A 57,671-nucleotide genomic window follows, 5' to 3' on the forward strand; every position below is an offset into this window, starting at 1 on the left:
CGGGCGCAGGCCACGGTCCCGGATCTGCCGGGTCAGCGACGAATACGACTGCTTGAACCGCATCTCGACGAGTTCGTCGAACAGGGTCTGCGCCCACAGATGCGGGTCCTCGAGCAAGCGGCTGGTGACGTACTCGGCGAACGGCTCGAACGGGTCCTCGTCCCGGTGGCGGACACCCGGCTCGGTGACCCCGTTGAGATAGTTGCGGACGGTCTTACGGTCCCGTCCCAGATGACGGGCGATCGCTGAGATCGTCCACCCCTGCTTGCGCAGAGCATGTGCTTCCACGGTCTCTCCTTGTGTGAGCATGAACGAGCGGGGCCTCCCTCGAAGGGCTGGTGCGTGGTCAGAGACCACCAGCATCACGGGGAGGCCCCGCCCATTACTTGGCGGGTGCACACAAGTGGGGAGATTCAGTTAGCAGAACTGGGGAGAATCAACGAGCGCAGTCACCCACAGAGGAACGATCAACGATGATCCGCGATAGCCGGCGCGTGACACGGAAAAGGTCACCGACGTGCGAGTTTACCGTCCGCCGTAGGCGCGAGCCTGCCGTCTGATCGGATGACGACATGCAGCTGGTGAGTACCGCCGCGCTCTGCGGGACTATGATTTGCCAACGGACCAGCGGTAATCGTTTTGTAGTCGAGCGGAACTCTGAACGGATGTTTCCGCCAAGCGTGAAACAGGCGCAGCTTAAGGACCGACATCCAGGATGAGGATCAGGCTCACGGTGATGAAGCTGCCGGCGCCGACGAGGGGAATGCGAGGAGTGCAGAAGTGACACACGGGGAAGGCCGCAGCAGCGGCGACCAGGGGCAGTGGCGGCGTGAGCCCATCGCGGTCGTCGGCATCGGATGCCGGCTTCCGGGCGGCGTCCGCTCCGCAACCGACTTCTGGAACCTGCTCGACGAGGGCCGAGACGCGATCGTCGACATCCCCGAGGACCGTTGGAGCCGGGAGCGGTACTACGAGCCCGAGCGAACGCCGGGGAAGAGCCGGGTGCAGCGCGGCGGCTTCCTCACCGATCCGATCGACGAGTTCGACGCCGCATTCTTCGGCATCTCCCCCATCGAGGCTAACTCGATGGACCCGCAGCAGCGACTGCTGCTGGAGGTGGCGTGGGAGTCAATCGAGGACGCCGGGCTGCGCGCAGAGGACCTCGAGGGGTCCACGACCAGTGTCTTCACCGGCGGGTTCACTCTCGACTACGGCCAGATGCAGTTCTCACCCAACCCCGCCGAAGCCCCCACTGTCGCCGCACACACCGCGACCGGTGTGGTGATGACGATGCTGTCGAACCGCATCTCGCACGCCTTCGACCTCCTCGGCCCCAGCATGTCAGTCGACACGGCGTGCTCCTCGTCCCTGGTCGCGATCCATCTCGCGTGCCAGTCGATTTGGAACGGCGAGAGCGAGCTGGCGCTCGCGGGCGGCGTGAACCTCATGCTGAGCCCGAACTTCACCGTCGCCGCTTCGACCGGCGGCTTCCTCTCGCCCACCAGCACGTCGCGCGCCTTCGACGCGGCGGCCAATGGCTACGTCCGCGGAGAGGGCGCAGCTCTGGTCGTGCTCAAGCCGCTCGCGCGGGCGCTCGCCGACGGCGACCACGTCTACGCGACCGTGCTCGGCACCGGCGTGAGCCAGGACGGCCGCACCAACGGCATCACGGTGCCCAACGGTGAGAGCCAGCGGCTCGCCATCGAATCAGCCCTGGCCTCGGCGCATGTCTCCCCCGCGAGCATCGACTATGTCGAGGCGCACGGCACCGGCACGCCCGTGGGCGATCCGATCGAGGCGAACGCGCTCGGCGTGGCCTACCGTGGCGAGCGGGCGGCGGACCGCCCCCTGCTCATCGGCTCCGCCAAGACCAACCTCGGCCACCTCGAGGCCGCCGCCGGCGTCGTCGGGTTCATCAAGTCTGTCCTCGCGCTGGCGCATCGGCACGTGCCGCGTCACCTGAACCTGGAGAACCTCAACTCGGAGATCGACCTCGATGATCTCCGGCTGCGGATCACGACGTCGCCCGCCGACCTGCCCGTCGACGGCCCGATCCGCGCCGGAGTGAACTCGTTCGGATTCGGCGGCACCAACGCGCATGTGATCCTGGAGTCGGCGCCCGCGCCCACCGATCCCGAGGCCAGCCCGACCACACCGGACGGCAGCCGGCGCGACGGCATCGCCGCCATCCTCCCCCTCGCCGCCCGCGGCGACGCAGCGCTCGCCGCGCTGGCCGGCCGGTACAGCGACCTCGTGGCCGCGGAGGACGGGACGACCGCCCTGGTGCGCGCCCTCGCCCACCGGCGCAGCGCGCACCGTCAGGCGCGGCTGGCCGTGGTCACGGGCTCCGTCGCCGAGACCGTGGAAGCTCTCGCGGCGGCGGCCGCGGACATGCCGCACGAGCGGGTGCACACCGGTACTGCGCTCGACGATGCCCGGCCCCTCGCCTTCGTCTACACCGGCATGGGGCCACAGTGGTGGGGTATGGCTCGAGGCCTCCTGCAGCACAACAGCGTCTTCCGCGCCGCGGTGCAGGAGTGCAACGCAGCGATCACGCCGCGCATCGGCTTCTCGCTCGTAGCCGAGCTACTCGCAGACCAACAGTCTTCCCGGATGCACGAGTCCGTGGTGGCGCAGATCACCAACTTCGCCGTCCAGTACGGGCTGACTCGGTTGTGGGAGTCGTTCGGCGTGCGTCCCGACCTCATCGTCGGACACAGTGCAGGTGAGGTCGCGGCAGCACTCGCCGCGGGCGCACTGTCGTTCGACGACGCGATCACGGTGATCGTCCACCGCTCGCGGCTCCAGCACCTCGCGAGCGGCGAAGGCCGCCTGCTCGCCGTCGCGCTGAGCGAGGCCGAGGCCGGCAAGATCCCCGAGGTCGCCGACGGCACCGTCGAACTCGCCGCGATCAATAGCCCCGATTCCGTCGCCCTGGTCGGTTCAGTGTCGGCGCTCGAGGCGATCGCTGCCCGGCTCGAGGCCTACGACGTCTTCGCCCGTCTGGTTCCCGGCGACGTCCCGTACCACAGCCGCGGCATGGACCCGCTCGAAGCGGAGGTCCGCTCCTCGCTCGAGTCCCTCGCTCCGGGGTGCCCGCGCACCCCTCTCTACTCGACGGTGACCGGTGCCCGCGTCGCCGAGGACGGCTCGCAGCCGCACGACGCCGAGTACTGGTGGCGCAACATCCGTCGCCCGGTGCTGTTCGGCGCCGCCGCCGACGCCATGCTGGCCGATGGCGCTGTGACCTTCGTCGAGATCGGCCCGACCGCCGTTCTGGGACGGTCTATCGGCGAGACCGCCGCCGCGCGCGCCGCCACCGCGGCGTCCGTGACGTCCCTCCGCCGGGACGGCGACGACGCCCAGTCCTTCGCCGCGGCGCTCGCACAACTCTGGGTCCGCGGCATCGACGTCGACTGGACGCCGCTCGCACCGCGCTCGGCGGCCCGAGCGCTGCCCGGATACCCGTGGCAGCGCGCGCGATACTGGTCAGAGGGCGAATCGGGACGCCGGGACCGCCTCGCGAAGACCGTCGAGCCGTATCTCGGCAACCGCACGGAAGGTGCTCTGCCCGCATGGCGACGCCTCCTCGACGGAACCGCACCGCGCTCCCTCGCCGACCACGTCGTGCACGGCGCCACGCTCTTCCCGGGTGCGGGCTTCATCGAGATCGCCGCCGAGGTCGCGCGCGACGAGTACGACGCGACGTCCTGCACCCTGGTCGATGTGACCTTCGAGGCGGCACTACTGCACCGTGGGGGCACGTACCTCGTGGACACCAGTCTGGACGCCGCTACCGGCCGAATCACGATCCACGGCCGGCTCCCCGAGGCGAGCCGGTGGGTACGGCACGCGAGCGCCACGCTGCAGCCGGCCCCTTCCGTCGGTACCCGGATCGACGTCGGCGTCGACCCCGCACTCGACGCAGTGGACCAGGTCGAGCTGTATCGGGCATTCGATCGCGCCGGCTTCTCGTACGGTCCTTCCTTCCAGCTGCTGCACGACGTCCGGATCGGCGACGGGGCCGCCACCGCCCGGATCCGCGAAGTCGCGGAGGAGCCCGTGGCCGACCGCGCACCGATCCTCGAACCGAGCGTGCTCGACGCCGCCTTCCAGCTGCTCCTTCCACTGGCCTTGCGGCGCGACGAGACCGCGAGGCTGCTCCCTGTGGGCGCCGACCGCGTGGTGATCCACGAGCGGCCGCAGGGCCCGCTGATCGTGCGCGCCACCGCACGTCCCGATGCCGGCGACCCCACCCGGATCGCCGGCGACGTCACCATCGCCACCGAGGACGGGCGCGTCGTCGTCGAGGTCGAGGGTTTCACCGTCCTGGTCCAGAGCGACGCGACCGCACCGCAGCGTGTCGGCACCGACTGGGTCTACGAGCAGACCTGGGAACCCCAGCCGGCGGACGACGGGGAGCGCCGGGCCGCGACCGGTACGTGGCTCCTTCTCGCCGACGACACCGGCACGGCAGCACGGCTGGCGGAGCGACTCACCGCCGCCGGCGGAACGCCGGTCCTCGTGCCGGCGGGTTCCGTCTCCGACGGAGCCGTTCCGCCCGGCGATCGGACCGCCCTGTCCGACCTCCTGGATCGCACGGTGCCCGGCGAAGGGCTGCGCGGCATCGTCCACCTGTGGTCGCTCGACCGCGACCACACGAGCCCCGCAGACTCCCTCAGGTGGACCGCGCACGACGCAGTCCTGTCGATCGTGCACCTCGCGGCGGAGCTCGACCAGCGTGAGATCGCGGCGCCTACCTATGTCGTGACGGCAGGCGCTCAGCCCATCGGCGGCGCGATGTCCGACCGCGGGCTGGTGCAGTCCTCGATCCTCGGCGTCGGGCGTGTGCTCCACCACGAGCTCAAGGGCCTCGAGTCGCGCCTGGTCGACCTCGACCCGGAGGACGTCGACGGCAGCATCGCGCTGTTGGCGGACGAGCTCGCCATCTCCGGCTCCGAGGAGGATCAGGTCGCGTTCCGGGGCGGCGAACGCCTCGTCGCGCGGCTGTACCCCTCGACGCGGTCCGGCGGCAGGATCCCGGCTCGTATGCGCGCCGACGGTGCGTACCTCGTCACGGGCGGCCTCGGCGCGCTCGGACGCCTCGTACTCGTCTCGCTCGCCGAGCGCGGCGCCGGCCACGTCGTAGTCACGAGCCGCTCCGGACTCCCGCCCCGCGAGGAGTGGGACTCCCTGACCGACCCCACGCAGCGGGACGCCGTGCGTACCGTCCGCGCGGCCGAGGCCGCGGGGGCCAGCGTGCACGTCGTCGCCGTGGACGTGACCGACGCGACAGCCCTGGGCGCAGTCCTCGACCTGCTGCTCGAGTCCGGGGTTCCGCCCCTGCGGGGTGTCATCCACTCCGCCGGCGCCGTCGAGGATCAGATCCTCGTGCGCATGACGGAAGAGCAGGTCGATCGGGTGGTCCGGCCCAAGGTTCTCGGGGCGTGGGCGCTGCATGAGGCCACAGCCGGGGCACCGCTCGACTTCTTCGCGCTGTTCTCCTCGATCTCTGCGGTGATCCCGTCGCCCGGGCAGGGAAACTACGCCGCCGGCAATGCCTTCCTGGACTCGCTCGCGCACTACCGGCGTGCTCGGAACCTCCCCGGCCTATCCATCAACTGGGGCCCCTGGGATGCCGGGATGATCGCCAGCCTCGGACTGAGGGAGTTGTACGGCCAGCGCGGAATCGACCTCATCGAGCCCGAGACGGGTATGACGCTCCTGGGCGAGTTGCTCGGCTCGAGCGAGGTGCAGCAGGGCGTCGTCTCCGCCCACTGGCCCACTGTCGTGACCAACTACGCGCTCACACCCGTCCTGGTTGCACACCTCGGCCGCGGCGACGACGACGGCGGCGGCGACGACGGGTCGGTGTTAGACCGCCTGCACGCAGCCACGCCCGCGGAGCGCCCCTCGATCGCAGCCGATGGGGTGCGGCACACCGTCTCCCAGGTGTTGCGCATGGCCGAGGAGCACATCCCGGACGAGGAGCCGCTGGGCCGCCTCGGCGTGGACTCGATGCTCGCCACCGAACTTCGCATCCGCCTGGAGCAGCACTTCGGGACCGCACCGACGATCGCCTTCCTGCTCGACGGTGCCACCACCGTGGCGGGGATCGGCGCCGAGCTGTTGCACGCCCTCGACATGACCTCGCACGACGCCGAGGTCGACGACCTCGCGGCGCTGCTCGCCGACCTGAACGACGACGCCGTCGCGGCCCTCCTTACGGGCGCCGAGACCACTGACCCCACTGCGGAGGCCCCCGTTGACTGACATCGAAACCCGGCTCGCGGCACTGAGCCCCGCCCAGCGCCGCGCCCTCCTCACGAAGCTGGGCAAAGCCCCGTCGGCCGGTGCCGGCCGTTCGATCACGGCCCGGGTGCGCGAAGGCGACGCGACCCCGCTCTCCGCCGTGCAGCAGGACATGTGGTTCCTGGAGCAACTCCACCCGGGAACCACCATGCACGTGATGTCCGGCGTGGCGAGACTGCCGATCGACGTCCCCGTCGACGTCTTCACCGACTGTCTGGCTGAAGTGATCGAACGGCATCCTGTACTGCGCACCCGGTTCGAGGACTCTGGCGGCGAGCCGATCGCCCGGATCATGCCGGCAGAACGGCCCGTCGTGGCCTTCCTCGACGGCGTGGTCGAGGAGCGGATGCACCTCGCCTTCGAAGAAGACGCGCGTCGTCCCTTCGACATCGCGACTGGCCCGCTGCTACGGGCCACCCTCGCTCGCACCGACACGGGCGACACCTGGGTCCAGATAACACTGCACCACATGGTGGGTGACGGGTACTCCACCGGCATACTGTTCGCCGAGCTCGGGCGGCTCGCGACGGGCAGGCTCGTCGGACAGCTGCAGACGCTGCCCGCTGTGCCCTTCCACTACGCGGACGCCGCGCTGTGGGAGGAGGAGCGGATCGCCGCAGGTGCGGATACCGACGACATCGCCTACTGGACCGCTCGTCTCGCGGGCGCTCCCACTGCACTCAACCTGCCGACCGACCGACCGCGGCCCGCCCGCCAGGGTTACCGCGGCCTGCGGACCGGCTTCGAGCTCACCGCTGAGCAGGCCGCGACGGTCCGCACATTCAGCGCCGAGCATGGCGTCACACCCTTCGTCACCGTGCTCACCGCGTACGCGATCGTCCTCGGCCGCTGTGCCGCGCAGGACGGCGTCGTGGTCGGTGTGCCCGTCGCGCAGCGCTCGCAGCCGGGCACGGAGCAGGTCATCGGGCCGTTCCTGAACACGCTCGCGCTGCCCGTCGCCCTCGGCGAGGACGAGACGACCGGTGGGCTCCTCTCGCAGGTCAACGCCACCGTCCGCGAGGGATTCCGGCACCGGGACGCGCGCTTCGACCGCGTGCTGTCCGCACTTGACCTGACGCGCGACCCGTCGCGCCCGCCCCTGTTCCAGGCGATCCTCAACATGCAGGAGGACCGGAGCGACCCACAGATGCAGCTCCGTGATCTCTACAACGGCTGCTCGAAGTTCGATGTGCTGCTGAACATCACGACGACCCCCACCACTATGAGCGGGACACTCGACGTGGCCTCGGATCTGTTCGACCAGGAGTCCGCCGATGCATTGATCGACGGATTCCTCGCCGTGCTCGACGCGCTGGTCGCCGCCGATGCCCGCGCCGACCAGGCGATCTCGACGCTGCCCCTGTCCACCACCCCGCAGGTCATCACAGCACCGCCGGCGCAGGACGTCGGCACCGTCGCCCTCGACGAATTCGTGCTGGCCGCCGGCGCTTCGGCGGATAGGACCGCCATCATCGCCGGAGGCGAGCGGATCACCTACGCCGACCTGACGGCGCGCGTGGATCGCCTCGCCGCCCGGATCCGCGAGCGTGTCGACGCGCCACCGGAGACACCGATCGGGTTACTTCTCCCCCGATCCGCCGAGGTCATCGTCGCCATGCTCGCGACGCTGCGCGCCGGCTACTCGTTCGTTCCACTCGACCCGGCGTACCCGGCGGAGCGGCTCGAGTTCATCTGCGCGGATGCGGGCGTCCCCATGCTCATCACCACCGCCGAGCACCTCGCCGACGTCCCCGGGCTCGATCTACCGTGGTTCGACATCGCCGCTGACCCGGCCGAAGCCCAACCCGCCGCCCCCGCACCGCGCCCCACAGCTGACCCCGCCGAGAGGGTTGCGTACATGCTGTACACGTCCGGCTCGACAGGCCGCCCCAAGGGCGTTCGGGTCTCGCACCGCAACGTCGTCACATTCCTCGCCGCGATGCGTGACGAACCGGGCGCGGCGCCGTCGGACACGCTGCTGGCCGTCACGAGCCCGTCGTTCGACATCGCCGTTCTCGAACTGCTGCTCCCGCTCGTCGCCGGGGCTCGCGTAGTGATCGCCGACACCAGCGAGGCCCGCGACGGCGATCGCCTCGCACGGCTGCTCGACGAACACGGCGTCACGATCATGCAGGCCACGCCCACCACGTGGCACCTCCTACTGGACGCGGGGTGGGCGGGCACGCCCGGTCTCCGCGCGCTCTGCGGCGGCGAGGCCATGCCGGCTGCGCTGGCGGGCAGACTGCTGTCGCGCGTCGGCGAACTGTGGAACATGTACGGCCCTACCGAGACCACCATCTGGTCGACCGTGCATCGGGTCACACCCGAGGACGTCGCTCGGGGCGCCATCCCGATCGGCCAACCGATCGCCGGCACGGGAATCGTCATCACCGATCCCGCGCACGCCGCCGTACCGGCGGGCGTGTTCGGCGAGCTGTGCATCGCGGGCGACGGAGTCACGCTCGGCTATCACGAGCGCCCGGAGCTGACGGCCGACCGCTTCGTCACCCTGCCCGGCACGCCCGGCCTGCGGGCCTACCGGACCGGCGACCTGGTGCGGCGGCTGCGCGACGGACGGATCGAGTTCGGCGGGCGCATCGACACGCAGGTGAAGGTGCGCGGTTTCCGCGTGGAACTGGGCGAGATCGAGAGCGCCCTCGAGACCGCCCTCCCCGGCGTCCGAGCGATCGCCGCAGTTGACACCGACGGGGCCGCGATCACCGCCTACATCGAGGGCACCGCCGACAACCTGGGCGACGTCCACGCATTGTTGGACGGCCTGCGCGAGACGCTCGCGCCGTACATGGTGCCGAGTTCGTTCGTCCTCGTCGATGCCTTCCCGCTCACCCCGAACCGGAAGATCGACCGCAAGGCGCTGGTCTCCGCCGGTGGCGCGCCGCTCGCGCTCACCGCTGCCGGGGGCGCCGAGTTCGTGGCCGCGCGCACCGATCTCGAGCGCGATCTCACCGCGATCTGGACCGATCTGCTGTCGCTCGACACGGCTCCCGGCGTGCGCGACGACTTCTTCCTGCTCGGCGGGCATTCACTGCTGGCGACGAAGCTGGTGTTCCGGGTGCGCGAGAAGCTCGGCATGGTGGTCCCGCTCCCCGTGCTGTTCGCCGGCGAGCTCACCATCGAACGGCTCGCCCTGATCCTGGAGAACGGCGGATCGGTCGCGAACACGCTCGTGCTCGCCGACGAGGTCCGGCTCCCCGACGAGATCCGGCCCACACCGGGGGCCCCGGTGTACAGCGCGGCGGACCCGCGGAACCTGTTCGTCACGGGCGCCACGGGATTCGTCGGCTCGTTCCTGGTCGCGGAACTGCTTGCGACCTCCTCCGCCACCCTGCACTGCCTCGTGCGGGCGGCCACCGCCGAGGAGGGCATCGAGCGGATCCGGGCGGCCATGGAGGGCTACGGCATCTGGGACGAGTCCTTCGCCGGCCGGATCGTCGCCGTCCCAGGCGATCTGACGCGCGAGCGCCTGGGCCTCAGCGACGCGACGTGGGTCTGGCTGGCGGGTACGGTCGATGGCATCATGCACTGCGGAGCAGACGTCAACTTCCTGCGGCCCTACCAGACTCTGAAGTCCGCCAACGTCGACGGGACCGTCCAGGTCCTGGCACTGGCGTGTGACGGCCCGGTCAAGCCCGTGCACTTCGTGTCGACGACCTACGTCTTCTCGCGCTTCTCCTACCCGCAGGACACGGTCTTCTCCGAGGAGGACCGCACCCCGATCCAGAACCCCGAGTTCACCTTCGGCTACACCCAATCGAAGTGGGTCGGCGAGCAGGTGGTCTTCGAGGCGCGCTCACGCGGAATTCCGACCTTCGTCTACCGCACGGGACGCGTCGCCGGGCACAGCGTGACCGGGGCCTGCCAGGACTCCGACTTCCTGTGGCAGACCATCCGTCTCGGCGTCACGATGGGGGCAGCGCCGACGATGGACATGTCCACTGACATCACGCCCGTCGATTACGTGGTGCAGGCGATCGCCCGGCTGTCGCGGCAGCAGTCGCTGTCGGGCCGGACCTTCCACGTGGTCTCGGACGAGACGGTCGCCGTGCCAGATCTCGTGCAGTGGATGGCCGATTACGGCTACGCCGGAGAGGAACTGCCTTTCGCGCAATGGTGCGAGCGGGCCACCGATCTCGCCGAGCGGACCGGCGATGAGACGGCCGCAGCGCTGGCCCCGTTCCTGTCCGCCACACCGCTTGACAAGATGCCCGATGCGACCTTCGACATGTCGAACGTCCACGAGGGACTGGTTGGTACGGACATCGTGTGTCCGCCGATCGACAGCACCCTCCTGCGCCGCTACTTCGACTGGTTCATCGACCGCGGCTACTTTCCTGGGCCGGGTTCCGTCGCCGGAGCTGATCAAGGCGTCGCCTCGTGATCGAGCCCAACCGCCGCGGATCGGTCGAGCGAACCACTACCACGCTCCGGCAGCGCTGGCGTCGCGCCATCGCGATGCAGTCCGGCCTCGCCGCACCGCCCCCGGTGCGCACGCGAGCATCGCGGCCCGCGCTGCCCGCGGCGCGCCCGACGCTGCCGTCGTCACGGCTGACGCCCGTCGCTCGGACCGCGGCTCCCGAGACCGAGCCCACATCGCCAGCCACTCCGGCACCGGCACCCACACCGGCACCGGCACCGGTCCGGCCCCCGGCTGCGGCGGCGCCGCAGCGCGTGTACCCGGCCTCGGAGCAGGGCGCTCCCCCGTTCGGAGCAAACCGCGTATCGCCGCCGCCCGCGCATCGGGCGGGTCCGCCCCTCACGGCACCGTTGGCGCCGGGTCCGGCACTCGTACCGCGGCCGGCACTCGTACCGCGGCCGATGGGCCCGAACCCCGTGGGCACGGCGCCCGTCATCAGCGTCCGCAACCTAGTCAAGAGCTACGGCGACCTCCGGGCCGTCGACGGCGTCTCGTTCGACGTCGCCGGCGCGAGCACCTTCGCCTTCCTCGGAACGAACGGGGCGGGCAAGTCCACGACGATCAGCTGCATCACGACGCTGAAATCCCCGACGTCCGGGGAGATCCGCGTGGCAGGAATGCTGGTGGGCCAGCAGGACATCGAGATCCGACGCGCGATCGGCGTGGTCTTCCAGGAGTCCCTCCTCGACCCGATCCTGACCGTCCGCGAGAACCTCGCCCTGCGCGCCAGGTTCTACGGTGTGGACGGGAAGGCCGCGAAGGACCGGATCACCTCGCTGTCCGCCCTGCTCGACCTGGAGGAGTTCCTGAACCGGCCGTACAAGTCACTCTCGGGCGGACAGAAGCGGCGGGCCGACATCGCCCGCGCACTGATTCACGAACCACGGATCCTGTTCCTCGACGAACCGACAACGGGCCTCGATCCGGACTCCCGCGACCGCGTCTGGTCAACGATCATGGACCTACAGAAGCGCCTGCACCTCACCGTCTTCCTCACCACGCACTACATGGAAGAAGCCGAGCGAGCCGACCGGATCGCGATCATCGATCACGGCCGGATCGTCACCGTGGGTACGCCGACGGAACTGCGCGCCGTGCACGCCAAGGACGAGCTTCGGGTCACTCTGCGGGATCCCCGGCGGTTCGACGAACTGTTCGGCCGGCGCGCCGCACGCAACGGCAACGAACGCCGGATGGCCGTGGAATCGAGCCAGGAGGCCAAGCAGGTGCTACGCCACTTCGACGCCGAGGTCACCGACTTCGAGTTCCGGCACGGAACCATGGACGACGTCTTCTTGAACATCACGCGGAACGGCGGTCGACGATGATCCATCACCTGACCCGCCGCAACGTCGTCGTCTTCTTCCGCGACCCTGCGGCCGTCTTCTTCTCGCTGCTCTCCCCGATCATCCTGTTCGTGCTGTTCTCCGCCTTCCTCGGCGGTGTGCAGACAAGTGCTCTGCAGAAGTCCCTGCCGACCGCCTCGAAGGACGACGTCGACGCCTTCGTGTACTCCTGGGTGATCGCCAACCTGGTCATGATCACCACTGCGACCACGAGCCTGTCGGCGCTCGTGGTGTTCGTCAACGACAGGGTAGGCAACGTCTTCCGCGATTTCCTCGTCTCGCCGATCAGCAGATTCCAGATGATCCTGGGCTACCTCATGGGCGCCTTCCTCGTCTCGACGCTGCTGAGCTCACTGGTGCTGGTCCTCGCCGAGGTCTATCTCGGAGTCGTCTACTCGGCCGCGTTGTCAGCGGGCGCCTTCGCCCAGGCCCTGGCCCAGTTGGTCGGGTTCTGCCTGCTGTTCTCGGCGATCTGGAGCCTCGTCGTCACCTTCATCGGGTCCAATGCCGTGTTCACCTCGGTCGCGACGATCGTCGGTACGGCGGGCGGCTTCCTCGCCGGCGCGTACATCACTGTCGGCGCCCTCCCTGGTGGCGTGGTCACGTTCATGAACCTGCTGCCGCTCAACCAGGCGGCATCGGTGATGCGCGGACCGTTCACCCGCGGACCGCTGGGCGCCGTGGCGAACGGATCCGAGCAGGCGAGGACGACGGTGCAGAACGAGTACGGACTGCTCCCCCACATCGCGAACGTGCAGGTCTCCGAATGGGTGATCTGGCTAGTCTTCGCGGGCCTGTTCGTAGTCTTCGTGGCGCTCGGCGCATGGCGGATCGGCCGCAAGATCGGCTGAACAACCGGCGCGTCGGCTCGCCCCGCACCGCCGCACGGTTCGGGTGACCTCGCTGTAACACGGTCGCCCGCTGCCGGAAACATCCGACCGGCACCGTGGTGACATGGACGTCGAGACTGTGTGCGGGTACTGCGGGGTGGGCTGCGGCCTGACGCTGCAGGTGCGCGACGGTGCGGTGGCGAAGTCCGTCGGCACCCGGCACCATCCGGCGAACCGGGGGCGGCTCTGCACGAAGGGCAGCACGACCGTCGACCTGCTCACGGCGGGCGGGCGGCAGGCCGGAGCCGAACTTCGCGAGCATCGCGACGACGAGCGGCGGCCGGTCGCTCTCGACGAGGCGATCGCGGCCACCGGGCGGCGGCTGCGCGAGATCCGGGACGAGCACGGGCCGGACGCCATCGCGCTGTACGTGAGCGGGCAGATGACACTGGAGGCGCAGTACCTGGCGACCAAGCTCGCCAAGGGCTACCTGCGCACCCGGTGGATCGAGTCGAACTCGCGGCTGTGCATGGCCAGCGCGGGAACCGGCTACAAGCAATCGCTCGGCGCGGACGGCCCACCCGGCAGCTACGACGACCTCGACCACGCGGACGTGTTCCTGGTGATGGGCGCCAACATGGCCGACTGTCACCCGATCCTGTTCCTGCGGCTCATGGACCGGGTCAAGGCCGGCGCGAAGCTGATCGTGGTCGATCCGAGGCGGACCGCCACGGCGGCGAAGGCCGACCTGCACCTGCCGATCCGCCCGGGGACGGACCTGGCGCTGCTCAACGGTCTCCTCGCACTGCTGGTCGAACAGGGCCGGATCGACCGGGGCTTCATCGATGCGCACACCGAGGGCTGGGAGGCGATGCCCTCGTTCCTCGAGGACTACCCCCTCGACCGCGTCGCCGAGGTCACCGGTCTCGACCCGGCCGACATCGCCCGGGTCGCCGAGCTGATCGGCGGGGCCGAGAACTGGACCAGCCTGTGGACCATGGGCCTGAACCAGTCGATCCACGGTACCTGGAACACCATCGCTCTCTGCAACCTGCACCTCGCCACCGGCGCGATCTGCCGCACCGGCTCCGGCCCGTTCTCGCTCACGGGGCAGCCGAACGCCATGGGCGGCCGCGAGATGGGATACATGGGCCCCGGCCTGCCCGGCCAGCGGAGCGTCCTCGCCGAGGGCGACCGGGTCTTCGCCGAGCAGACCTGGGGGCTGCCCGCCGGATCGATCCGCACCGAGGTCGGGCAGGGCACCGTCGACATGTACCGGCAGCTGGCCGACGGTTCCGTCAAGGCCGCATGGGTGATCTGCACCAATCCCGTGGCGTCGATGGCCAACCGTTCCACCGTGATCGACGCGTTCAAGACCGCGGAGCTGGTGATCGTGCAGGAGGCGTTCACCGGGAACGACAGCGCGGAGTACGCCGATATCGTTCTGCCCGCGGCACACTGGGCGGAGACCTCGGGCGTGATGATCAACTCGGAGCGCAACCTCACCCGCACGGCGGAGGTGACGGCGCCGCCCGGCGACGCGCTCCCGGACTGGAAGCTCATCTGCCTCGTCGCCGCCGAACTCGGCTACGGGGACGCCTTCGACTTCCCCAACGCGGCAGCCGTGTTCGAGGAGCTCAAGCAGTTCCACAATCCCCGCACGGGGTGGGACCTGCGCGGGGTCGACCACGCGCGGCTCGAGCGCGGCCCGGTGCAGTGGCCCGCCGCGCCCGGCTGCGACGACCGCAACCCGATCCGCTACCTGGACCCCGATCGGGGGCTACGGTTCGCCACCCCGTCGGGCCGGGCACAGTTCCTCCCCCGGCCCTACATGCCCCCGGCCGAGCTGCCGGACGACGAGTACCCGCTGATCCTCACCACCGGTCGCCTGGCGCACCAATGGCACACGATGACCAAGACCGGCAAGGTCGCGAAGCTCAACAAGCTCAACCCCGGCCCGTTTCTGCAGGTGCACCCCTCCGACGCCGAGCGCCTCGGGGTCAGCACCGGTTCGCGGGTGCGGGTGTCGAGTCGCCGCGGCGGCGCGACCCTGCCGGTACAGGTCGAGGACGGCGTCCGCCCGGGCGTCTGCTTCGCTCCCATGCACTACAACGACGCGTTCGGCGAGGAATCGGCCGTGAACGCGATCACCAACGACGCCGTCGACCCGGAGTCCCTGCAACCGGAATTCAAGGTGAGCGCTGTGGCACTGACCCCCGTCCCCTCCGAATCCCCCGGCACCGTGGCCGCCGGGGCCGCCGCCGACTCGTCGGCTTCCCCGATCTCCGCGGCCCTCGGGGCGTACGCGAGCGGGCCCGGCGAGCTCTCCCCGTCCGAGTCCGGCTTCCTCGGCGGCCTGTTGGCGGGCCTGAGCGCCGCACCGCCGAGCGGCGTACCGTCGGTCCCGCCGACCGCACCGCTGGGGCCGATCGCGCGGGCGTGGCTGGAGGGGGTCCTCGCCGGCGTCTACGCGGGGCCCGCGACGTTCCCGGCGCCGCCGTCCGGCGAGGAGGCGACGACCATCGGCGCCTCACGAACGGTCACGCTGGTGTGGGCCTCGCAGACCGGTACCGCCGAGGGGTACGCGGAGGAGTGCGCCGCCGCGCTGACCGCGGCCGGGATGGCGCCCCAGGTCCTCGGGGCGGAGCAGATATCGCCCTCACGACTGACGGGCACGGTCCTGTTCCTGGTGGCCACCACCGGCGACGGCGAGGCGCCCGACAACGGCGTCGCGCTGTGGGATGCGCTGGCGGCGGCCGAACCCGGCGACCTCGGCGACCTCGACTACTCCGTGCTCGGCTTCGGCGATCCCTCGTACGCGGACTTCTGCGGTTTCGCGCGCAAGCTGGACTCGCGACTGCAGCACCTGGGCGCCGATCGGATCGCGCCCAGGGCGTCGTGCGATCCCGACTACGCCGCCGCCGCCGCCGCGTGGCTCGCGACGGTGACCGCCGCGCTCGACCGATCCGCGGACGCCGGCACGACCGAGGCCGCACCCGCGATTCCCGCGGGTTCCGCCTCCGCGCCGTCCTACTCGAGGAACAATCCGCTCCGCACCGTGCTGCGCGAGTCCGCCGCGCTGTCCGGCCGCGGATCGGCGAAGGACGTACGCCGCTTCACCTTCGCGCTGCCGGAGGGAACACTGTCGTACCGTGCGGGTGACGCCCTCGGCGTGTGGCCCGTCAACTCGGGCGCCGTGGTGGAGGAGTTCTGCGCCCGCACGGGTGTCGATCCCGAGACCGACGGCCTCGCCCGGAGGAATCTCACGCAGATCACGCCGGACGTCCTGCGCTTCGTGGCGGACAACTCGCCGCGCGCCGAGGACCTGCGGGCGATCATCGACGAGCCGCGGCACTTCGCGGACTGGGCCTGGGGGCGCCAGCTAGCCGACCTGCTGACGGCGCACCCCGTCGAGGTCGATCCCACGCGCTGGCTGGAGTTGCTACGCCCGTTGACACCTCGCCTGTACTCCATCTCGTCGAGCCCCAGGGAGGATCCCGGGGCGGTGTCTGTGACGGTGTCCGTCGTCGGTTTCGAGCATGCCGGCGTCCGCCGGGCCGGGGTGTGCTCCTCGCATCTGGCGACGCTCGTCCCGGGTGCCGAGGTCGACCTGTTCATCCAGCCGACCCGGGCGTTCCTCCCACCGGAGGATCCCCACGCCGCGGCCGTGATGATCGGGCCCGGCACCGGCATCGCGCCGTTCCGAGGATTCCTCCACGACCGGGCGAAGGCCGGCCACGACGGCGGGAACTGGCTGTTCTTCGGCGAGCAGCACGAGGCCACCGACTTCTACTACCGCGAGGAACTGGCGGACCTGCAGGAGTCCGGCGGCTTGACCCGGCTGGACACCGCGTTCTCCCGCGACTGCGCGGAGAAGGTCTACGTCCAGGACCGCATGCGCGAGCACGCCGCCGAGCTGTGGGACTGGATCCGGCGGGGCGCGTACATCTATGTGTGCGGCGACGCCGCACGGATGGCCCGCGACGTCGACGAGGCACTGCGGGGTATCGTCGCCGAACACGGTCACATGGCGCCGCGCAGTGCGGACGCCTACGTGGCAGCACTCTCGGCCGAACGGAGATACGTGCGTGACGTCTACTGACCACGACGACTCCGCCGCTCGGATCGACGCGGCGATCATCGTGGCCGGCGGCGAGGGACGCCGCCTCGGGCTGGACAAGCCGGAGCAGACGGTCGGCGGACGCCGACTCCTGGACGCCGCTCTCGACGCTGTCGCGGGCGCCGTCGTCGTGGTCGTCGGACCCCCGCGGACCGTCCCACCCGGCGTCGTGGTCACCCGCGAGACCCCTTCCGGCGGCGGCCCGCTCGCGGCCGTGGTCGCCGGGCTCGACGCCCTTCCCGCGGGGGTGCGGACGATCGCGGTGCTCGCCGCGGACCTGCCGGAGGTGGACCGCGGCACCGTCAGTGCGCTGGCCGCGCTCCGGGCACGAACGGATGCCCCGGTCGTCCTCGCCGAGGACCCCACCGGACGCGTCCAGTACCTCCTCGCCGTGTGGGACGCGCAGGCCCTGCGCTCCGCCGTCGCCGGAGTCGGCGACCCCACCGGCCTGCCGCTCCGCGCGATCGTCCGAGCCGACCCGCCACGGTTGCGCTCCGCCGTCACCGATGTCGACACCCCCGAGCACCTGCGCCTCGCGCGCATCTCGCCGACGGCCGTCCGACGGACGCTGCGCCGCACGCTCCCCGTCCTGCCTGCGGTGCCCGGCCCGCTCGTCGACGGCGCGGTCCTCGCGGAGCCCCTCGTGGCCGCCGCCCCGTTCCCGCCCTTCGATCAGTCCGCCATGGACGGTTGGGCCGTCGCGGGCCGGGGGCCCTGGACCGCCGTCGACGGTGCCGTCGTCGCCGGACACGACGCACCCCCGATCCGGCACGGCGACGCGGTCCGCATCGCCACCGGCGCTCGCCTCCCGGCAGGCGCCGAGCGCGTGATCCGCGACGAGCAGGTCATCCGGGACGGTGACGTTCTGGCCTGCGACGCGCCGGCACGCGACGACGTCCGGCGGGCCGGATCCGCCTGGCGGACGGGCGAACTGCTCGCCCCCGCGGGCACCGCGGTCGGCCCGGCGGTGACGGCCCTCGCAACCGCGGGCGGCGTGGCGAGGGCGCTCCTGCGCGGTCCGGTGCGCGTCGCATTGCACACCTCGGGCGACGAGGTCGGCGCTCGTGGCGAGCACGGGCTGCCCGAGACCGCCGCGGGCCCGGTCGCAGCTCTCCTGACCGGCTTCGGCGCGCGAGTGACCCGCGCGCCGCACCTCGCGGACACCCCGGAGGCCTTCGTCGCCGCGCTCCGACAGGGCGGAGCGGACGTCGTGGCGATCATCGGCGCCACGGGCCGCGGCGCGGCCGACCGGCTGCGCGGAGCCCTCGAGGCGGCGGGGGCCGTGCTGCACGTCGATGGCGTCGACGTGCGCCCGGGCGGATCGATCATCGTCGCGACGGTGGCGGGCGGTCCCGTCGTGCTCGGCCTCGGCGGCAACCCCATGGCGGCGCTCCTCGGCGCCGCACTCCTCGGGCGACCGGTGTGCGAGACGCTGACCGGGGCGGCGCCCCGGCCGGAGGACCTCGTCGCGCTCGCCGACCCGAATCCGGATCCGCGATGGCGGATGCTGCCCGCGGAGCCGGACGGCGCCGGCCGCTGGCACGTCCCGGGTTCCGTGGCGACCGGACACCTCGGCGACGCGGTGGACCACCGCGCGATCGTGCTGTTGCCGCCGCTCGCCCGGGTCGGTGACCTGGTCGAACGCCTCGTCTGACACCGCGGGTCCGTCACCTCACCTCCGCGCCGCGCGCGCCGTGAGGATCCCGTGACGGGGCCGCAACGCGCGGGCACCTCGCGGCAACACCGCCTCCCTACCGTTCGTGGCAACGGGTTCCCAATGCAGAGGAGACGGATATGACCGCACCCCGCACCGTCGTCGTCATCGGCCACGGCATGGTCGGCCACAGGTTCGTCGAAGCCCTCCGGGCGCGGGACGACGCGGGCGCCTGGCGCGTGGTCGTGGTCGGCGAGGAGGCGGACGCCGCATACGACCGCGTCGGACTGTCGTCCTACGTGGGGGTGTGGGAGCGCGACCGGCTCGCGCTCGCGGGCAACGACTACGTCGGCGACGACCTGGTCGAGCTCCGCACGGGCGAACGTGTGACCGGCATCGACCGGGCGGCGCGGACGGTCGTCACGGACCGTGGATCGGTGGCCTACGACGCCCTGGTCCTGGCCACGGGGTCCTACGCCTTCGTGCCGCCGGTGCCCGGCCACGACCTCCCCGGTTGCCACGTCTACCGCACCCTGGACGACCTCGACGCGATCCGGGCGGACGCGGACGCCGCGCTCGAGCGCGACCCCGGCGCCGTCGGCGTGGTCGTCGGGGGCGGCCTGCTCGGGCTCGAGGCGGCGAACGCGCTCCTGTCCTTGGGTCTCAAGCCGCATGTCGTGGAAGTCAATCCACGCCTGATGCCGCAGCAGGTCGACACCGGCGGCGGCGAGCACCTGGCACGGATGATCGGAGCCCTCGGCATCGACATCACGCTGAGCTCCGGCACCGTCGACATCAGCCCCGCGGACCACGGCCTGGCGATCACGCTCAAGGACGAGTCGGTCGTCGATGCGGCGGTCGTGGTGTTCGCGGCCGGCGTCCGCCCGCGCGACGAGCTGGCACGCGCCGCGGGTCTCGACCTGGCGGAGCGCGGCGGCGTGCTCACCGACCTCGGCTGCGTCACCTCCGATCCCACGATCCACGCCATCGGTGAGGTGGCCGCGGTCGAGGGGCGCTGCTACGGCCTCGTCGGGCCCGGCTATGCGACCGCCGAGGTGGTCGCCGACCGGCTGCTCGGCGGCGACGCACGGTTCCCGGGTGCCGACATGTCCACCAAGCTCAAGCTGCTCGGGGTCGACGTCGCCTCCTTCGGCGACGCGCACGGCACCACCCCGGGAGCGTTGGACGTGGTGGTCAGCGATCCGATCGGCGGCACCTACGCGAAGCTCGTGCTGTCCGACGACGCCTCGACGCTCCTCGGCGGCGTGCTCGTCGGCGACGCATCACAGTACGGCCTGCTTCGGCCGCTGGTCGGGTCGGCACTGCCCGGCGACCCGGTCTCGCTGATCGCACCCGCGGGTGACGGTGCGCCGGCCATCGGCGTCGGCTCCCTGCCGGACGACGCCCAGATCTGTTCCTGCAACGACGTTTCCAAGGGCGCGCTGTGCGGCGCGATCGCCGCCGGCGCATGCACCGTCGCCGAGCTCAAGGGCTGCACCAATGCCGGCACCTCCTGCGGCTCCTGCGTCCCCCTGCTCTCCCAGCTGCTGGAGTCCGAGGGCGTCACCGTCTCGAAGTCCCTGTGCGAGCACTTCTCCCAGTCGCGCGCCGAGCTGTTCGAGCTGGTCCAGGCGAGTGGGATCCGCACCTTCTCCGGACTCATCGAGCGGTTCGGCACCGGTACCGGCTGCGACCTGTGCAAGCCGACGGTGGCGTCGATCCTCGCCTCCACGAGCTCCGACCACATCCTCGACGGCGAGCAGGCGTCGCTGCAGGACAGCAACGACCACTTCCTCGCCAACATCCAACGCAACGGCACCTACTCGGTGGTGCCCCGCATGCCCGGGGGCGATGTGACCGCCGAGCAGCTCATCGTGATCGGCGAGATCGCCCGCGACTTCGGTCTGTACACCAAGATCACCGGTGGCCAGCGGATCGACATGTTCGGCGCGACGGTCGACCAGCTGCCGTTGATCTGGCGGCGACTCGTCGACGCCGGGATGGAATCGGGCCAGGCGTACGGCAAGTCGCTGCGCACGGTCAAGAGCTGCGTGGGCAGCGACTGGTGCCGGTACGGGCAGCAGGACTCGGTGCAGATGGCCATCGACCTCGAGCTCCGGTACCGCGGGCTGCGGTCCCCGCACAAGATCAAGATGGGCGTCTCGGGCTGCGCCCGCGAGTGCGCCGAGGCACGCGGCAAGGACGTCGGCGTCATCGCCACCGAATCCGGCTGGAACCTCTACGTGGGCGGCAACGGCGGCATGACGCCCAAGCACGCGCAACTGTTGGCCGGCGACCTCGACTCCGAGACACTGATCCGGTACGTCGACCGGTTCCTCATGTACTACATCCGCACCGCCGACCGACTGCAGCGCACCGCTCCGTGGGTCGAGAGCCTCGACGGCGGTATGGACCGCCTGCGAGAGGTCGTGATCGACGACGCGTTGGGCCTGGCCGCGGACTTCGAGGCCACGGTCGCCCGCCACGTCGACGGCTACGGCTGCGAGTGGAAGGGCGTGCTGGACGACCCCGACAAGCTCGCCCGGTTCGTCTCCTTCGTCAACGCCCCCGGCGCCCCCGACCCCACCGTCGACTTCGGCGAGAAGAACGGGCGCAAGGTGCCCGTCCTGCTCGGCGCCAGCCCGTCGATGCCCCTGCGAAAGGACCGCGCATGACCACCACGCCCTTCGACCTGCACCGCTGGACCCGCGACTGGACCGCCGCGTGTGCCGCCGCCCGGCTCGAGCGACTGCGCGGCGTCGCGGTCCTCCTGCCCGACGGCGCCCAGGTCGCCCTGTTCCGCCTGGCCGACGACAGCATCCGCGCGGTCGGGAACGTCGATCCGATCGGGCGGGCCGCGGTGCTCTCGCGCGGCATCGTCGGGGACCGCGGCGGCTTCCCCGTGGTGCAGTCGCCCCTGAAGAAGCAGGCGTTCAGCCTGCTCGACGGCCGCTGCCTGGACGCGCCCGGCGTGTCGATCCCGGTGTACGACACCAGGATCTCGCTGGACGGCACGGTGTTCGTGGCGAACTCCCCCGAGGTGGCGTTCGGCTTCCGCCGCGGCGCCGTCGCGCTGTGATCGCAACACCACTAGTGTCTGCTCCGGACGAGGTGAAGGAGTCAGGCGATGTCGAGTCACGGCGACGCATCGGTTCGGCCGCCCGAACAGGGGCAGCTCACGGCGGGACAGGTCAGGTTCCTGGTCGGCTCGGTCGCGCCTGAGGTGGACGTCCGCGCCGCCGCGGGCCGTCCCTACGGGCGCCTCAGCCCGACGGCACTTCAGGTCGGCACCGACGGGTCGGTGCACCTGGCCGCCTCGCCGAGCGCAGTGGACGCCGACGCCCACGCGGCACCCGAGGTACTCGGCGGCGCGGAGCCCACCGTCCGGTCCGAGGTCTTCTCCCTCGCCAGCACCAGCTACTCCCTCCTCACCGGGCACCCGCCGAACCCGTACGGTTTCGCGACGGTGCGCCGGGCCCGCCCCGATCTCGATCCGCGCGTCGACGGTGTGCTGGCCCAGGCCACGGCACGCGGCCCGGAGTTCCGCTTCCCGACGGTGACCGCCTTCGCGGACGCGCTGGGGGCGGCGCTGGGTGTGCCGGCCGAACCGCTCCGTCCCGTGCCGCCTCCCGGTTCGACGGGTCAGTGGGCGGCGATCCCGGCACCGCTGGCGGCCGGCGGACCTCCGCCGCACCCGGCGTTCGCCGCCCAGTCCGGTCCGATGCCGGCGACCACGCCCCCTTCGCGAACCGGCAGCCGTTTCAGCGGGTTCGAGGTGTCGGAGACGACGCTGTCCATCGCACTGCTGTTCCTCGTCATCCTCGTCGGCGCGGGCTGCCTGTCGCTGTTCCTCATCGTCTAGATCGCACCGATCGACGGCGCGGCACCTCGACCTCGATCAGGGAAGCGTCTCGACTGCGGGCCGAACGGCGGGAATCGCCAGTCCCGCGTGGCTGCGGCGCAGGCACGCGAGCCGGACGACGGACGGGTGCAGGCCCAGCGGCTCCGCGACCACGTCGGCGCCGGAATCCCGCAGCCGCTGCTGGAACAGTCCCTCCGCCAGGAGGTACGACGCGACGGCGACGGACGGCGCACCGTCGGACCGCAGGCGCGAGACGACCTCCTGCACCGCGGGGTAGCCCTCGCTCTGCTGGCTCGGGGCGGCGAAGGCGATGGAGACCCGGGCGCCGACCAGCGCCGAGAGGGCGGCCGCGATGCGCCGGAGTTGCCCCTGCGCGTGCACATCGCGGGTGCCGGCTGCGGCCATCACCACGGCATCTCCTCGCCGCCAACCGGATTCGAGGAGCCTGCCGAGCATCGCGCGCGCCAACTCGGGGGACGGTCCGAGCGCCTCGGTGACGGTGACGGATCGGTGGCCGGACTCGGCGACCTCCCTCGGGAGATCGTGGCGCACGTGGTAGCCGCTCGACAGGAACGCCGGAACCACGACCGTCGGCTCGTCGCCGTGCTGTGCGAGCACCTCGCTCGGCGTCGGCCCCAGGACGTCCACGAAGGCCACCCGGACGGTTTCCCGGAGTCGGTCCGTCATCGCCGCTGCGAGGTCGCCGATCATCGCGACACCGTGCTCGCTGCGGGTGCCGTGCGCCACGAGCAGTGTGCCCATCTCAGCGCTCCTCGACTGCGAGACGGTAGCCGCGCTTGACCACCGTCGCGACGATCTCCTTGTGGCCCAGCCCCGCCCGCAGCCGCGCGACGGCGGCCTCGACGGCGTGCGGGTCGTCGCCACCCAGGGCGGCGAGCAGGTCGTCGCGCGAGACGACCGCGCCGGGCTCCCGGGAGAGCAGCCGCAGCAGCACGATCGACGTGGGCGTGAGCTCGCGGTCGACACCGTCCACGACGGCGCCGCGCGCGCGGATACCGAGCGCATGGCCGGCGACCGCGAGATCCGGCCGGCGTTCGGGGAGGTCCTGCTCCACGAGACGCGCGAGCGCGCCCAGCCGCATCCGCTCCGGCGTGACGGACGCGATGCCGGCACGGTCGAGCGGCGTGGCGGTGACCGGTCCCACGCAGTACGGCACCACGGCGCCGGTCAGCGCTCCGCGCAGGGCCGCGCCGAGACCCAGCTCGGCGGCGCGTTCGAGGACGGAGGCAGCGGCCGGCGCCGAGGTGAAGGTGACGGCGTCGACGGCGCCGGTCGCGATGGCCTCCACCACCCGGTCGAGCCCGGTGAGGTCGTCGGGCTGTTCCCAGCGGTAGACGGGGACCGGAACGATCTCGGCGCCCAGCGCACGCAGGCCCTCGAGCAGGCCCGGGTTCGGGTCCCACTCGTCGGTCGCTCCGTGCAGTTGGACGGCCACGCGCCGGCCGGTGAGGTCCGTGCCGCTGAGGTGACTGAGCACCTCGGCGGAGGATTCCGACGGCGGCGACCACTCCTCGCGCAGCCCGGCCGCCCGGAGGGCGCCCGTGGCCTTGGGACCGCGGGAGATGACCCGCCCTGTTCCGAGGGCCGCGAGCAGCCGCTCCGCGACGCCCCAGCCCTCGGCCGCCTCGAGCCAGCCGCGGAAGCCGATGCCGGTGGTGGCCACGAGCAGGTCCGGGGTGTTCTCGAGCAGCTCCTCGGTCGCGGCGCGGAGCCGCTCGTCGTCGGACAGCGGGACCATGGCGATCGCCGGTGCCGCGATCACGGCTGCGCCGCGCCGCTCGAGCAGGGTTGTCAGCTCGTCGGCGCGGCGCGCGGCCGTCACGGCCACGGTGAATCCGAGGAGGGGGCGTTGCGGCGCCTCTGTCATCGGAGATCCGTCCTTCCACGCTGTGGTCATCTGGTGTCGGCACTGCTGAGAGCGTCGTCGCGATGCGTCTGTGCGATGGTCCCATGCCCGCGCGGCGCGGGCGTACGCACGTACACCGTCCAGGTGACCGCGGCTGCCACCACGTAGAACGCGCCGAACACCCAGAATGCGACGGTGGCCGTGCCGTACGACTGGTACGACGAGCGCAGGACCAGGTTGATGCCCACCCCGCCGAGGCCGCCGATGGCGCCCGCGATGCCGATCACGGCCCCCGACATCGCTCGCGAGTAGTGCGTGCGCGTGGCCTCGTCGCCGTCGATCGAACGCGCCTTCGCTTCGAAGATCGACGGGATCATCTTGTAGACGGACCCGTTGCCCAGGCCGCTGAGCAGGAACAGCGCGATGAAGCCGACGATGTACGCCGCGAGCACCCCACCCGACGGTGCGCCGGAACCCGCCGTGGTCGCCGCGGCGATGAGCACTCCACCCGCGGCGATCATCCCGGCGAAGACGTACAGAGTGACTCGGCCGCCGCCGAGCCGGTCCGCCATCTTGCCGCCGTAGACCCGGGCGATCGACCCGAGCAAGGGCCCCAGGAAGGCGATCTGCGCGGCGTGCAGCGAGGCCTGCGCGGCGGTCTCGCCGCCGGCCTTGAACGTGGCCTGCAGGACCTGCCCGAAGGCGAAGGAGAAGCCGATGAACGAGCCGAAGGTCCCGATGTAGAGCAGCGCGACGATCCACGTGTCGCGATCCCGGGTGGCGGCCCGCATCGCGGCGGTGTCGACGGTCGGGACCTGCAGGTTGTCCATGAACAGCGCCGCCCCGATACCTGCGACGGCCAGCAGCACGAGGTACACCGCACACACCCAGTAGGGCTGGCGGTCGCCGACGGTCGCGATGACCAGCAACCCCACGAGTTGCACGGCCGGCACGCCGATGTTGCCGCCGCCCGCGTTGAGACCGAGCGCCCACCCCTTGAGCCGCTGCGGGAAGAAGGCGTTGATGTTGGTCATCGACGAGGCGAAGTTGCCGCCGCCGAAGCCGGTCAGCGCCGCGCACAGCAGGTAGATCCACAGCGGCTGCCCCGGATTCGCGAGGATCACCATGGTCGCGACCACCGGTACCGCCAGTACGAACGCGCTGAAGATCGTCCAGTTCCGGCCGCCGAAGCGGGCCGTCGCGAGGGTGTACGGAATCCGTAGGCACGATCCGACGAGCGTGGCGGTCGCGCCGATGAGGAACTTGTCGGCGGTGCTCAGGCCGTACACGTCCTGCGGCATGAAGAGGACCATCACGGACCACAGGGACCACACCGAGAACCCCACGTGTTCGGCGATCACCGACCACAGCAGATTCCGCTTGGCGATCCGCTCACCGCCCGACTCCCACTGCTGCCGGTCCTCCGGATCCCACTCGGTGATGGTGCGAGCTCGCGTCATGTCCGACCTCCGGTGCCTCGACGACTTCTGGTCGGATCGACGCTAGGAGGCCCGTGTTGCGGTGCCGATTCGCTCGGTGTCCGCCGGATGAACTCGACCTCACACCGCGGGAGGCGGCGACGTGAGGGACGGGGTGGGATGATCTCGGGGTGATTCCGGCGATCGTGATCGGGGCGGGAGCCTTCGTCGTATGGTGCCTCCTCTCGGGACGCATGGACGCTGGGGCGTCTCGGCACCGCTGGTGATGGTCCTCGCCGGCGCGGCACTGGGCATCGGCGCCCACGGCGCGATCGCCCAAGCGCTCAACACCGGGGCCGCGCAGCGGGCCGCCGAGATCATCCTGGCCGTGCTGCTGTTCGCGGACGCCACGCATGTTCGGGGTTCCCTGCTCGGCCGCCACCCGCGGCTCGTGGTGCGCTCCCTGCTGATCGGCCTCCCACTGAGCATCCTGCTCGCCGCCGCCGTCGGCTGGCTTCTCCTCCCCCACCTCGGGTGGCCGGTCGTGGTGCTCGTCGCGTGCGTCATCGCGCCGATCGACTTCGCATCGGCACCGTCGTTGCTGCGGGACCGACACGTGAGCCCGCGCGTACGCGACGTGCTCACGGTGGAGTCCGGCTACACCGACGGCCTGGTGACGCCGGTGTTCCTGTTCGCGCTGTACTGGGCGGGCCCCGCACACGGCGATGACGACCCCGCACCCGCCCTGCTCGCCGCCGCACCGCAGGCGCTGCTCGCGCTGGCCGTGGGCGCCGCGCTGGGAGCGGCGATCTCACTGGGCGTGACGTACACCGTACGGCGCGGCCTGTCGACGGACAGCGGCCGACGACTCGCGCTCGCGGCAACGCCGCTCGTCACCTACGCCGCCGCGGTCGGCTTGGGCGGGAACGGCTTCGTCGCGGCGTTCGTGTGCGGCATCGTCTACCGCCTGCGGCGCGGGGCCGAGACGGCGGACGACGTGCGTCTCACCGACGACGTGGGCTTCCTGCTCACCGCCGCGATGTGGTTCGTCTTCGGCTCCGTGGCCGTCGTGGGCCTGTTCGACGGGGTGGACCGGCGCGCGATCCTGTTCGTGGTCGCGGCGCTGACCGCGGTGCGCGTGCTGCCCACCGGGGTCGCGATGCTGCGCAGCGGTCTCCCCCGCCGGGAGGTCCTGGCGCTCGGCTGGCTCCGGCCCCGCGGCACCTCCACGATCGTGTTCGCGCTCATCGCGTTCAACACGCTGCCGGACGGACCGGTCGCCGATCTGACGCTGTCGGTCGCCGTGCTCGTGGTGTTGGGCAGCGTCGTGCTGCACACCCTGGGCGCCCCGGTCGCGGTCGCGAACCACGATCGGCGGGTCCGCCTCCGGTCGTGATCGACCGGTCGTGATCGACCCGTCCGTGAACGACCGCGGCCGGCACCGTCGAGCCGGCAGGCACCCGGTCCGTCAGAAGTCCGGCGCGCCGCCCACCGCCGCCGGCTCGCGCTCCCTCTCGACGCGCTCCCCCTCGTCCTGCCCCAGCTCCTCGCCCCCGAAGTCCCCGACCACGACGACCTCACGGTCCGAGCCGTCCCCGCCGATCTCGGCGTCGCGCTCCCCGGCCGACGCGTCCACGGCCGCCGACGGCGGCGCCATCTCCCGGTACGGTTCGCCCTTGCCGACGTACTGGCTGGCGCACATCCGCAGGTTCAGCCCGATCGCGTCGGCCTTGAGGTCGAGCGAGCTGTGCCGGTTGCCGTCGGTGCCGTTGAAGGTCTCGTGCTTGAGCTCGCCGTGCACGATCACCGGGCGCCCCTTGGCGATCACGGCGCGCGCGTTGCGCGCCAGCGCGCCGAAGGCCTTGACGTTGAGCCACAGCGTCCCGGTCTGCTTCCACTCGCCGTTCTCGTCGAGGTAGCCGTTGTTCGCGGCCATCGCTCACAAGGTTAATATCTGCAGTTCAGTGACTATCGACGAGCCGTAGAACATCTTGCGTGCCAGATATGTGCCAGAGAGCAACGGAGTTCGGGCCGCGCGCCACGCCGAAGGAATCCCTGCGGAACGAGTTGACGACACCTGTCACTTGGGGCAGCGTAGTCCGCAGGCCGCGAGTCCGAGCGCGACCGTCGCCCCTCGGAGGGCGTCGCAGGCACCGTGCCAGGCATCCGCTGGATCGCCCGCTATCCCGCCTCGGAGGGGATCTCAGCGGGGAAGGCCCCAGCATCACTTCAAGTGATGCCTGGAGGCACACCGCATGACCAGCTCGAATCTCCCCCACCGCCGACCCGCTGGCGCCCACCGCATGAGCTGGCACACGCCGGCCGCGCTGGTCCCGCCCACCATCGCCGGCATCCCCGCGCAGGCCGTGAACGTTGCGGTCGCGGCGGCGATGCTCGGGATCAGTGACCGCTCGATCCGCCGGATGATCGATTCCGGCGACCTTCCGGCCCGCAAACTCCCGACCGGGAGCCTGTCGATCCGCGTGGCCGACCTCGACGCGGTGGGCGACCCGATCGGTCCTCGTATCGGCCCCTGAGGCGTGCGGGCTGACCGCCGCGGCGCAGGGCGCCGCACCGGTAATCCGGCAAGAACTCGCAGAACTCTCGTAAGGAGCCCCACAATGTCCAGCACATACACCACCTTCATGATCACCGCGGCGTACCGGATCGGCGCACGCAAAGTCATCGCCGAGACCGGCGCCTCCTCGGCGGAGATCATCCTCGCCACGTCCTACGCCGGCGCGCTCGTCCTCGCCCACCGCACCGGCGTAGCGATCAACACGATGCTCGACGCCGACGCGAACACGCACCCCGTCGTCGACGAGGCTGTGCGGGCCCTGACGGTCGAGCAGGCCACCCGCATCCAGCAGCTCGTCGACGCTGAGTGGCCGCGCATCGGGGAGGCGGGAGCCGCAGCTGCCGCACACGACCGCGCCGCCGTCGAGGCCGAGATGAAAATCGTCGCAGCCTAACCGGCAGGCGGGATATGGCATCGGCCACGCGTCGGTGTCGGGCCCGGTCCGCCGGACGGCGACCATCCCGACACGGAAGACGGCTCCCAACATGAGCAACATCGACCAGATCCTCGCCGAGCCCCTCGACGCGACCAGCTCCCCCGAGGGCGAGTTCGGCGTCACCGCGGGCATCATCGCGAGGAAGCTCGCAGCGAGGACATCCTCGTCGCCTGGACCACCGACGGCGGCTGCCAGGAGTGCCACGCGGAGGGCAACGGCGACTGTCTCGGTTTCCCTCACCTGACCTGGTTCAACGGCGGCTGGCAGACCGTCGGCCAGTGCGGCACCTGCGCCTCGTACCGGGGCGCGCACGCCGACTGGAAGCGACAAGGACGGCCTGGAGGGCAGGATCGAGGCCATCCGCGCCGTCGCTCCGAAGGATGCTCTCGCCATCTGACCGCCCTCTCCAACCGAACAGCCCGGTGCCGCGACGACGCCGGGCTGTTTGTGTGGTGGCGCTAGACCGACTGCACCGGAACGGATTACGCAGAAGGTTTCGACGAACCAGGACGCGGGGTGATACCCGCCCGCTCAACGGCTCAGCCGACCAAAGCGGAACCCCCGTATCGTAGGCGGACGAAGTCCTCGTTACTTCACTCTTGCGAAGGAATCGATCACCTGCGCGTCACGTTTCACCGTCCTTATCTTCGCGAGCCTCGGCAATCCGAAGTAATCGCGGTGCCGTTCGTGAGCGGCGTGGTAGCCCATGAACGCGAGGCGGGCGACCCGCGCCATCGTTTCGATACTGGTCCTCTCACCGATGCGCTTCCTGTCGGGCACCCGACGCGGCAATTCCACGAAGTCGAACATCGTCCTCATGTGAGGCTGCGCGTGCACCGACGCGGATAGCACCGAGTACACGATGTCGCCCGCCCGCATGGGCTGGCGCTTCGGGCGCTTGATCGCCTTGGTGCGCTCGAGCAGGCTGATGACCATCTCGCGCTCGCTGAACGGCGCAGGGTCGAGGTACGTCCTTCCGCCGGCCTTCACGTGCTTCACGCCGAGCAACGACGCCTGCGACAGCAGGGTATCGACCCGGTCATCGATCTCCGCCTCGAGATCCGAATCATGCTGCCAAACCACAGGGCGAATCTCGTAGAGGCTGTGTAGCTCGAAGTTGTGATACTTCACGATCCGTTGGGCAGTGCCGATACTTGGATCAGGGTCCAGAAGTGAGTACGCGAACGAGCTCGCCGCCAATACCACACGAGCAAGAGTGAAAACGCTGTGGGCGACCCGCTCGGTAGCGATCGACATGGCAAGGGCGCGCATGTGATCGTCGGCACGAGCGAGAAAAAATCCCGCCTCGGCCTGAAGATCCTCGACAGGGCCCTCCGACGCGGATCCGCGGAACTGTTCCTGATTGTCGAAGTCGGTGGCTGCTCGACTCTTCGGCCGATACGGCTGGCCTACGCTCGCGCGTGCCGTGTCGTGAGCCTCCACAAGGCGGAACAGCGCCTCCGACAACTCCAGGTACTCCTGGCCGACCTTGTACTCCTCGGCGTTCGGGTCGGGTGCTGGGTACACGACGACCTCCTCTCACCTCACATCGTGTATCTCGGAGGTTCGGCTACCTCCCGCGGACCTATTCACATTCGCACGGGCCACCGACATGCTGTGGTGTCGAGCCCCCCGGGGGGTCGATCGCGACCATGCGCTCCGGTGGTGCCGCCTTGGTGCCGTTCCTCCACATTCGCATGCCCGATACCGACTGCCGATTTCGCCACGATGCCCATGCTCGTGGACCACCCCAGACCGCGCCCCGGCACCGTCGGCTTCGGGATCCCCGTCGATGAGCAGGTGCCACTCCGCGTCATGCGCACACGCGCCGATGTCCTCGGCGGCACGGTCGCCCTGGATCCCGACGGGAACCACGTGACGATGCTGATCGCAGGCAAGTAGAATGGCGGCCGCCCTGGCGCTCGGCCGGGGACGTAGCACCTCACGTGCCAGCTCCCGGTCCGCATCGGCGGGCAGAAACAGCGGCGGCTCCGCGGCGAGAAGCAATTCAAGGTCCGCGAATTCCCCATCCCACGCTGCACCAGCACCGTGTGCGCCGGCGTCCACCCTCGGCAGGTGCTGCCCGGGCAGCGGCCATACGCGTGCCCGTACAGCGCGTCTGCGGCCAGGTCGATCACCTGCCCGTCCGGCAGCAGCCACCCGACGGTGCCGTCCAGCAGCTGCGCGGTCGGGACCAGCTCCGCCGTGAGCGCTGCGAACACACCGCCCCTGCCGAGGAGGTAATCGAAGTCATAGTCCGCGACCGTGCCATCCGCATGCGTGATCCGAATTATGGTTTGGCCGCGACTCTCGACCGCGACGATGGGCCACGGCACGGTCACCACCGTTCCCGCTCGATCGCTTCCACCGCCGCGGCGTGACGGCCGCATACCGTCACGAGCCTCTTCTCCTCGCCCAGCACCCGAACCTGGCCGAACCCTCCGCAGATCTGGCAGACGCGCATCGAGGCGCCCTCGGCGTCGAAGCAGAGATCTCGAATCTGCTGTTCTACAGCTTCTTCCGCCCGACCAACGTGAAGGTGAAGCATGCCCGTACCGATTCGGGACGTGAACTGCGCGTGCGGATCCAGGCTGGCGATGTCGCGCCGCAGTTGCCGGTACAGGGGCTGCCAGCCCGGCGCCGCGGCGATCCGGGTCCAGATGGTCGGCTCAGTCACTGCCCGCCTCCAACTCAGCGGCGCGGGCGATCACCCGGTGCGCCAACTCATCCTCGCCTCGCTGGTGCAGGTCTGACGTCGAGGACCAGAGGGCCCGACTGGTGAGCAGAGAGATGCGATCGAGGTCCGCAACCGTGAGGCCGATCCTCGCGGCCGCCTCCGGGGCGAGCGTGTCGAGGGCGCGATGCAGAGCGGCGGCGTTGTCCACGACGCGGTAGAGGGCGGCACGGCGGTCCAGCTCGTCGTGATCCATGCGTCGAGCCTGCCACGCACCTCTGACATACGCACCTGAATACCTTGAGCCTCAGGTCCACTCAACGCGCCGCGCGCCCCTCCCTCTGCCGGTGCGGTGCACCATCCGGGCCATGACCGATCACCCGCCCTTCCGCTACGCAATCCCCGATCCCGCCCTCCGCGCTGAGATCGCCTTCGCCCTGAGATCTGGCGAGGCCACCGCTTCCGAGCTCGCCGCCGCGCACGGGATCAGCGACGCGACGGTGCGCCGATACGCCACCGAGATCGACGTCGACCGCTGACTCCGCTCCCTTCCGGATCACGTGCGGAACGCGATGATCGCCGGCTGCCGCGCCAGTGGCCGGCGCCGGTGGGAGCGACAGTACGGACGCGGCGTTGTCGCGGCGGTGTTGGCCGAGCGCAGAGAGTGACTGACCGTGCTCTCCGCGCCGCGACACGCCGAAGGTATCGGTGCGGGATCCGGGGGCAAATTCCGAACCTGGAGGTCTAATCGGACAGCGCGAACTGAAACAACGGGAGGTGAGAAATGTCGAGAACGACCAATCGGATCGTCAAGGCTGCTGCCGCGCGAAAGGTAGGCGTGGCGCCACCTACGATCCAGCGCTGGATCGACCGCGGATTGCTGGCTGGCTGGAGGGTTGGCGGTCGCGTCTACGTGGACTCCGACGAGGTAGACCGCGTGGCCGCCGGTGAGCGGATGCCGATCACCTCGTAATCAACCCCCAGAAGGCGAAAGGGCCCGTGCGCCAACACGGGACCCATCCAAATCGCCGCCCCAACACCCTGCTCAAGATGGAAGGACATCACCATTATGGCACGCAAACCTGACTACACTTCTGCGGAGAGGCAGGACGCGCCGCACGGGCGGGCGCACCGCCACGACGCCCCTCTGCCCACCGTGCCGGTCCCGGTGCCGGGCGTCCCGATCACGTGCGTGCGGATCGACTGGGTCTACCGCGAGGGTCGCAGTACCTTGCGGCCCGCAACGCCGATGACATGCACCGAGTTCAACGAGGCGACCGCGGCATACGGCGCCACGGTGGACTGGACCGCGACGACCGCCGCGGCGCGGGCCTACGCCGCGGAGTTCGGCCTCGTGCTCGAGGTCGCGCCTGCGCGCCCGCGACTGGGCGTGGCCCGGTGAAGGCCGCCGAGCAGCTCCACCCCATGCTCACCGCGGAGGCTGCCGACGCCGCGTTCGCCGCATACCTCGCCGAGCGCCCGCAGGTGCAGCTCGACACCGCCGCCAGGCCGGTGCCCGGCTGGTGCGACTGCCCTCGCTACCGGATCGGTGACAAGCCGATCTTCCACAAGCACCGCGCCGGGTGCGACTCCACCAGTGAACCCGCCGAGGCGTTCACGTACGTCGGCACGGACCGTCTCATGCACCGCACCACGCTGCCCGCCCTCGCGGCGTGGATCCCGGCGCCGCCCGCTCCGCCTGCGGTGAACGCCGCGGTGAACGAGACGGTGATCCGGCGCATGGTCGCGCTCGGCTTCCATCTGGTGAAGCTGCGCGCGGGCGCGAAGCACCCTGTGGGTGCCGGCTGGAACGACCCCGCGGTGACGCCCGCGCTCACCGCCGAGGAGGCGATCGAGCACGTCGCGAACGGGGGCGGTCTGGGCGTCCTGCTCGGGCCGAGCCGCCTGATCGTGGTCGACGCCGAGAACGCAGCGGCGACCGTGGCGCTCAAGGCCGCGGGGCTGCGGCCGGTGCTGCGCACCGCGAAGGGCATGAGCCCCGTCTCCGCTGACCCGCGCGTGGATAAGCGGGGCGGGTCGCACATCTGGTGCCAGTACGGCGAGGACTTCGACACCTCGCGCCTGCAGAACCTCAATCAGCGCAAGATCGGCGACGGCGGCTTGGTCGACGTGTTGGCCGCTCCCGGTTCGATGGCGGTCGTCCCGCCCACCGCTCTGATCGAGGCCGCGGGCTGGTGGTACACCGCCGACGGCAACCACACCGTGTGGAGCGGTGAGCCACTGGACGCGCCGCCGGACTGGCTGCTCGACGCGGCGGTCGAGTGCCCCGCCGGGCTCGAGAGCATCCACGGTGGGCTGACTCCGGTCGTCCGCGGAGCGCGGGGCGCGGAGCAGACCGAGGCTTCGGCCGAGCTGAGCAGCGAGATCGACGCGGTGCCCTGGTCCGCGATCATGGAGCTCGATCCGCGGATCGAGGACTGGGGCGACCGCGACCCGTCGTGTGGAGACATCGAAATCCACTGGAACGGCGCCGATCACCGCCGGAGCGCCTGGATGCACGAGTGCGAGCGCGGGAACTACGTGCACATCGTCTCGGGCACCATGCTGGCGGCGCTGGGGATCGACGGCAAGGAGGCGACCCTGAGCAAGCTGCAGCTCGCGTGCCGCTTGCGGGGCGTCGAGACCACCGGCGCCGGGTTCCGTTCGACCGCCGAGCACTTCGGCATCGCGATGCCCTCCAAGTTCGGCGACTTCGCCGACACGATGGACGAGGCCGCCGAGCGCTACGAAGACCGCGCCGACGACCCAGAGCAGTGCACCGGTACCGCCGTCGAGCCGGACCCCGACGCCGAACCGGAGTTCGTGTGCCTGAACCCGCTCACCCGCCGCGTGAATGCGTGGCGCAAGGTGACGGCCGACCGGGACTACTGGCTCCGGCAGGCCTCGCAGTGCCGGCGCGTGGCAGCGCACCTGCGCAGCCGTGCACAGGCCACGCCACAAGGCGGCGAGACCTACCTCACCGAGCCGGTGATCGGGGCCGTCCCGCCGCAACCGATCCAGCAGCCGGCTGAGGTGGTACCGCCCGCTGCGACCGCGACGGAGGCCCCCGGCGTCATCGTCGACGCTGAGACCGTAGAGGTGCCCGGTCAGGCGGAACCGGCTTCGGGCACCGAGCTGGATCCCGACGATGCGATCGAGGGCGAGCTGGTCGGCGGGGTCGATACCGTCGAGCTGGAGAAGGAGATCCGCGATCTGCGAGGCAAGATCGTCGAGATCGAGGACCGGATGCTCGCACTCGGAGTACCTGCGGTGCAGCGCATCTGGGACCTCGCGGAGAGCGAGGGCGTGTACCCCCACGGCCTCGCCTGCGCCATCCTGCCCCGAGCCGTCTCCGGCATCCCGCCGAACGTGCTCCTCCCGGCCCGCAACCGCAGCACCGAGGAGAAGGTGATGGGGCAGGGCGTGAACATCTACGCGGTCAACGTGGCCGTCAGTTCGGCAGGAAAGGGCGAGACGGAGAATGCCGCCGACGCCGCCATCCCGCTCCGGCAGGGTGTCAAGCGGCTCGGGCTGGGCACGGCGGAGTATTACGCCAAGGAGTTGAGGGGCGTCGACGACGGCAAAACCGTCATCCACACCACGAGCATCCTCAACGTGATCGATGAGATGGACCAACTGAACGCGTACCTGAGCCAGCCGGGTAACAAGCTCCCAGGGTTCCTCACCATGGCGTACCAGAACGGTCAGGGCGGGCAGGGCACCAGCAACAAGGACAACTCTGCCGTGCTGCCGAAGCACGGTAGCCGGATCGGGTTCCAGGTGAACAGCCAGCCGGAGAAGATGGCCATCCTGGCCCAGCACAACGCGATCGGCGCAGTGGCGCGTTTCATCGTCGGCAACACTGGCCTCATCCACCCGGATGATGTCGGGCCTCTGTACGGCCTCACGGTCGCGCCGGTGATGGCGGACCAGAGCAGCCAGCCCTGGCACCACACCGGACACGTGGCCGATCCGCCGATCCCATGTCAGCAGCCGCAGAGCGCCCGCGCCGCTGCGGGCGCGGTGCCCGACATCACGAACATCGGCAACCACCGCACCGAGGAGGGCGAAGAGCGCAAGGGGCACGTCGGATTCGACGATGCGCCGCCCATCTGGGTGACACTGCCGGACCGCGCCGCTGCGGCGCTGCGGGAGTCGCACTGCCTCAGCGCGGAACTCGCGGCCGACCCGACGATGGCGCTGCGGGCGGAGGTGAGCGCTCACCGGGTCGTCACGATCCTCCACGCGTCGGTGGGCTTCGCCGTCCTCGACGGTGGCTACAGCCCAACCGATGAGCAGTGGGAGGCCGCGGAGCTGCTGGTGGAAGGATCGGACCTCGTGAAGGCGATGTGCAGGGCCTACATCGAGCTGGAAGCGCAGTCCTCCGCCTTCAAGGCAAGCAAGGTCAAGGGCGCCGGCAACGCCGGCAGCAAGGCCGCTGAGGCCGCGATCACGACGTCAGGCATCCACAGCGCGAAGAACGCGATCCTCAACCGTCTGCTGCGGGCGGGCGGGTCTGCGAAGCCGACCCAGATCCGCAAGGGCGTCACGGCGAAGCAACTGGCTGAAAAGGACAAGGCCGCTGACGGCGTGACGGGCGCGTTCGGCGGCCTGAGCAAGGGACAAAAGGCGTTCATGCACCCCGCATTCAACGTCCTCGAGCGTGAGGGGAAAGTCCATCTCGCCGCCGACGGACGCTGGGTACTCGGCCCCGACACGAAGCAGATCGCGGCGTAGCACCGCGGCGTACGAGCCCCGGCTGGAGTGGTGCTGGTCCAACCGGGGCTTTCACAACTCTGGACCGTGACTACTCAGCGGGGTTCGTGATCAGGCATCTGGATCCCCGTTGCGATCTACCGCCGTGAAAACGGGTCGGCATCTGGACCACCCCAACGAGCACCCTCTGAGTTTGAAGAAACGCTCTGACCTGCAGGGGTGCTCGGGGTGCCGGGGTGTTCGGGGTGCTGGGCACACCCACGAGCGCCCCCACACGGCGGTAGGCTCCCAGTAACTCTCCAGAATCTAATCTTGATTTACTATAATTAACACTGACACCCCGCTCCCCGCTGTGCGGGGTGCTCGAGGGTGGGGGGAACACCCCGAACACCCCGGCACCCCGAGCACCCCTGCAGGTCAGAGACGTTTCTTTGGGTTACAGGGTGCTCGAGGGTGCTGCCGGAGACTCGATTCAACTCGAGACCAATGCATTCTGGGCACAGCAGAATGCGCGCGCCGAGTGGCTACCGCTGAGCAGTCGGCCCACCCGACAGTTCCGACGTCGCGGTCGGTACACCTGCCGCACGGATGAAGCCACCTGATACGACCAACTGCACCCCTGCGAGTGCGCGAACGGGGCGTGCCCTGCTGCTGTATCGCTCCACGGGTTACCCCGGGCGGCGACTACTCCACGCCGTGCCACGGCGACGGTGACCACCCGAAGGTCGCCTGCTGGTGCCCTGCCCCGGCGGGGACTGTCCCGTCGGCAGAGAGGGGCCGTGCCGGTGCGACTGGGCGAAGCTGCCGCCGAGGCCGCCCACGAAGAAACGGAAGAAGTGGGAGGAGTAGGTCACCAGCCGACCGCCGCCGGTAACCCGGCCGCCCGCCCGCGCCCCACCCGGCACGCGACACGCACCTGCCTGTCCGCCCGCACCGCGAGCGACACGATCGCCCCGGCCGGCACCCCGCTGTAGGTGGTCTCGTGGACGGTGTCCGAGCGCGGCAGGGAGTCCACGTCCACCGTGCCGCACGTGAGCGAGGTCGGCGCGTGGCGCATCCAAGAACCTGTTGCGGGATCGGACGCAGCGCATGTCGAAGAAGTCGGGCTGACCTCCTCCGAGTAATCCCGTGCGACGGGAATTACCGTCGATCCGCACCATGTGACCGGAGCCAGTACGGAGGTCTCGGCGGCGCCGCCACCATGACGACCGGCACGGAACAGCCGCGACGGTGGAAGCTGGGTTGCTCCGGCCCTGTCAGTTCAGTTCCCAGCGTCGACGTACGCCTCGATGGCGTCGGTCGCGTCCTTGATGTCGTAGACGATCACGATGCCCGCGTTGGTGGGCACCGTCAGCCCCAGGTTGCCCTGCGCCGCGGCGCCAGCGATCTCGACGTCGATCCGGTGCTGCCAGTATTCGCTGATCACTCCGAGTACGTGCCACGTCGAACCGACCCCGCCAGCCTCGGCGAAGACCAGTGGCCCGCCCGAGAAGCCAGGAAGATTGTGGCCGTCGATGATCCAGGCGGTCACCCCGTCGACACTGGCCCGCTGCGACACGATTCCTCGCCTCACCGCGGGGAGCTGGCCCATGAGGGGCAGGCTGCTCGGAAGCGGGTATCCCAAGAAGAACGCCTCCTGGCTCAGGGCCACACCGTCCGCGGAGGGGACCAGCGTCATGTTCTCGAGAACGATCTCCTTCCCGGCGAGATCGAACACCGCGACATCCGGTCCTTGCTCGATCAGTGGTACAGGCACCAGGTCCCCGGATAGCCCGACGTCGAGTCCGTTCTCGCCTATGAGACTAAGGGCGGCCACGCCATTCTGCACCGCGGCGTCGGCCACGTGCTTGGCGGTGATCAGCCACTGACGGTCTCGATGGCTGATCACGAAGCACGAAGCTGCTCCCCCGGTGAACTCGACCTTGAACGTGCGCATCCAACACTGGACCGGAACAACTGCCATGGGCAGAGGGTAAGCCGCGCCGGTCCCCGCCCTCCGCAGCGGCAGCGGCGTCAGGACCGGAAACGACCGGGTTGCGGGCGCTGTCTCGCCGGTCGCTCTTCGGCGACCTGGGCCGGCGCCGGTGCTGCGGTGTCCGGCACGGCCGGGCGTCTAGCTCCACCGCGTCTCTTCCCGACGGACGCAAGCGCAGAGCCGGTGCAGAACCCGATTCGCAGACCACCCAAGCTGGCAGACTGCACAGAGGTACAGCTGATTCGAAGGAGAGCTGTGATGGAGCAGGCGGTCCGTTACGCGAACTACGGCGGCGACTCGACTTCCGACCTGCACAACAAGCTGATCGACATGATTACGACCGCACGCCTGCGTGTGTGGATCAAAGTGCCTTGGTGGGACGTCAGCACGAAAGCTCGCGAGCTCCTCGATGCGGTCACGGCGACCGCTCGCCGAGATGTTGACGTTCTGGTTCTGTCGCGGCCGGAGGCTTCGAACGATGCTGCGCACCGCGAGCTTCGGCAGGCTGGCGTTCGCTTGGTCCCAGTGCGGTACATCCATGAGAAGGAGGTTCTCGCTGACGACATCGCGATGCTGCACTCGATGAACTTCACTGCCACCGAAATCGGGCGGAATCAGAACTCAGGCACACTGATCGTTCAGCCGGACGACATCGGAGCACTGGAGATCGGATTCACGAGTCTGGTCGCGAACAGTCAGGCCGTCGTTGTCGGCGACGAGGACTGGACCCCGACCGACAGACTCGTCCCTGAGAAGCTGCGACCGTTCATGACGCGGTACTCGCGTTTGAACCCGTTGCAGTCCAAGGCCGTGCCGGCTGTCTTGCACACATCGGGTCATGTGATGGTGGTGGCGCCGACAAGCGCGGGCAAGACCCTGATCGGTGAAATCGCTGTGTTGCGCTCAATCATCGAGGAAGGGCGCCCCGCAGTGTGGCTATTGCCTGCCCGGGCGCTCGCCGCCGAGATCGGGGACGCAACACGGCGGTGGCGTGAGCACGGTGTGACCGCCGTCGAGCTGACTGGTGAGACGAACATCGCGAGCGAGACGATCCAGAAGACACAGCTCTGGGTGGCAACGACGGAGAAGTTCGAGGCGCTGTACCGGCGGTCATCGCTTCGTGAGTTCATCGGCAAGGTCGGCTGCATCGTGATCGACGAGGTACACCTCGTCGGCGACCCGCAGCGAGGCGCGACTCTCGAGGCGCTCATCGCGCGGTTGCGCGCCGTTTCTGAACGGACCCGGATCGTCGCGCTCTCGGCGACGGTGTCAAATGCCAAGGAGCTATCGACCTGGTTCAACGCGCAGCTCATCGAAGTCAGCTGGCGTCCGACGATTCTGACTACGCAGTACGTGCCATATGTCGTGCAGCCGCCGGGGCGGTTCGGGGAGATACAGGATGCGAAGGACGGGGCGCTTCGATCCGTGCTCGAGAGTGTGCGTCCGGCACCCCGCGGAGAGTCCGCTGGTGTCGACGGTAACCGCGATGAGGCTAGCGTTCTCGTGTTCTGTGGGACGAAGAACAACGTATTGCGAACCGCGGCCCTCGCAGCAGGCATCGCCTTCAACCCAGCCACCGATGTTGAGCAGCTGGTCGACCAGTGCTACCGACGGGGCGTCGGCGTCCACTTCCGCGACGCCCCGTATGCGGGGCGAGCCCTATCGGCGTTCAAGGATCGATCGATCAGCACGCTGGTCGCCACGTCGGGCCTGTCGACAGGAGTCAACACACCAGCCCGAGTAGTTGTGATCCGAGACTTGGAGCTTGGAAAGGACACTCCGCTCGAGGTCAGTCAAGCACAGCAGATGCTTGGCCGGGCGGGACGGGCCGGCCAGGAGCCCGAGGGATTCGGGTACCTCCTAGTGCCCCACGATGAGGAACTAGCATGGCGCCGCAAGCTTGCCGACGGTTACGAGGCCAGGTCGAACGTCGCGGCGCAACTGACCGATGTGATTCTCGCAGAGGTGCTTCTCGGATCGATCGCGGACCGGGATTCGGCGGGGGCATGGTTCGAGGAGACGTTCGCGTTCGCTCAGTCCGGTGACGCAGGTCAGGTTGACGAGGCCGTGGACTTCCTCGTTGCCAAGGGCTTCATAGTCGAGAACGCAGGGGCGTTGTCGACCACGGAGCTCGGATCGCTGACATGCCGGTTGATGGTGGAGTCGGAGTCGGCCGCAGCAATCCTGTCGAAGCTCGCGGAAGTCCCGATACCGTGCTCTGCTTCCGAGGCGGAGGAGGTCGTGCTCAGCGTCGTGTCGAGCGCAACCACGCGGCTTCGCGAGTGGCCGATCAACCAGCGCACGTATCTGCCCGTCGTCGAAGGGATCCTCAGCGGGTGGTCGCCATTCGCGATATCCCTCGCCGGCGAGGAGTTCGGACCCAGGTTTTGCATGGCTGCCGCGAACCTCGCGCTTCGCGATCAACCTAAACTTCGTGCGAAGCCTCCGCAGGGGATCTCCATCGCCGAGTTCCGTAGGGCCATCGAAGACATGCCCAGATACCTCGCGTGGATCAGCGCCCTGGGCTACTTGGGCCTCTCGAACTGGGCACCGGCGGTCGGAGGCGACCTTGCGCGGCGACTGACATGGTGGGGGCTGCACCCAGTACCCGAACGAGGGCATGGGCGGCTGCTGTGGCTGCTCGAGAACAGCTTGTACCCGGAGAACCGTAGGCTCGCGATGCAGGACCTTTGGCGCAGAGCGAGGGACGCGGGCTTCGACGGCCCCGACACCATCCGCGCTCGGCCGCGGCAGGTCGACGTCTCAGCCGACCATTTCCTCAAGGTAATGCAGTCACGAGCGGTTCTTGAGCTCGGGATGGCGGATGGGCTCACGGTGCCGATCCGGAACTCAACTGCGGAGTCGCGACTTGCGCTGCTGTCAAACACCGGTAGCCGCCGCGCCACGGGGTCATTCACGCAAGCGCGGTCCGCCGTCATCCCTGTGCCACACAAGTCGCCTCCGGGACCGGTGGCCGCCGACATCTTCCTCTACACCCGCGGTGGCGACTTCGCGTACTCGAACGTGGTAACCGTGATCCCCGAGAGACTGGATCCACCGAAGGACGCGGTTGAAGAGTCACGCGAAGCGATCGCGCGGCTACATGGAGTTGCAACCGTCACCAAGTCCATCGGACGTGTCCGCAAGCTCATGATGAGCGAACGGGCGCACCGCGCCGCACAGATCGCGCCGCTCATCGCACCCGACCCACAACTGCAGCCCGTAGCGCGCGCACTTGCCGGGCATGACGACGAGCCGGCGACCGCAATCATCTCCATGCGAGCCAACGTTGCCAAGCTCCTCCGGTTGCGGCTGACGGGCGAGGTGCGCCCGGCGGTGACTGTCTTGCGGTCGGGAGAAGCTACACCAGATGAGAGGGAGCTCGTGCTCTGCGCGCTGCTCGGGTCCCTCGGCCACGAGGTAGGCGTCGCAACCTTCAACGGATCGTTGGTTGCGCTGGTCCACCTCGGCGACATCTGGAAGATGGTCACACTCACTGTCGAGGGCGCGGCCAACGTCGTACCACTGATCCCCTCAGGCTTGCCGTCAATCCTGCACACCGTGGTCCCTCCGACGCAGAACCCGGCCGAGCAGACCATCCCGAAATGCGCCTGGATTGCCGACTTCGTCCTCTAGCGTTCCCGATGCGAACCTGGCCGGAGCCGCAGGTTCATAATCAAGACTGCGGTGTCTGGCTACGCTCAGCCGACAGGCCGGGAGTTCACGAGGGGGATCATGGCGCGTTACATCGGGCTAGATCGGAATCAGATCGACGCCGCCGTCGCCTTGTGGAAGCAGCGGTGCCTGCTCGACGACGGGTCGCTGCTCTTTCCCGACAGCCACCGGCAACCGTGGGCTCTGCCCGTCGTCGAGGAGCTCGATCGCCGCTTCAACGGCAACCTGCTCGAGGGCGACGCCGCCGGCGGACGGTTCGCCACCAAGTGGGCCGAGCAGATGTCTGGAGCATCTGAAGACTGCCGGCTTCTCGGCGCCGAGGTGCTGCTCGTGCACTTCCTGTTCGCCGCGTCGGTCAGTGAACCGACGAAGGTCAGCTCGATCCAGCAGTCGCTCGACGGCAGCGGGATCGAGCTTCCCGTTGACGGCGTTGCCATCCAGGCCCTATCGCAGTCGATCGGCCACCCCGGCATCGGATTCAACACCCGCCGAGACGTCCAGGTCGGGTACCTCATCGACTTCGCCCTGCGATTCAAACGACTGCCGGCAGGGCGCCGCGCCGAGCTACTCGACGACCCGTGGGCGTTGCGGGACTTCGCCGACGACACTGAGCACTCGATCCGCGAGATGCGGCACATCCTGTTGCACCTCCTGCGACCCGCTGAGTTCGAGCGGACCTCTAGCGGTACCCACAAGAAGGAGATCGCTGCTGCCTTCGCCGGTCTGCTCGGCGCGGATGGCCCGGTCGATGTCGATGAGCAGCTCTTGGCGATCCGACGCGAGGTCGAGCGGCTGCAGGGCACCGACAAGATCGACTTCTACCGGGGCGAGCTGCGCGGCGTGTGGAGCGCCACGGGCGGAGACAGCGAAGGTGTTGGGGACCTTGAAGCGGTGCGCTGGAAGAAGCAAATCGTCCTGTACGGCCCACCGGGCACGAGCAAGACCTGGCAGGCGCGGCAGCTGGCGGAAACGGTGATCCGCCGCGCCGCACTCGACAGCTGGGGCCCCGAGACCTACTTCAAGAACGCCGCCGCCGTGGATGCCGCCGTGCGCGACAACGTGTTCTGGCTTCAACTCCACCCCGGCTACGGCTACGAGCAGTTCATCCGGGGCCTGCGCCTCGAAGGGGATGTCACCCGCTACCGCCCCGGTTTCCTGCCCTGGGTCGTCGACCAGCTCGAGTCGCGCGCGGCCGCCAGCGACCTGCCGAGGCTGCCCGGAGTTCTCGTCCTCGACGAGATCAACCGCACCAACCTGTCGGAGATGCTGGGTGAGGCGTTCAGCCTCCTCGAGGCCGGGCAACGTGGAGCGAAGCGGGAGCTGCCGGGGTTCGACCATGACCAGGATCCAGATGTCCTTGTCATCCCGGAGGACCTGTACGTGATCGGCACTATGAACGAGATCGACCAGTCCGTTGAGACGTTGGACTTCGCGCTACGCCGCCGGTTCCTCTGGCGCGAGTGCCCTTTCGAGGCCGACACCCTCCTGGCGATCGTCGAGCACCGCTGGCCGGAGCAAGTCGCCGCGCGATTCCCGATCGAGGACGCAATGCCGCAGTTGGAGAGACTGGCAGACCGCGCACAGGCGCTCAACGACGCGATCGCGGCCTCGCCGGAGCTCGGACGCCAGTTCCAGATCGGGCACACATACTTCGCCGACATCACGTTCTTCATCGGCCAATGGGTCAAGGGCCGCAAGGCGAAGCCAGCCAACGGGACCTACCTGTGGACCGCGAACGGAAACCCGCAGCCAACGCTTCGCGACCTGTGGAACCGCTCCCTGGAGCCGCTCATCGAGCAGTACCTCGCCGGCTCGGATGTCCGCGACGACGAGCTGAAACGATTCGAGCGGATCTTCCTCGGCTGATGGAGCCGTTGACGTTCCCAGACCTCGCACCAGCCGACCGCGACCTCACGGCGGAGGAGCACGCCTGGCTCGGCGCGCTCGCCCGAGACACCGATCCCACACAGTTCACAGTGAACCTCGGTCCCTCCGCAGCCGCAGACGATGCCGGACCTGTCGTCGCGTGCGACCAGTACGGCACCTGGCGGGCCGGTCGCTACATCGGGGAGCTCTACCGCGACGGACGGGTGATCGAGATCCGGCCACGGCTCGGGATCGAGACCATCGCCCACTGGGCCGGCGCCGCGCTCAACGTCCGGATCACGCCCCGCTCCGGCGAGCACACCGGCAGCCAGATGCTCATCGCCGAACTGCTCGCCGCGGCGTGGCGGTCGGCGATCGTCGACGCCTCACGCCACGGACCGCCGGGCATTCGCGTTCCCCGAACACACACCGCCGAGGTCGCCAAGGGACGCATCGATGTCGCCGGCACTCTCAAGCTGCGGGCTGCGGGCAGACCGCAGATCGCATCGGTCAGCCGCCCGAAGAACCTCGACAACCCGATCACCAGGACCATCGTCGCGGCCGACCGTGTCCTCGACCGACGACTGCACCGGCCAGGCTGGCGCGGCGAGCGAGTCGAGGAGGTCATGCCCCGCCTCCGCGCGACTGTCGGTGCCCGGCCGACGTTGCCCACCCACCGGGAGCTCGCCAGTGTGCGCTATACCCCGATCACGTTGCCGTACCGCCGCGCCGCCGAGCTCTCGCACCAGATTGCCCGGCACCGAGGTCTACAGTCCTGCGCGACCGGCGACCGCGCGGACGGGCTCTTGATCGACGTCGCCGAACTGTGGGAGCTGTTCCTGGTGCACTGCGCCCGCCGGGCCTTCGGGGCCGCGAACGTCACCCACGGCACCGCACTGACGGACGGTGGGGCCCTGCTTCGCAGCCAGCAGGACCCGTCCCGCACCCTCGGCCGCCTGTACCCCGACATCATCATCGGGCCGGTCGAGAACCCGGTGGCGATCATCGACGCGAAGTACAAGCCCCTCGCCGATCCTCGGGGCGTCGACCGCGAGGATCTGTACCAGCTCAACGCCTACCTCGCAGCTCACGTGCAGGGTCCGCACCCTCTCGGCGCACTGGCCTACGTTCAGTTCCCGGATCAGGCGCGCATCGCCTACGCGGAGACGCGCGGGCCGTGGCGAACGTCCGTCGGTCACAACGTCTCGTTCGCCCGGATGCCGACGACCGAGTCGGAGTGCGTCGACGCCTTTCACGAATTAGTGAATCTCTGACAGCCGGGGCCCGTGTCCGGCGTCAACGGGGCGTGATCGATCCGCCCCTCCACCGCCGGCGGCAAGGACGGGATGTTCCTGTTCGAACCGCGGGTACTGTTGGATACGTGATCGAATCCGTTCCCGGGTGGTTTCACCAACTGCCGCCCGACCTGCAGACTGCGCTGATCCGAGCGCCGCACCGCGTCCTGGATGCGGACCAGGTTCAGGTCCTCAGTCAGCGAAGCGGGGTCGTTGGTGATGCCTACTTCGTCTCGCATGGTGGTCGGTCGGAAGGATTCAGACTGGCACCTGCCGTGGTCGCCGGGATCGAGGCGGAAACCCGAAGGCGTACTGCTTGGTGGAACGCACTACAGCCCGCGACCCGTGAAGGACTCATCGAGCACGTTAACGGAGAGGTGCCCGCGGAGTTCCGGGACGACGCACTGTCCCCTGGTCCGGCACTGCTGACCGATACCAGCTCCAGCGGAGGCAGTGTCAGTGGTCAGCCGTTCACGTTTGACCCGTTCACTCGCGCCTACATCGCTGCACAGATCGACTGACTCCGCGCGGCGCACATGTTGGTCGTGCCTGCATCGCCAGCCTCACGATCGGGGCCGCTCGAAATCCCGTAGCCCGATGTCAGTCTCTCGTGCCACGATCACGAGATGCCTGACCTCTGCGACTGCGACCGCCGCGACCACATCGACTCCCCCGACGGAAACTGCCTGAATCTGTCTATCGCCGCCGAGGACTCCGATGGCCGGGACCGCGCACGTTGGTCCCGCTGCGGCTGCTGCATGGCCCACTGCCCAGATGTGCAACCCGACGCCGACGCCGGGGTTCTTCGACCCCGGCGCCCGGCAGCGTGACCTTCGCCGCCGAGTACGTAGCGACGCTGCCGGCCGAGGAACAGGAGCAGCTCCGGGAGCGGGAGGCGGCCGATGAGATCCGGATCCGGCCGCGCGCCGAGTCGATCCCGGAGGCGATGCGCGATATCAGAATCCTCCGCACCGCGTGCAGGCACATGCCGGACGAGGACGAGACGTGAAGCTGTTCGTCGACGACATCCGCGACCCGCCCGACGCCACCTGGATCGTGACGCGCACCAGCGCCGAGGCCCTCGCTGTTCTGCAGTCCGGCGCCCAGGACGACGAACTGAGCCTTGACCACGACGTCGGCGGCGAGGATACGAGCCGACCGATCGTGCTGTGGCTCGCTGAGCACGGCGGCTGACCGGCATATCGATCGGTACGGACCCGGAGTCATGCGGTGAGGTGCGACCTCCGCGCACTCACCACTGACCACTCTGAATGGATTCCGGGACTGTGGTCTTGATTCGATCCAGAGTTCGGATCACGGTCGGCACCGGGTCGGATTTGCCTTCGGCGCGAGCGATCGCGCGGTCGTCGAAGTTTGCCTCCACGAGGATCGACCAACTGCCGACGGTGAATGTCTGCCTCGAGACACCGGTGTCTGGGTTGATCAGATAGCCCCCGCCGTCCGAGTAGCGCTTCTTGACTCCGTTCGGGCCCGAGAGCATGTCTTCGTACTGCTCCTGAACCGCGTAATCGGCATCCTTGCGGGCAGCGTCGTCATTCGGAAGGCGCGCGACTTCGATAGTCAGGGTCCCGTCGCTGTTGCCACACGCGTAGGTCGTCCGTTCACCGCCACCAATCGTGGAAGTGTTGGTCACCGGTGCACCGAACGTGCCGGAGAAGACGGTGGTGTCGACCCCGATACCGGTCAGCAAGGCACACGCATTGTGTGAAGCGGGCTTGGCCGTCGGACGAACGCTTGACCTCGGTGGTGAAGACTGCGAAGGGGTTGACGTCCCCGCTACTGACGCTGTCGCACTTCGCGCGGCAGGACTGGACACCGCGTCGCTCGTATTGGAATCGAGCGGCTGCTGCGGGTCCGTCGAGCAACCGGCAAGGGGCAGTGACCCAGCGGTCATGCACGAGATGAGCAGGATCATGCCACGTGAGTTGAAGTTGGCCATTCGGGCATAGTACGGCTTTCCGATACAGGCGACGCACGCACCAGAGATGCACCCAACGAACCTCCGTGGGCCTGCTGCAGACCATCGACGCAGCCAGTCGGGACATGTCTCGTTGGTGGTGAATGCGCTTCTGGGCGAGTGGCGTGGCCTGCGAACCGACGCGGGCGGTAGGGCGTGGGCAGCGGCGACGAAACTGCTCACGATCGCGGGCACGATCGGGGGGTCGCGTCGCGATAGTGAGCATCGCCAACGACGACCTCATTCGGTGTGCATACTGACTGCATGGCCGAGACCGGACATTCCGCTACAGATGCCACCAACAGTGCGGGCTGCCCAACGTGCGGTCGCCCGTGGCCACCATCGGCTCCGCCGAGCCTGTCCGCACCGGTCGCACTCGCGCCGAAAGCACCCCCGCCCGCACCAGTGCTGGAGCAGCCCGAGCCACGCATCGTGGCGCGCACCAAGCGCGAGGTCGCCGAGATCGCCGGCGTCGCCACGATTACAGTCGGGGGTTGGATCAAGGCGGGGAAGCTACCCAATACCGGCCCCTGGAGCGATCTGCAGATCGCGCACGCGAGCGGCATCTCGCGCGGTGGTTCGCCGCGCGGCGCTGTCTCCGAGCACGGTACCGCCAGTCGCTGGAGATTCGGATGCAGATGCGATGAGTGTCGTAGGGCGCACAACGCCGAAACGACCCGGTCGCGAGGGCCGAACGTCGACTGGGCGACTGTGGCCCCAGTCCTCGTTGAGGCGCTGACGCGAGGCAGTTCATATCGTCAAGCGGTCGAGGGAGCGGGCGTCACCACACAGGCGATCACCCGGCACCGCAAGCGCGATCAGGAGTTCGCCGCGGCGATCGATTCTGCACTCCGCGCCGGCCGCGATCCCGCCCTGGCCCACGGTTCCCACGGAGGGTGGAGGGCCGGCTGCCGCTGCCCGGAGTGCCGCACTTACCACGATTCATCCCGCTAGGCCGCCCTAGCGCCAGGGCACAAGTTTACGGCCAGAGCTCCCAGAGCTCAGCATCGCGGTGGCCGCGACCCTGTGCGCTCCGGAGCGCGGCGTCGAGATCGACGCCTTCGAGGTAACTCTCAATCACCTCATAGACCAGGTCAGCGCATCCCTTCCAATTGACTTCATCCCGAGGTCCCAAGACCTGGGTATCCGGGCTCTGCTCCGTGATCCTGGATCGAAAGGGACCTGATCCGCCGTGGCAGAAGCTCATTATCAGTTGCGGAGCGACGATTTCGGGTGGCGCGAACTCGATCTCGTCCGCCGCAGAGTTGCTGCCCCGGAACATCGGTTTCCCTTCCCGAAGAACGCCGTGTCCCTCGAGAACGATGAGGTCCGCGGGGAGCGCGAGATGTTTGACCGCCTCCTTAAGCTTAGACTCGGACCGTCCACGCGAAACGGCCCAGCGTTCGTCGTGAGCGCGGACGAGGCGGACCAGCTTCGACGTGTGGTAGCCGATCACGATCACCTTGCGTGGCGAGGACATGCCCGAAGTGTATGTCTGCACCGGTCTCGCTTCTAAAGCGATGAGACGTTGTCCATGTCCGATTCGCCCAACGCGCTGATGCAGGTCGCACGGTCTCAGATCCCGGTCTCACCGCGCCGGTCGCGGATCCCTGTCATACCTACCTGCGAGACTGCCGTCATGACCGAAACCTCAAGCCCTGCAGATGGAGCCATCGCAGCCTACCTTCGAGTGTCCACGGACCACCAGAGCCTGGATCAGCAGCACGATGCGCTCGCTGCGGCGCGCATCAATCCGGACCGGATCTTCTCCGATCAGCTGTCGGGTTCTGCTGGCACCGAGCGCCCGGGGCTCGCGGAGGCTCTTTCGTGGCTCCGGACGGGTGACCGTCTCGTGGTAGTCGCGCTCGACCGGCTCGGCCGCTCCGTCGCGGAGGTGACCGCGACCGTCGCCGACCTGACCGCGCGCGGGATCACGGTGGTCGCTCTGCGCGAGGGGGTCGACACCTCGACGGCGACGGGCCGAGCCATCGCTGCGATCATGGCCTCGCTCGCCGAACTCGAGCTTGAACTCGGAAAGGAGCGTCGGGCTGCTTCGCGGTCCGCGCGCGTCGCGCGTGGCCTGCCCGCCACTCGTCCTCCCCGCCTCGACGCCGCCCAGCAGGCGCGTCTCGTCAGGCTCTACCGAGGGGGCGAGCCCATCGCCGAGGTCTGTAGCATGTTCGGTGTCAGCCGGGCGACGGCGTTCAGGTACATCACCGCAGCGAAGACGACGTAGTCGGATCCACTTAAGTCCAAGTCCGACCCACCTCCCACGGAGGTACACATGTCAGCGTCGAAGGAATTCGCCGCGAGCCTTGCCGGGTGACAATGTGCCGAGCGCGGCACAAGTCCCGATTGCATAGTCTGCTCACAATCAGATGACCTACACGGCTCGCCCATCATGTGGCGACCGCGACCGAGTTCCACGCGCAGACCTGACACGGGGAGGATGAAGCGGCGGGGCAGGGCGCGCGGCTTGGCCAACGCTTGTGATGGCATTCGCGGCGCGTTCCGACGCCACACAGCGCCCGTTCCTCTGAACGAGGGACAGACAGGCCTCCGCTCAGCTTCTATGCTCCAACCCATGTACCAGAGCGGGCCTGGTAGCCAATATTCTGTCGGGCATCCTTCGCCACTCCAACCCCCGCCGCGGCCAAGACGTCGAAGGTGGACATGGACCGTAGCCCTGATTCTCGTTGTGATCGTCGGGGTACCCGCGATCGTATCGATCCGACTGCACGCCAGCGCTGAGACAGAGATCAAAGCAGCAGTTCGGGCGTGGGGTGACAGCTGGAACAAGGACGACGGTGGCGCAAGTCGAACCGCGTTGACCTGCCTCGCGCGGCGTACGCCGGGCGCGCCTGAAACGCGTCCCCAGGGTGTTCAAATCACGGCGCAGGCCTGGTCCGGGTCGATGGAGCAACAGATCTCCTTGACACTCGACACCGCCTATTCACCCGGCTCGGTAAGCGGACGCACCTCGGATGACACGAGCGCCGAATACATCAGCGAGAGCGTCGGCTTCGAGCTCGTCAAGGAGAACGGCAACTGGAAGGTGTGCGACTGGGGGAAGGACGTCGCTGATCGCCGCCGCACGTCGATCTTGGGTTGGAAGCTGTCCGGGCCGCCCGCATAGATTGAGCCCCACAGCGTGCTGCAGACTTCCACCCCCGCGCCCGGACCGACCCACGACCGCGGCCGGGGCTTCCAGACCTCGAGCACAGTCATCGGCCGACATGTCGCGCACGCGCTGTCGGTGCAAGCACTCGTTGATCAGGCCCGGTCGGGTCAGCCGGGCGCATGATGGTCCCACACCGCCCGCCGCAGCGCCGCCGCGAATTCCCCAGCGCTCTCGTACCGGTCATGAGGATCGGGTGCGAGCGCGGTGGCCAGCACGACGCCGAGATCGCCCGGCAGGTCCGCGGCGGGCACCACTCCCCTACCCGCCCGCGCCATCGTCTCAGCCACCGTCCCGGCCGCGAACGGTTCGGTGCCCGTCATCAGCTCGAACGCTGTGCACGCCAGCGAGTACTGGTCCACGCTCGGACTGAACGGATTGCCGCGCAGCAGCTCCGGCGCGATGTAGCGCGCGTTCGCCATCAGCACTGTCGGCCTCAGCACCTCGGGCGGACTCGGGAAGCCCGTGAGTGCCGCGGCGACGAGCACGTCGCCGTCGAGCAGCACGTCGATCTCGCTCGACTGCACGGTGCCGTACACGAGTCCCTCCGTAGCCCAGCTATCAAGCTGGTCCGCGATCGCACCGACGATGTCGACAACGAGTTCGGCGGACAGCGTGCCGCGCACGGCGAGGAGCGCGGCCGCGGTGGTCACAGCGGCGTTCACGCCAGCACCAGGTCGAGCCCCAGTGACTTCAATGCGGGATCAAGGTACGTGCCGATCGACGAGGTACCGTCTGCGCCGAGAGCGCTGGTGATTCCGACACCGAGGGCCTCGCCCGCAGCGTTAACCACGAATACAGGACCACCTGAGTCGCCCTTGATCGACCTCGCTCCCCAAGTGAAGTCACGCTCGTTGGCCTGGATCAGCCGACCGCAGGTAACGCCGGTGCGCGCGCCATGTCGGCAGATCGTGGTCCCCGCTGGAAGGGCTCGCACCGCGCTCATCGGCATCGTTCCCCGCAGCCGGATCCCCGGCACGATCGCCGTTCCATAGCCACGGTAGAGCTGAGGGCCCATCGTCAACACCGTGTAGTCGCGGGATGTCGCACCGGGGATCGGCACATCCGGGGCGCCGATCTCAACGTCGTTCTTACCCTGCTGGTAGTCGCCTAGCTCGAGGGTCCCGCTGTTGTCCCCGGTCGTGTACATGAACAGCCGCTCACCGTTTCGGTTGTCGCAGTGACCGGCGGAAAGGAATGCGACAGTGCCCTTGCGGTCGGAAACCGGGAAGGAGATGGTACAGCCGCCGAGTTCGCCGTTCGACTTCGTCTGGAACGCCGCGATCCCCGGCGCAGGCTCAACGCCATATGCCCAACCGTCTTGATCCTTCGGGAACGCGCCAGAGGTGATCGACACCCACGGTCCGGAGACTGGTAGCGCAACAGCCGGTTTAGTTGTCGTCGTCACCTTGGTGGGCGGCAACGCGGTGGTTGCATCGAAGATGCTGCTGGACTTCGGCCAGGCCTTCTGTTCCGGCTGCCCGAGACCGCAGCCTGCCAGCACTAGCGAGGTCGCGGCTGAGGCGGCGACCACACGCCTCGTCAGCGCCACGACCGTGAGGCCCCGTTCGCCGTAGAATCGACCGCCTCGGTGCGCCAGTCGAAGTCCAGGACAACCTTGTCGTTGGCGTCGCACACGGTGAGGCGTCCGCTCTCGATTGTGCCGGTCAGGCCGAGCGAGCCGCCGAAGGTGTCGCGGTACTCGCACAGCGCATCCTCGATGCGTGCGTAGTACTGCGTGATCCACTCCTCGGCCGTGTAGCGGATCCACTCCTTGGAGCGTAGGTCACGCAGGTACACCCGGACGTCGTCCATGACTATTCCTCGGCCTTCTTCGCCAGCTCGGCCTTGAGCTCAGCTTTCCCGGCCTCCTTGCCGCGGCCGTGGATCCAGACACCGAGCACCACGAAGATCGCGATGACGGTGAGACCGACGCTGATGTTCTCGGTCATGATGCGGGTGTTGAAGGTCCACCACGCCTTCATCAGGTCGGCGTACGAGTCCGACTTACCCATACGAATCCCCCTGTCTCGCTATCGATACAGCTACTCGCCGCGAATGAACTCGATCATGATCTTCGAATCGTCCGAGATGTGCTTCTCCACGCCGCCGCGCCGCCATCCGTCACGGCCGTAGTACGCCGTCTGATGCTCCAGCTCGCTGGCGTAGCACTCGATCGTCTTGTACTCGGGCATCAGGTTTCTCCTCGGTCGCAATCTCGACAGTCGGTGCGGTCTGTTCTCTGTTTTAGAGAACCAGACACGTACGACAATCTAGCTGATTCGTGCCTAGACTGTTCATCCCTATCGTGTTCGTCTCTGGTTCGAACTGTTCAGAGACGATGTAGTGGGTTCCGCCATGAGCCCCACGCAGAGCAAGCCGCCGATCGACCAGACCCACGCCGAGTTCGGTGAGCGACTCCGTGCGCGGCGTATCGAGCTCGGGTGGTCCCAAGAGGAAGCGGCGCACCAGTGCGGCCTGCATTGGAGCGGGTATGCCCGGGTCGAGCGTGGCCAGCAGAGCGTTCGCATCGCTACGTTGCTCCAGTTGGCCCACGGCCTCCGAACTACCCCCGGCGCCCTTCTCGATGGTCTCCCCCTGGCTGGCAACCATGAAGGCTCGCCACCGAGAGGGTGACGGTTACGGCGACGAGCCCTCGAATCCGAGCACGCGGGACTACGCCGTGAAGTCTCTCCAGCAGGCCGGCGCGGCGCCGGTCACCGAGGCCGGCGACGCGGCGGGGCGGACGATCTCCCGCTCGGTCACCGCCACTCAGGCGGTGAACCGCTGAGCAATCGCAACAGCTCACCGACTACCACCGGATCCGGCAGTGTCGCTACGACCGCCGTGATCGACGGGCCCCTGGCGTGGAACCTCGGCGACAGACTCGTCTAGGACGGTGCGCCTGATGATCTCTGGACGCGCAGTACTCGAGTCGGAATCGAGCCGAAGTCGCGGCCGTAGACACCTCGACAGTACCGACTGCTACGACCGAGGCCGAGAGCTACGACACGCTGGTGCCCATCCAGGAGCTTGAGCTGTCCGTTTTGCTTGATGCGGCGACCACCAGCGCGGCTTGTCGCTCCAGCCGAGCTATAACGCAGCTCACATTCCGCAGCGTGTCGGATCACATCACGTCCTCGAGCTGGGCTTATCCGACTCCACTCCGTGAAGCTCGGGTAATGACCGAGCCTAGTTAGGTTGCAGTTCCATAACGGCGCTGCCTGTCAAGCCTCAATCTCTGATTTAGTGTTACGCAAATTGCTAATGCGACTAACGTGAAGTTGAGATGAAGGAGCCGGGCATGCCCTCTGGCAGTGTGAACCGTCCGCCGCGGCGGCGTGGATTCCTGGAGGCGCGGCAGCGAGATCGGCTCCGGCGTCGTGATCTGCGGAAGGCCGGCGCGGTGATGGTCGTCGTAGGTGTCACCGTCGCAGGTGGTCTGGTCGCTGCCGCGCCGGTGACCCCGGATCCGATGCCGCAGATGGGCGCGGTTCGCTCAGGGATCTTTGCGGACAAGGCACGGGCGCAGGAGGACGCGGACGGGTTCATCCTGCGCGCGGAGCTGTTCGGGATGAACGCCCGCAGCCTCGTCCCGTTGGGCGGGTCGCCGCAGTCGTATCAGGCGGCGTTATCGATGGCCGGGCGGGCGGTGATCGAGCTCAAGGACCCGAGGAAGCCGCCGAAGGTGAAGGTGCGAAGCGCGACGATCACCGTCGGCACAACTCTCGCGTGTGGGGCGTCGCCGCAGCAGATCCAGCTCGGTGGGACCTTGTCGCAGGCCGGGAACTACTCGCTGACGCCGTCGCTCTCTAGTCAGCAGGGTGTAACCGGTGGTGGGCAGGGTGGCTCGAACGGTGGACAGGGCAGTGGATCGGTCAGCGCCTCTGTCACGGAAGGGATCTCGGCGACCGGCGGAGGAACCACCACGATTTCGGGAACCGTCCAGGGGACCATCGCCGCGGGTGGGTCGAAGGAACAAGCCCTGGCGAAGAAGTCCCTGACCGGCACCTCGGGGTACGTCGTCGTCCGCGAAACGATGGTCCGAATGGACGCGTGCTGGGCCGCGCAGATCGTGATGTGGGCGGTCGCCACTCTCTCCACCGATCACGGCGACATCTCCACCACCGCGTACTCCACTCCGCTGTACCTGCACCGGGACGCGAACGATCCGCCGGTGAACCCGCCGAAGGTCCGCCAAGACCCGAACCCGCCAGCACTGGCGGCGACCCCGAACACTGCTGTCGCCGCGCGGGTCAGTGAGCAGGTCAAACCCGCACCCGCCGCGAAGCCCGTGACGGCGTCGGTCTCGAAGCCTGCACCGTCGGCTCCGGCGAACACGAAGCCAGGACCTGAATCCACCGCATCGGCGAAGCCTGCCCCGACGAACGCGAAGCTGGCACCCGCTGCGAAGGCGTCTCCGGCGCCCGCGCCGTCGAAGCCCGCGCCTGCCCCGGCGGGTCCTCGTGGCTGAGCCCGAGCGCGGCGGCACCTTGAAGGCACTGTTGGGGTTCGCCGCCGGCGCAGTCCTGATCGTCTGCTACGCGTTCACGCTGCCGCAGCTGCCGAAGGCGGTCGAGGCGATCGGGGCGTGGCCGGTGTGGGGCGGATTCACTGTGATCACGTTCGTGGCCGGGTGGCTGTTCTGGTCGAACGTCCCGAAGCTGTACGAGGCGATGAAACGGTGAACGCCCCCGAGGAGCTGAACCTCGCCCAGGCGCTGCAACGGGCATTCATCGAGGCGGGATCGCCGAGTGTGAGCGCGGCCGCCACCGGTTCCGGGGTTTCGCGGCAGCGACTCTCGGACTGGCGGTCCGGCCGACATGTGCCGTCGAGGTTCGAGGACCTCGAACCTGCCATCGCTTACCTGCGGCTCACCGCTGACGGTGCCGCTCCTGGAACCAGCGATGCCGGCGTCGGTGCGGTCACCGGCTGGACGCCGAACCAATGGCGACAGGCCTGGGAACGCTCCACACCCATCGAAGTCTCGGTGATCGACCGCGTGGCGGAGGTCGATCGGCGACCGCTCGCGATCGCCGTGATGAGCCTGCTGGTGTTCCTCGTCGCCGCGCTCGCTGTGATGGCCTTCTTCCTCAGCATGGCCTACCGGTGACACCAGCGCAGACATCGAAATCGGGGGTGCCGGACCCCGCCGGACTGCCGGACCGGCAGTGTCCGGCGCCCACCGGCACCCTCCCGGGAACATCACAGTTCGATAACGGCCACCTATGGTGACCAGCGCCAATGGACTGCCGGACCCTGCCGGACCGTGCTGGACCGTTGAACCGGCACCCGAAACCGTGCTCTGGTGAATGCATCCCCAGTCGATCCCAAACCCCGCTGAGTGCGGGGCGGTCGAAACGGGTTGATTCCACCCCTTCCTTCTTCAGAATCGAGAACTCGTGCCGTCCCACTCCGACGAGACCGGGCAGTCTGCCCCGGCTCCCGACACCGCGCAATTTCCGCTCGCGGGTGACGACACCCCACCACCCGGTGGCGGGAAGCCGGCGCACTCCGTCACGACCGACGCTCCCGGTATCACCCGCGGCGGATGGTGGGCGATCACCATCACCGCCGCCGCGCTACTGATCATCGGGTTCCTGCTGACGTTCGGGCCGGCCCGGTACTGGACGCCGGTGCCTGTGGTGTTCCTCGGGTACTTCCTCATCTCCGGGCTGATCGGTCTCGTGTTCTGGAAGGGTGTCCGCGAGCTCCGCGACTCCAACCCGACCCTGCACTCCGGTGATGGACCCGCTTCACCTGGGCAGCGGGTCGCCGCCGCGATCGGCGCCGTCGGCATCGCCTCCGCTCTGATCCTGCTCCCGATGAGCCTGTCGGACGCGCCAGCCAACGCGGCGCCCTGTCCGGATGGGAGCCAGACCTGCGGGCCTGCTCCGACCCAGGATCCCGGTCCCACGCAGGGCAACGGTGGCAACACCACCGCCCCGCAGGCTCCGAACACGACCGTGCCCGGCTACACCCCGCCGGACACCCTCGCGCCGCCCCAGGGCAACGGGAGCGGGAACACCTTCCAGGGCACGGCGCGGCCGATGCCCACCCCCGACCAGGTCGACCCCAACGCGTGCATCGCCAACTGCGGCCCCACGCAGGCCCCGCAGCAGGCTCCGCAGACCGGGCAGGCCAACCCGCCCCAGAATGGCCAGCAGAGCCCGGTCACCACCGCACCGAACACTGTCGCGACCACTCCGCATGCGCCGACCACGACGCCGAAGCTCCGGACCCCGACACCGGAGACCGCCGCGTCGACGACCTCGAGCAAGGCCCGCGACCGCGACGACCAGAGCCGCGACAAGGACGAGGACCGCGACAAGAACTCCGGCATCCCTTACCAGGCTTCGTGGCTGGCAGGCGTCGGCGGAACGTACCGGCGCAAGAAGCCTGACGGGGTTGAAGCCCGGGTGGCCATGGCCGCCTGGGAGTACGTGGAGACGTATTACCCGAGTCCGGTGTACATGATAGAGGGCGCAGAGCAGAAGTATCGCGTGTCCATTGACGGCGCTTGGGACGCGTTGAACGAGTGCTTCAACTGCGTGTTCCCTATCGGCGGAGCCCCGAAGGCGATGCCGAAGGTTGGAGACTTTATGCCGTTATCTATTGGCGCAGGAGGTCACATCTCGGCCGCCAACATTCCGTTCCCACTAAAGGTTACACAGATTGAAAAATCAGCGGACGAAATAAATATTGAGTACGAGACGCTTGAAGGTCACCCTGACGGCGCTGGAAGCACAATACACTTCAAGATCGTCTCGTTAGGCGGTGAGGCTTTGAAGCTGGTCGTCACTGGTAAGATCCTAGGAGGTCCTGGCGCAGCTGCCGGTTCCGTCCCTGGTGGTCAGACGATCTATCGAGAATCGGCAGGCATCGCGTGGCAGAAGTTCATCAACAATCTCACCGTAAAGGGCGCCGCGAAAACTCCTCCGCCGGGAATTTCCTACGCGTAGTGGGTCAGGTCAGGAAGATTCTTGAGATTGTCGTTGGCGGAGTTTTCGCTTACGTCGGGTGGCACATCGTGGGTCTGGTGATCGGGTTGATGCTAGGCCCGTTATTCTCGTCAATGTCACTATGGTATGGACTGACCATATCGTTCATGCTGGCGGTGACGGGTGGAGCAGTTGAAGCGGTGCGCGTGTGGAGGCGCCAGCAGTCGCGTTTCTCGACGGCCGTACGCATTGGACTCTCGTTGGGGTCGATCGCCTGGGCTGCGACGTACGGGCTCTTTGGCGTGGTGCAGCTGGTGAAATTCTGGATCGGCGTCGACTAGGGGTACTGCCGGGGAGATGGTGGATGTCACAGACGCCCAAGATGATCAGGGTGGTCGTGCGCGCCACCGTCACTCGCTCCGGGCCGCTGAAGTGCACCGACAACACGTGGATCATGACCATTACTGGCGACTCGATCAGGGCGCTGAACAGCGGCGTCGGCTCCGGCAGGATGG

50 protein-coding genes are annotated in these 57,671 nt (G+C 68.9%); 33 read left to right on the plus strand and 17 right to left on the minus strand.

What is annotated here, in order from left to right; genetic code table 11:
• Positions 1-309 (minus strand): helix-turn-helix domain-containing protein (locus AXK60_RS12950; RefSeq protein WP_139057933.1); only part of this gene is annotated, 309 nt, incomplete at its 3' end.
• A gap of 471 nt (positions 310-780) precedes the next feature.
• On the opposite strand from AXK60_RS12950, the gene AXK60_RS12955 reads away from it, so the two are divergent.
• From AXK60_RS12955 to AXK60_RS26470, 9 genes are all read left to right on the plus strand, one after another.
• Positions 781-6,273 carry a type I polyketide synthase gene (locus AXK60_RS12955; protein WP_068571557.1) on the plus strand — a complete coding sequence of 1,831 codons (5,493 nt, stop codon included), beginning with the start codon at positions 781-783 and terminating at the stop codon, positions 6,271-6,273.
• On the plus strand, positions 6,266-10,711 hold the full coding sequence (locus AXK60_RS12960) for a non-ribosomal peptide synthetase family protein (RefSeq protein WP_068571558.1): 4,446 nt from the start codon (positions 6,266-6,268) through the stop codon (positions 10,709-10,711). Before AXK60_RS12955 ends, AXK60_RS12960 begins: the two co-directional genes overlap by 8 nt.
• Positions 10,708-12,075: an ABC transporter ATP-binding protein gene (locus AXK60_RS12965; protein WP_231855420.1), complete on the plus strand. Its 1,368-nt coding sequence runs from the start codon at positions 10,708-10,710 to the stop codon at positions 12,073-12,075. Before AXK60_RS12960 ends, AXK60_RS12965 begins: the two co-directional genes overlap by 4 nt.
• A complete protein-coding gene (locus AXK60_RS12970) occupies positions 12,072-12,944 on the plus strand; it encodes an ABC transporter permease (protein WP_068571560.1) in 873 nt (290 codons plus the stop codon). The genes AXK60_RS12965 and AXK60_RS12970 overlap by 4 nt, the downstream gene beginning before the upstream one ends.
• A gap of 103 nt (positions 12,945-13,047) precedes the next feature.
• Positions 13,048-17,025 (plus strand): bifunctional nitrate reductase/sulfite reductase flavoprotein subunit alpha, encoded by a 3,978-nt coding sequence (locus AXK60_RS12975; protein ID WP_068571561.1) that lies wholly within the window; start codon positions 13,048-13,050, stop codon positions 17,023-17,025.
• The gene (locus AXK60_RS12980) at positions 17,012-18,697 is read left to right on the plus strand and encodes an NTP transferase domain-containing protein (protein WP_068571562.1); all 1,686 of its coding nucleotides are present in this window, start codon (positions 17,012-17,014) and stop codon (positions 18,695-18,697) included. The genes AXK60_RS12975 and AXK60_RS12980 overlap by 14 nt, the downstream gene beginning before the upstream one ends.
• Positions 18,698-18,837: 140 nt before the next feature.
• On the plus strand, positions 18,838-21,372 hold the full coding sequence (nirB, locus tag AXK60_RS12985) for a nitrite reductase large subunit NirB (RefSeq protein ID WP_068571563.1): 2,535 nt from the start codon (positions 18,838-18,840) through the stop codon (positions 21,370-21,372).
• Positions 21,369-21,776: a nitrite reductase small subunit NirD gene (nirD, locus tag AXK60_RS12990; protein ID WP_068571564.1), complete on the plus strand. Its 408-nt coding sequence runs from the start codon at positions 21,369-21,371 to the stop codon at positions 21,774-21,776. The genes nirB and nirD overlap by 4 nt, the downstream gene beginning before the upstream one ends.
• Before the next feature lie 48 nt (positions 21,777-21,824).
• Entirely contained in the window at positions 21,825-22,559 is a 735-nt protein-coding gene (locus AXK60_RS26470; RefSeq protein WP_068571565.1) for a protein kinase family protein, read from the plus strand.
• A 36-nt stretch (positions 22,560-22,595) separates the two neighbouring features.
• On the opposite strand, the gene AXK60_RS13000 is transcribed toward AXK60_RS26470, so the two are convergent.
• From AXK60_RS13000 to AXK60_RS13010, 3 genes are read right to left on the minus strand one after another with little or no spacing between them, the layout of a single operon-like run.
• The gene (locus tag AXK60_RS13000; RefSeq protein WP_068571566.1) at positions 22,596-23,321 is read right to left on the minus strand and encodes a sirohydrochlorin chelatase; all 726 of its coding nucleotides are present in this window, start codon (positions 23,319-23,321) and stop codon (positions 22,596-22,598) included.
• A 1-nt stretch (position 23,322) separates the two neighbouring features.
• Positions 23,323-24,447, minus strand: a complete 1,125-nt coding sequence (locus tag AXK60_RS13005; RefSeq protein ID WP_139057935.1) for a uroporphyrinogen-III synthase — start codon at positions 24,445-24,447, stop codon at positions 23,323-23,325.
• Between the two features lie 26 nt (positions 24,448-24,473).
• On the minus strand, positions 24,474-25,886 hold the full coding sequence (locus AXK60_RS13010; protein WP_068571568.1) for a nitrate/nitrite transporter: 1,413 nt from the start codon (positions 25,884-25,886) through the stop codon (positions 24,474-24,476).
• 190 nt (positions 25,887-26,076) lie between these two features.
• Here AXK60_RS13010 and AXK60_RS13015 point away from each other — a divergent pair, with 190 nt between their 5' ends.
• Positions 26,077-27,240, plus strand: a complete 1,164-nt coding sequence (locus AXK60_RS13015) for a cation:proton antiporter domain-containing protein (protein WP_082778011.1) — start codon at positions 26,077-26,079, stop codon at positions 27,238-27,240.
• Positions 27,241-27,312: 72 nt separating this feature from the next.
• Here the strand turns inward: AXK60_RS13015 and AXK60_RS13020 are convergent, their stop codons facing one another.
• Complete coding sequence (locus tag AXK60_RS13020) at positions 27,313-27,780, minus strand: single-stranded DNA-binding protein (RefSeq protein WP_068571570.1); 468 nt, start codon at positions 27,778-27,780, stop codon at positions 27,313-27,315.
• A gap of 319 nt (positions 27,781-28,099) precedes the next feature.
• Here AXK60_RS13020 and AXK60_RS13025 point away from each other — a divergent pair, with 319 nt between their 5' ends.
• The 3 genes from AXK60_RS13025 to AXK60_RS13035 all read left to right on the plus strand — a co-directional run bounded on the left by AXK60_RS13025 (position 28,100) and on the right by AXK60_RS13035 (position 29,102).
• The gene (locus AXK60_RS13025; RefSeq protein WP_082778012.1) at positions 28,100-28,381 is read left to right on the plus strand and encodes a helix-turn-helix domain-containing protein; all 282 of its coding nucleotides are present in this window, start codon (positions 28,100-28,102) and stop codon (positions 28,379-28,381) included.
• An 84-nt stretch (positions 28,382-28,465) separates the two neighbouring features.
• The gene (locus AXK60_RS13030; RefSeq protein ID WP_068571572.1) at positions 28,466-28,816 is read left to right on the plus strand and encodes a hypothetical protein; all 351 of its coding nucleotides are present in this window, start codon (positions 28,466-28,468) and stop codon (positions 28,814-28,816) included.
• A gap of 91 nt (positions 28,817-28,907) precedes the next feature.
• Positions 28,908-29,102 (plus strand): hypothetical protein, encoded by a 195-nt coding sequence (locus tag AXK60_RS13035; protein WP_068571573.1) that lies wholly within the window; start codon positions 28,908-28,910, stop codon positions 29,100-29,102.
• 344 nt (positions 29,103-29,446) lie between these two features.
• Here AXK60_RS13035 and AXK60_RS13040 read toward each other — a convergent pair whose 3' ends face one another.
• Positions 29,447-30,385, minus strand: coding sequence for a hypothetical protein (locus tag AXK60_RS13040; protein WP_068571574.1), 939 nt, complete (start codon positions 30,383-30,385; stop codon positions 29,447-29,449).
• 213 nt (positions 30,386-30,598) lie between these two features.
• On the opposite strand from AXK60_RS13040, the gene AXK60_RS27000 reads away from it, so the two are divergent.
• Positions 30,599-30,760 (plus strand): hypothetical protein, encoded by a 162-nt coding sequence (locus tag AXK60_RS27000; protein WP_175400012.1) that lies wholly within the window; start codon positions 30,599-30,601, stop codon positions 30,758-30,760.
• A gap of 436 nt (positions 30,761-31,196) precedes the next feature.
• Here the strand turns inward: AXK60_RS27000 and AXK60_RS13045 are convergent, their stop codons facing one another.
• Both AXK60_RS13045 and AXK60_RS13050 read right to left on the minus strand, forming a co-directional pair.
• Positions 31,197-31,535 carry a hypothetical protein gene (locus AXK60_RS13045; protein WP_068571575.1) on the minus strand — a complete coding sequence of 113 codons (339 nt, stop codon included), beginning with the start codon at positions 31,533-31,535 and terminating at the stop codon, positions 31,197-31,199.
• Positions 31,528-31,788: a hypothetical protein gene (locus AXK60_RS13050; RefSeq protein ID WP_068571576.1), complete on the minus strand. Its 261-nt coding sequence runs from the start codon at positions 31,786-31,788 to the stop codon at positions 31,528-31,530. Before AXK60_RS13050 ends, AXK60_RS13045 begins: the two co-directional genes overlap by 8 nt.
• A 112-nt stretch (positions 31,789-31,900) precedes the next feature.
• Here AXK60_RS13050 and AXK60_RS26475 point away from each other — a divergent pair, with 112 nt between their 5' ends.
• From AXK60_RS26475 to AXK60_RS13060, 4 genes are all read left to right on the plus strand, one after another.
• Positions 31,901-32,071, plus strand: a complete 171-nt coding sequence (locus AXK60_RS26475) for a helix-turn-helix domain-containing protein (protein WP_139057936.1) — start codon at positions 31,901-31,903, stop codon at positions 32,069-32,071.
• Positions 32,072-32,316: 245 nt separating this feature from the next.
• Positions 32,317-32,505 carry a helix-turn-helix domain-containing protein gene (locus AXK60_RS27945; RefSeq protein WP_082778013.1) on the plus strand — a complete coding sequence of 63 codons (189 nt, stop codon included), beginning with the start codon at positions 32,317-32,319 and terminating at the stop codon, positions 32,503-32,505.
• A gap of 96 nt (positions 32,506-32,601) precedes the next feature.
• Complete coding sequence (locus AXK60_RS27005) at positions 32,602-32,934, plus strand: hypothetical protein (RefSeq protein ID WP_068571577.1); 333 nt, start codon at positions 32,602-32,604, stop codon at positions 32,932-32,934.
• A complete protein-coding gene (locus tag AXK60_RS13060; protein WP_068571578.1) occupies positions 32,931-36,269 on the plus strand; it encodes a bifunctional DNA primase/polymerase in 3,339 nt (1,112 codons plus the stop codon). Before AXK60_RS27005 ends, AXK60_RS13060 begins: the two co-directional genes overlap by 4 nt.
• Positions 36,270-37,098: 829 nt before the next feature.
• Here the strand turns inward: AXK60_RS13060 and AXK60_RS13065 are convergent.
• Complete coding sequence (locus AXK60_RS13065) at positions 37,099-37,305, minus strand: hypothetical protein (RefSeq protein WP_068571579.1); 207 nt, start codon at positions 37,303-37,305, stop codon at positions 37,099-37,101.
• A gap of 204 nt (positions 37,306-37,509) precedes the next feature.
• Entirely contained in the window at positions 37,510-38,211 is a 702-nt protein-coding gene (locus AXK60_RS13070) for a trypsin-like peptidase domain-containing protein (protein ID WP_082778028.1), read from the minus strand.
• A gap of 270 nt (positions 38,212-38,481) precedes the next feature.
• Between AXK60_RS13070 and AXK60_RS13075 the strand changes: the two genes are divergently transcribed.
• The 6 genes from AXK60_RS13075 (at position 38,482) to AXK60_RS13095 (ending at position 46,253) form a co-directional block, all read left to right on the plus strand.
• On the plus strand, positions 38,482-41,859 hold the full coding sequence (locus AXK60_RS13075) for a DEAD/DEAH box helicase (RefSeq protein WP_068571581.1): 3,378 nt from the start codon (positions 38,482-38,484) through the stop codon (positions 41,857-41,859).
• 99 nt (positions 41,860-41,958) lie between these two features.
• Positions 41,959-43,764, plus strand: coding sequence for an AAA family ATPase (locus tag AXK60_RS13080; RefSeq protein WP_068571582.1), 1,806 nt, complete (start codon positions 41,959-41,961; stop codon positions 43,762-43,764).
• Complete coding sequence (locus AXK60_RS13085) at positions 43,764-45,038, plus strand: 5-methylcytosine restriction system specificity protein McrC (RefSeq protein ID WP_068571583.1); 1,275 nt, start codon at positions 43,764-43,766, stop codon at positions 45,036-45,038. The genes AXK60_RS13080 and AXK60_RS13085 overlap by 1 nt, the downstream gene beginning before the upstream one ends.
• A 107-nt stretch (positions 45,039-45,145) precedes the next feature.
• Entirely contained in the window at positions 45,146-45,580 is a 435-nt protein-coding gene (locus AXK60_RS26480) for a hypothetical protein (RefSeq protein WP_139057937.1), read from the plus strand.
• A 305-nt stretch (positions 45,581-45,885) separates the two neighbouring features.
• Positions 45,886-46,068, plus strand: a complete 183-nt coding sequence (locus AXK60_RS13090; RefSeq protein ID WP_068571584.1) for a hypothetical protein — start codon at positions 45,886-45,888, stop codon at positions 46,066-46,068.
• On the plus strand, positions 46,065-46,253 hold the full coding sequence (locus AXK60_RS13095; protein ID WP_068571585.1) for a cyclic-phosphate processing receiver domain-containing protein: 189 nt from the start codon (positions 46,065-46,067) through the stop codon (positions 46,251-46,253). The genes AXK60_RS13090 and AXK60_RS13095 overlap by 4 nt, the downstream gene beginning before the upstream one ends.
• A gap of 58 nt (positions 46,254-46,311) precedes the next feature.
• Here AXK60_RS13095 and AXK60_RS26485 read toward each other — a convergent pair whose 3' ends face one another.
• A complete protein-coding gene (locus tag AXK60_RS26485; RefSeq protein ID WP_139057938.1) occupies positions 46,312-47,019 on the minus strand; it encodes a hypothetical protein in 708 nt (235 codons plus the stop codon).
• 997 nt (positions 47,020-48,016) lie between these two features.
• A complete protein-coding gene (locus AXK60_RS13105; RefSeq protein WP_139057939.1) occupies positions 48,017-48,517 on the minus strand; it encodes a hypothetical protein in 501 nt (166 codons plus the stop codon).
• Positions 48,518-48,676: 159 nt separating this feature from the next.
• Between AXK60_RS13105 and AXK60_RS13110 the strand changes: the two genes are divergently transcribed.
• Both AXK60_RS13110 and AXK60_RS26490 read left to right on the plus strand, forming a co-directional pair.
• Positions 48,677-49,273: a recombinase family protein gene (locus tag AXK60_RS13110; RefSeq protein WP_068571588.1), complete on the plus strand. Its 597-nt coding sequence runs from the start codon at positions 48,677-48,679 to the stop codon at positions 49,271-49,273.
• 462 nt (positions 49,274-49,735) lie between these two features.
• The gene (locus AXK60_RS26490) at positions 49,736-50,173 is read left to right on the plus strand and encodes a hypothetical protein (protein ID WP_139057940.1); all 438 of its coding nucleotides are present in this window, start codon (positions 49,736-49,738) and stop codon (positions 50,171-50,173) included.
• Between the two features lie 152 nt (positions 50,174-50,325).
• Here the strand turns inward: AXK60_RS26490 and AXK60_RS13120 are convergent, their stop codons facing one another.
• From AXK60_RS13120 to AXK60_RS27010, 5 genes are read right to left on the minus strand one after another with little or no spacing between them, the layout of a single operon-like run.
• Complete coding sequence (locus AXK60_RS13120) at positions 50,326-50,880, minus strand: protein kinase domain-containing protein (RefSeq protein WP_068571590.1); 555 nt, start codon at positions 50,878-50,880, stop codon at positions 50,326-50,328.
• A complete protein-coding gene (locus AXK60_RS13125) occupies positions 50,877-51,767 on the minus strand; it encodes a chymotrypsin family serine protease (RefSeq protein ID WP_068571591.1) in 891 nt (296 codons plus the stop codon). The genes AXK60_RS13120 and AXK60_RS13125 overlap by 4 nt, the downstream gene beginning before the upstream one ends.
• Complete coding sequence (locus AXK60_RS13130; RefSeq protein ID WP_068571592.1) at positions 51,758-52,030, minus strand: hypothetical protein; 273 nt, start codon at positions 52,028-52,030, stop codon at positions 51,758-51,760. The genes AXK60_RS13125 and AXK60_RS13130 overlap by 10 nt, the downstream gene beginning before the upstream one ends.
• A 2-nt stretch (positions 52,031-52,032) precedes the next feature.
• The gene (locus AXK60_RS13135; RefSeq protein ID WP_068571593.1) at positions 52,033-52,230 is read right to left on the minus strand and encodes a hypothetical protein; all 198 of its coding nucleotides are present in this window, start codon (positions 52,228-52,230) and stop codon (positions 52,033-52,035) included.
• 30 nt (positions 52,231-52,260) lie between these two features.
• The gene (locus tag AXK60_RS27010) at positions 52,261-52,410 is read right to left on the minus strand and encodes a hypothetical protein (protein WP_175400013.1); all 150 of its coding nucleotides are present in this window, start codon (positions 52,408-52,410) and stop codon (positions 52,261-52,263) included.
• Positions 52,411-52,573: 163 nt separating this feature from the next.
• Here AXK60_RS27010 and AXK60_RS13140 point away from each other — a divergent pair, with 163 nt between their 5' ends.
• The 7 genes from AXK60_RS13140 (at position 52,574) to AXK60_RS27015 (ending at position 57,497) form a co-directional block, all read left to right on the plus strand.
• Positions 52,574-52,852 (plus strand): helix-turn-helix domain-containing protein, encoded by a 279-nt coding sequence (locus AXK60_RS13140; RefSeq protein ID WP_068571594.1) that lies wholly within the window; start codon positions 52,574-52,576, stop codon positions 52,850-52,852.
• A complete protein-coding gene (locus AXK60_RS13145) occupies positions 52,827-53,006 on the plus strand; it encodes a hypothetical protein (protein ID WP_068571595.1) in 180 nt (59 codons plus the stop codon). The genes AXK60_RS13140 and AXK60_RS13145 overlap by 26 nt, the downstream gene beginning before the upstream one ends.
• Before the next feature lie 513 nt (positions 53,007-53,519).
• Positions 53,520-54,689, plus strand: a complete 1,170-nt coding sequence (locus tag AXK60_RS13150; RefSeq protein WP_175400014.1) for an MspA family porin — start codon at positions 53,520-53,522, stop codon at positions 54,687-54,689.
• Positions 54,682-54,903: a hypothetical protein gene (locus tag AXK60_RS13155; protein ID WP_068571597.1), complete on the plus strand. Its 222-nt coding sequence runs from the start codon at positions 54,682-54,684 to the stop codon at positions 54,901-54,903. The genes AXK60_RS13150 and AXK60_RS13155 overlap by 8 nt, the downstream gene beginning before the upstream one ends.
• Positions 54,900-55,328: a hypothetical protein gene (locus AXK60_RS13160; RefSeq protein ID WP_068571598.1), complete on the plus strand. Its 429-nt coding sequence runs from the start codon at positions 54,900-54,902 to the stop codon at positions 55,326-55,328. Before AXK60_RS13155 ends, AXK60_RS13160 begins: the two co-directional genes overlap by 4 nt.
• 289 nt (positions 55,329-55,617) lie before the next feature.
• Positions 55,618-57,177, plus strand: coding sequence for a YML083C domain-containing protein (locus AXK60_RS13165; protein WP_068571599.1), 1,560 nt, complete (start codon positions 55,618-55,620; stop codon positions 57,175-57,177).
• 146 nt (positions 57,178-57,323) lie between these two features.
• On the plus strand, positions 57,324-57,497 hold the full coding sequence (locus AXK60_RS27015) for a hypothetical protein (RefSeq protein WP_175400015.1): 174 nt from the start codon (positions 57,324-57,326) through the stop codon (positions 57,495-57,497).
• Positions 57,498-57,671 lie beyond the last annotated feature (174 nt).

This window comes from Tsukamurella pseudospumae (genome assembly GCF_001575195.1).
Classification (GTDB): domain Bacteria; phylum Actinomycetota; class Actinomycetes; order Mycobacteriales; family Mycobacteriaceae; genus Tsukamurella; species Tsukamurella pseudospumae.

Bases quoted from the DNA above. Each gene is read 5' to 3' on its own strand.
- AXK60_RS12970 (WP_068571560.1), top strand. From the start codon at position 12,072: ATGATCCATCACCTGACCCGCCGCAACGTCGTCGTCTTCTTCCGCGAC.
- AXK60_RS12975 (WP_068571561.1), top strand. From the start codon at position 13,048: ATGGACGTCGAGACTGTGTGCGGGTACTGCGGGGTGGGCTGCGGCCTG.
- nirB (WP_068571563.1), top strand. From the start codon at position 18,838: ATGACCGCACCCCGCACCGTCGTCGTCATCGGCCACGGCATGGTCGGC.
- nirD (WP_068571564.1), top strand. From the start codon at position 21,369: ATGACCACCACGCCCTTCGACCTGCACCGCTGGACCCGCGACTGGACC.
- AXK60_RS26470 (WP_068571565.1), top strand. From the start codon at position 21,825: ATGTCGAGTCACGGCGACGCATCGGTTCGGCCGCCCGAACAGGGGCAG.
- AXK60_RS13000 (WP_068571566.1), bottom strand. From the start codon at position 23,321: ATGGGCACACTGCTCGTGGCGCACGGCACCCGCAGCGAGCACGGTGTC.
- AXK60_RS13005 (WP_139057935.1), bottom strand. From the start codon at position 24,447: ATGACAGAGGCGCCGCAACGCCCCCTCCTCGGATTCACCGTGGCCGTG.
- AXK60_RS13010 (WP_068571568.1), bottom strand. From the start codon at position 25,886: ATGACGCGAGCTCGCACCATCACCGAGTGGGATCCGGAGGACCGGCAG.
- AXK60_RS13015 (WP_082778011.1), top strand. From the start codon at position 26,077: ATGGTGCCTCCTCTCGGGACGCATGGACGCTGGGGCGTCTCGGCACCG.
- AXK60_RS13020 (WP_068571570.1), bottom strand. From the start codon at position 27,780: ATGGCCGCGAACAACGGCTACCTCGACGAGAACGGCGAGTGGAAGCAG.
- AXK60_RS13025 (WP_082778012.1), top strand. From the start codon at position 28,100: ATGACCAGCTCGAATCTCCCCCACCGCCGACCCGCTGGCGCCCACCGC.
- AXK60_RS13030 (WP_068571572.1), top strand. From the start codon at position 28,466: ATGTCCAGCACATACACCACCTTCATGATCACCGCGGCGTACCGGATC.
- AXK60_RS13035 (WP_068571573.1), top strand. From the start codon at position 28,908: ATGAGCAACATCGACCAGATCCTCGCCGAGCCCCTCGACGCGACCAGC.
- AXK60_RS13050 (WP_068571576.1), bottom strand. From the start codon at position 31,788: ATGGATCACGACGAGCTGGACCGCCGTGCCGCCCTCTACCGCGTCGTG.
- AXK60_RS26475 (WP_139057936.1), top strand. From the start codon at position 31,901: ATGACCGATCACCCGCCCTTCCGCTACGCAATCCCCGATCCCGCCCTC.
- AXK60_RS27945 (WP_082778013.1), top strand. From the start codon at position 32,317: ATGTCGAGAACGACCAATCGGATCGTCAAGGCTGCTGCCGCGCGAAAG.
- AXK60_RS27005 (WP_068571577.1), top strand. From the start codon at position 32,602: ATGGCACGCAAACCTGACTACACTTCTGCGGAGAGGCAGGACGCGCCG.
- AXK60_RS13065 (WP_068571579.1), bottom strand. From the start codon at position 37,305: ATGCGCCACGCGCCGACCTCGCTCACGTGCGGCACGGTGGACGTGGAC.
- AXK60_RS13070 (WP_082778028.1), bottom strand. From the start codon at position 38,211: ATGGCAGTTGTTCCGGTCCAGTGTTGGATGCGCACGTTCAAGGTCGAG.
- AXK60_RS13075 (WP_068571581.1), top strand. From the start codon at position 38,482: ATGGAGCAGGCGGTCCGTTACGCGAACTACGGCGGCGACTCGACTTCC.
- AXK60_RS13080 (WP_068571582.1), top strand. From the start codon at position 41,959: ATGGCGCGTTACATCGGGCTAGATCGGAATCAGATCGACGCCGCCGTC.
- AXK60_RS13085 (WP_068571583.1), top strand. From the start codon at position 43,764: ATGGAGCCGTTGACGTTCCCAGACCTCGCACCAGCCGACCGCGACCTC.
- AXK60_RS26485 (WP_139057938.1), bottom strand. From the start codon at position 47,019: ATGGCCAACTTCAACTCACGTGGCATGATCCTGCTCATCTCGTGCATG.
- AXK60_RS13105 (WP_139057939.1), bottom strand. From the start codon at position 48,517: ATGTCCTCGCCACGCAAGGTGATCGTGATCGGCTACCACACGTCGAAG.
- AXK60_RS13110 (WP_068571588.1), top strand. From the start codon at position 48,677: ATGACCGAAACCTCAAGCCCTGCAGATGGAGCCATCGCAGCCTACCTT.
- AXK60_RS13130 (WP_068571592.1), bottom strand. From the start codon at position 52,030: ATGGACGACGTCCGGGTGTACCTGCGTGACCTACGCTCCAAGGAGTGG.
- AXK60_RS13135 (WP_068571593.1), bottom strand. From the start codon at position 52,230: ATGGGTAAGTCGGACTCGTACGCCGACCTGATGAAGGCGTGGTGGACC.
- AXK60_RS27010 (WP_175400013.1), bottom strand. From the start codon at position 52,410: ATGCCCGAGTACAAGACGATCGAGTGCTACGCCAGCGAGCTGGAGCAT.
- AXK60_RS13140 (WP_068571594.1), top strand. From the start codon at position 52,574: ATGAGCCCCACGCAGAGCAAGCCGCCGATCGACCAGACCCACGCCGAG.
- AXK60_RS13145 (WP_068571595.1), top strand. From the start codon at position 52,827: ATGAAGGCTCGCCACCGAGAGGGTGACGGTTACGGCGACGAGCCCTCG.
- AXK60_RS13150 (WP_175400014.1), top strand. From the start codon at position 53,520: ATGCCCTCTGGCAGTGTGAACCGTCCGCCGCGGCGGCGTGGATTCCTG.
- AXK60_RS27015 (WP_175400015.1), top strand. From the start codon at position 57,324: ATGCTGGCGGTGACGGGTGGAGCAGTTGAAGCGGTGCGCGTGTGGAGG.